Origin of the sequence: Azospirillum doebereinerae (assembly GCF_003989665.1) — a bacterium.
Classification (GTDB): Bacteria; Pseudomonadota; Alphaproteobacteria; order Azospirillales; family Azospirillaceae; genus Azospirillum; species Azospirillum doebereinerae.
In genome coordinates this window covers 57,672-115,342 of sequence record NZ_RZIJ01000015.1, presented here as the reverse complement: position 1 = coordinate 115,342, position 57,671 = coordinate 57,672, and the positions used below count along the sequence as shown (strand labels likewise).

At 65.9% G+C, this 57,671-nt stretch carries 37 protein-coding genes and 2 pseudogenes (1 of these 39 only partly in view); 19 read left to right on the top strand and 20 right to left on the bottom strand.

Going from position 1 to position 57,671, the window contains the following annotated elements; all coding sequences use genetic code 11:
• Together EJ913_RS18605 and EJ913_RS18600 are read left to right on the top strand one after the other, a co-directional pair.
• Window positions 1-1,155: the 3' portion of an ABC transporter substrate-binding protein gene (locus EJ913_RS18605; protein WP_127000589.1), read on the top strand. Its footprint begins 84 nt before the window's first position; 1,155 of the gene's 1,239 nt are visible here — the last part of the coding sequence; its start codon lies off the left edge, out of view; it ends in the stop codon at window positions 1,153-1,155.
• Window positions 1,152-1,955 carry an ABC transporter permease gene (locus tag EJ913_RS18600; RefSeq protein WP_211098999.1) on the top strand — a complete coding sequence of 268 codons (804 nt, stop codon included), beginning with the start codon at window positions 1,152-1,154 and terminating at the stop codon, window positions 1,953-1,955. Before EJ913_RS18605 ends, EJ913_RS18600 begins: the two co-directional genes overlap by 4 nt.
• On the opposite strand, the gene EJ913_RS18595 is transcribed toward EJ913_RS18600, so the two are convergent.
• Window positions 1,943-2,581, bottom strand: a complete 639-nt coding sequence (locus EJ913_RS18595) for a TetR/AcrR family transcriptional regulator (RefSeq protein WP_127000587.1) — start codon at window positions 2,579-2,581, stop codon at window positions 1,943-1,945. The genes EJ913_RS18600 and EJ913_RS18595 overlap by 13 nt on opposite strands.
• A gap of 98 nt (window positions 2,582-2,679) precedes the next feature.
• Between EJ913_RS18595 and EJ913_RS18590 the strand changes: the two genes are divergently transcribed.
• A complete protein-coding gene (locus EJ913_RS18590; protein ID WP_127000585.1) occupies window positions 2,680-3,234 on the top strand; it encodes an OsmC family protein in 555 nt (184 codons plus the stop codon).
• A 13-nt stretch (window positions 3,235-3,247) separates the two neighbouring features.
• On the top strand, window positions 3,248-4,387 hold the full coding sequence (locus tag EJ913_RS18585) for an acyl-CoA dehydrogenase family protein (protein WP_127000583.1): 1,140 nt from the start codon (window positions 3,248-3,250) through the stop codon (window positions 4,385-4,387).
• A gap of 93 nt (window positions 4,388-4,480) precedes the next feature.
• On the opposite strand, the gene EJ913_RS18580 is transcribed toward EJ913_RS18585, so the two are convergent.
• Window positions 4,481-5,353 (bottom strand): LysR family transcriptional regulator, encoded by an 873-nt coding sequence (locus EJ913_RS18580; RefSeq protein ID WP_127000581.1) that lies wholly within the window; start codon window positions 5,351-5,353, stop codon window positions 4,481-4,483.
• 86 nt (window positions 5,354-5,439) lie between these two features.
• Between EJ913_RS18580 and EJ913_RS18575 the strand changes: the two genes are divergently transcribed.
• Window positions 5,440-6,039 carry a cysteine hydrolase family protein gene (locus EJ913_RS18575; protein ID WP_127000579.1) on the top strand — a complete coding sequence of 200 codons (600 nt, stop codon included), beginning with the start codon at window positions 5,440-5,442 and terminating at the stop codon, window positions 6,037-6,039.
• A gap of 71 nt (window positions 6,040-6,110) precedes the next feature.
• On the opposite strand, the gene EJ913_RS18570 is transcribed toward EJ913_RS18575, so the two are convergent.
• Complete coding sequence (locus tag EJ913_RS18570; protein WP_127000577.1) at window positions 6,111-7,043, bottom strand: LysR family transcriptional regulator; 933 nt, start codon at window positions 7,041-7,043, stop codon at window positions 6,111-6,113.
• 222 nt (window positions 7,044-7,265) lie between these two features.
• Here EJ913_RS18570 and clpB point away from each other — a divergent pair, with 222 nt between their 5' ends.
• A complete protein-coding gene (gene clpB / locus EJ913_RS18565) occupies window positions 7,266-9,935 on the top strand; it encodes an ATP-dependent chaperone ClpB (RefSeq protein ID WP_127000575.1) in 2,670 nt (889 codons plus the stop codon).
• A gap of 75 nt (window positions 9,936-10,010) precedes the next feature.
• Here the strand turns inward: clpB and EJ913_RS18560 are convergent.
• The 5 genes and pseudogenes from EJ913_RS18560 to EJ913_RS18545 form a co-directional block, all read right to left on the bottom strand.
• Window positions 10,011-11,196: pseudogene (locus EJ913_RS18560) on the bottom strand (IS3 family transposase).
• Between the two features lie 59 nt (window positions 11,197-11,255).
• Complete coding sequence (locus EJ913_RS33265; protein ID WP_404324539.1) at window positions 11,256-11,342, bottom strand: DUF6538 domain-containing protein; 87 nt, start codon at window positions 11,340-11,342, stop codon at window positions 11,256-11,258.
• 229 nt (window positions 11,343-11,571) lie between these two features.
• A complete protein-coding gene (locus EJ913_RS18555; RefSeq protein WP_127000573.1) occupies window positions 11,572-14,823 on the bottom strand; it encodes a helicase-related protein in 3,252 nt (1,083 codons plus the stop codon).
• A 5-nt stretch (window positions 14,824-14,828) separates the two neighbouring features.
• Window positions 14,829-16,769 (bottom strand): phospholipase D-like domain-containing protein, encoded by a 1,941-nt coding sequence (locus EJ913_RS18550; protein ID WP_127000571.1) that lies wholly within the window; start codon window positions 16,767-16,769, stop codon window positions 14,829-14,831.
• Window positions 16,766-17,989 (bottom strand): hypothetical protein, encoded by a 1,224-nt coding sequence (locus EJ913_RS18545; RefSeq protein WP_127000569.1) that lies wholly within the window; start codon window positions 17,987-17,989, stop codon window positions 16,766-16,768. Before EJ913_RS18545 ends, EJ913_RS18550 begins: the two co-directional genes overlap by 4 nt.
• 189 nt (window positions 17,990-18,178) lie before the next feature.
• Between EJ913_RS18545 and tnpC (EJ913_RS18540) the strand changes: the two genes are divergently transcribed.
• Entirely contained in the window at window positions 18,179-19,720 is a 1,542-nt protein-coding gene (tnpC, locus tag EJ913_RS18540; protein WP_211098998.1) for an IS66 family transposase, read from the top strand.
• Between the two features lie 114 nt (window positions 19,721-19,834).
• On the opposite strand, the gene EJ913_RS18535 is transcribed toward tnpC (EJ913_RS18540), so the two are convergent.
• The 3 genes and pseudogenes from EJ913_RS18535 to EJ913_RS18520 all read right to left on the bottom strand — a co-directional run bounded on the left by EJ913_RS18535 (window position 19,835) and on the right by EJ913_RS18520 (window position 24,371).
• Entirely contained in the window at window positions 19,835-20,410 is a 576-nt protein-coding gene (locus EJ913_RS18535) for a YecA/YgfB family protein (RefSeq protein WP_244939409.1), read from the bottom strand.
• Window positions 20,407-21,999: pseudogene (gene tnpC, locus EJ913_RS18530) on the bottom strand (IS66 family transposase). Before tnpC (EJ913_RS18530) ends, EJ913_RS18535 begins: the two are co-directional and overlap by 4 nt.
• Before the next feature lie 284 nt (window positions 22,000-22,283).
• Complete coding sequence (locus tag EJ913_RS18520) at window positions 22,284-24,371, bottom strand: recombinase family protein (RefSeq protein WP_127000565.1); 2,088 nt, start codon at window positions 24,369-24,371, stop codon at window positions 22,284-22,286.
• A gap of 212 nt (window positions 24,372-24,583) precedes the next feature.
• Between EJ913_RS18520 and istA the strand changes: the two genes are divergently transcribed.
• Together istA and istB are read left to right on the top strand one after the other, a co-directional pair.
• Window positions 24,584-25,792 carry an IS21 family transposase gene (gene istA / locus EJ913_RS18515; RefSeq protein WP_211098996.1) on the top strand — a complete coding sequence of 403 codons (1,209 nt, stop codon included), beginning with the start codon at window positions 24,584-24,586 and terminating at the stop codon, window positions 25,790-25,792.
• Window positions 25,793-25,803: 11 nt separating this feature from the next.
• The gene (gene istB, locus EJ913_RS18510; RefSeq protein WP_127000563.1) at window positions 25,804-26,547 is read left to right on the top strand and encodes an IS21-like element helper ATPase IstB; all 744 of its coding nucleotides are present in this window, start codon (window positions 25,804-25,806) and stop codon (window positions 26,545-26,547) included.
• A 462-nt stretch (window positions 26,548-27,009) separates the two neighbouring features.
• Here istB and EJ913_RS33260 read toward each other — a convergent pair whose 3' ends face one another.
• From EJ913_RS33260 to EJ913_RS18490, 3 genes are all read right to left on the bottom strand, one after another.
• Window positions 27,010-27,273 carry a hypothetical protein gene (locus EJ913_RS33260; RefSeq protein WP_425321119.1) on the bottom strand — a complete coding sequence of 88 codons (264 nt, stop codon included), beginning with the start codon at window positions 27,271-27,273 and terminating at the stop codon, window positions 27,010-27,012.
• A 77-nt stretch (window positions 27,274-27,350) separates the two neighbouring features.
• Window positions 27,351-27,761 (bottom strand): IS66-like element accessory protein TnpA, encoded by a 411-nt coding sequence (gene tnpA / locus EJ913_RS18495; RefSeq protein WP_185909841.1) that lies wholly within the window; start codon window positions 27,759-27,761, stop codon window positions 27,351-27,353.
• 139 nt (window positions 27,762-27,900) lie between these two features.
• Window positions 27,901-28,284, bottom strand: a complete 384-nt coding sequence (locus EJ913_RS18490) for a transposase (RefSeq protein WP_127000560.1) — start codon at window positions 28,282-28,284, stop codon at window positions 27,901-27,903.
• A 301-nt stretch (window positions 28,285-28,585) separates the two neighbouring features.
• Between EJ913_RS18490 and EJ913_RS18485 the strand changes: the two genes are divergently transcribed.
• From EJ913_RS18485 to EJ913_RS18465, 5 genes are all read left to right on the top strand, one after another.
• Entirely contained in the window at window positions 28,586-32,008 is a 3,423-nt protein-coding gene (locus tag EJ913_RS18485) for a hypothetical protein (RefSeq protein ID WP_127000558.1), read from the top strand.
• Window positions 32,005-37,947 (top strand): DEAD/DEAH box helicase, encoded by a 5,943-nt coding sequence (locus EJ913_RS18480; RefSeq protein WP_127000556.1) that lies wholly within the window; start codon window positions 32,005-32,007, stop codon window positions 37,945-37,947. Before EJ913_RS18485 ends, EJ913_RS18480 begins: the two co-directional genes overlap by 4 nt.
• A 557-nt stretch (window positions 37,948-38,504) precedes the next feature.
• Complete coding sequence (locus tag EJ913_RS18475) at window positions 38,505-40,895, top strand: type I restriction-modification system subunit M (protein ID WP_127000554.1); 2,391 nt, start codon at window positions 38,505-38,507, stop codon at window positions 40,893-40,895.
• Complete coding sequence (locus EJ913_RS18470; protein ID WP_211098995.1) at window positions 40,895-42,184, top strand: restriction endonuclease subunit S; 1,290 nt, start codon at window positions 40,895-40,897, stop codon at window positions 42,182-42,184. Before EJ913_RS18475 ends, EJ913_RS18470 begins: the two co-directional genes overlap by 1 nt.
• Before the next feature lie 9 nt (window positions 42,185-42,193).
• Window positions 42,194-45,235: a type I restriction endonuclease subunit R gene (locus EJ913_RS18465; RefSeq protein WP_127000550.1), complete on the top strand. Its 3,042-nt coding sequence runs from the start codon at window positions 42,194-42,196 to the stop codon at window positions 45,233-45,235.
• Between the two features lie 180 nt (window positions 45,236-45,415).
• On the opposite strand, the gene EJ913_RS18460 is transcribed toward EJ913_RS18465, so the two are convergent.
• Window positions 45,416-46,687: a phospholipase D family protein gene (locus EJ913_RS18460; RefSeq protein ID WP_127000548.1), complete on the bottom strand. Its 1,272-nt coding sequence runs from the start codon at window positions 46,685-46,687 to the stop codon at window positions 45,416-45,418.
• 594 nt (window positions 46,688-47,281) lie between these two features.
• Between EJ913_RS18460 and EJ913_RS18455 the strand changes: the two genes are divergently transcribed.
• From EJ913_RS18455 to EJ913_RS18435, 5 genes are all read left to right on the top strand, one after another.
• Window positions 47,282-47,488: a hypothetical protein gene (locus EJ913_RS18455; protein ID WP_127000546.1), complete on the top strand. Its 207-nt coding sequence runs from the start codon at window positions 47,282-47,284 to the stop codon at window positions 47,486-47,488.
• 111 nt (window positions 47,489-47,599) lie between these two features.
• Complete coding sequence (locus tag EJ913_RS18450) at window positions 47,600-48,181, top strand: hypothetical protein (RefSeq protein WP_127000544.1); 582 nt, start codon at window positions 47,600-47,602, stop codon at window positions 48,179-48,181.
• Between the two features lie 90 nt (window positions 48,182-48,271).
• The gene (locus EJ913_RS18445; RefSeq protein ID WP_185909840.1) at window positions 48,272-50,251 is read left to right on the top strand and encodes a DUF4011 domain-containing protein; all 1,980 of its coding nucleotides are present in this window, start codon (window positions 48,272-48,274) and stop codon (window positions 50,249-50,251) included.
• Window positions 50,239-51,513: a hypothetical protein gene (locus tag EJ913_RS18440; RefSeq protein WP_127000540.1), complete on the top strand. Its 1,275-nt coding sequence runs from the start codon at window positions 50,239-50,241 to the stop codon at window positions 51,511-51,513. Before EJ913_RS18445 ends, EJ913_RS18440 begins: the two co-directional genes overlap by 13 nt.
• Window positions 51,510-51,992, top strand: coding sequence for a DUF3320 domain-containing protein (locus EJ913_RS18435; RefSeq protein ID WP_127000538.1), 483 nt, complete (start codon window positions 51,510-51,512; stop codon window positions 51,990-51,992). Before EJ913_RS18440 ends, EJ913_RS18435 begins: the two co-directional genes overlap by 4 nt.
• Window positions 51,993-52,041: 49 nt before the next feature.
• Here EJ913_RS18435 and EJ913_RS18430 read toward each other — a convergent pair whose 3' ends face one another.
• From EJ913_RS18430 to EJ913_RS18410, 5 genes are all read right to left on the bottom strand, one after another.
• Complete coding sequence (locus EJ913_RS18430; RefSeq protein ID WP_127000536.1) at window positions 52,042-52,545, bottom strand: hypothetical protein; 504 nt, start codon at window positions 52,543-52,545, stop codon at window positions 52,042-52,044.
• 221 nt (window positions 52,546-52,766) lie between these two features.
• Window positions 52,767-54,215 carry a site-specific integrase gene (locus EJ913_RS18425; RefSeq protein WP_127000534.1) on the bottom strand — a complete coding sequence of 483 codons (1,449 nt, stop codon included), beginning with the start codon at window positions 54,213-54,215 and terminating at the stop codon, window positions 52,767-52,769.
• Window positions 54,212-56,407 carry a site-specific integrase gene (locus tag EJ913_RS18420; RefSeq protein WP_127000532.1) on the bottom strand — a complete coding sequence of 732 codons (2,196 nt, stop codon included), beginning with the start codon at window positions 56,405-56,407 and terminating at the stop codon, window positions 54,212-54,214. Before EJ913_RS18420 ends, EJ913_RS18425 begins: the two co-directional genes overlap by 4 nt.
• Window positions 56,408-56,624: 217 nt before the next feature.
• Window positions 56,625-56,915 carry a helix-turn-helix domain-containing protein gene (locus EJ913_RS18415; protein ID WP_185909839.1) on the bottom strand — a complete coding sequence of 97 codons (291 nt, stop codon included), beginning with the start codon at window positions 56,913-56,915 and terminating at the stop codon, window positions 56,625-56,627.
• Between the two features lie 114 nt (window positions 56,916-57,029).
• Window positions 57,030-57,425, bottom strand: coding sequence for a hypothetical protein (locus EJ913_RS18410; RefSeq protein ID WP_127000528.1), 396 nt, complete (start codon window positions 57,423-57,425; stop codon window positions 57,030-57,032).
• Window positions 57,426-57,671 lie beyond the last annotated feature (246 nt).

Here is a 57,671-nt window from a genome sequence, read left to right as displayed (position 1 = left end):
ATGGCGGCGGGCGGGCTGGCGGCCCTGCTCGCCGGGCTGCCGGGGGGCAAGGCCCGCGCCGCGCAGGATGAGAAGCTGCGCATCGGCTACCTGCCGATCACCGACGCCACCGCCCTGCTGGTCGCCCACGCCAAGGGTTTCTACAAGGACGAGGGGCTGGACGTGGAGGAGCCGCAATTGCTGCGCGGCTGGTCGCCCTTGGTCGAATCCTTCGCCGCCGGCAAGTTCAATCTCGTCCACCTGCTGAAGCCGATCCCCCTGTGGATGCGCTACAACAACAACGTCCCGGTCAAGATCATGGCCTGGGCGCACACCAACGGCTCCGGTCTGGTGGTCGGGAAGGACAGCGGCGTCGAGAGCTTCAAGGATCTGGCCGGCAAGCAGGTCGCCGTACCCTACTGGTACTCGATGCACAACATCGTGCTGCAGATGGCGCTGCGCGCCGCCGGGGTGAAGGCGGTGATCCGCGGAGAAGGCGAGCCGCTCGCCCCCGACGAGTGCAACCTTCAGGTCCTGGCGCCGCCCGACATGCCCCCGGCGCTCGCCGCGAAGAAAATCCACGCCTACATCGTCGCCGAGCCGTTCAACGCAGTGGGCGAATTGAAGGCAGGCGGCAAAATCCTGCGCTTCACCGGCGACATCTGGAAGAACCATCCCTGCTGCGTCGTCTGCATGCACGAGGACGACACCGCGCAGCGCCCCGAATGGACGCAAGCCGTGCTGAACGCCATCGTCCGGGCCGAGATCTACGCCTCGCAGAACAAGAAGGAGGTGGCCCATCTGTTGTCGCGCGACGGGAAGGGCTATCTGCCGATGCCGGTGGACGTGGTCGAGCGCGCCATGACCTTCTACGACGAGGCCGTCTACGCCCAACCGCAGGCCATCCGGAACAAGGCCGCCTGGGGCAACGGGCGGATCGATTTCCAGCCCTGGCCCTACCCCAGCGCCACAAAGCTGATCGTCCAGGCCCTGGGCGAGACCGTTGTGGCGGGTGACCGGGGCTTCCTTGCCAAGCTCGACCCGGAGTTTGTCGCCAAGGATCTGGTGGACTCCCGTTTCGTCCGCGCCGCGTTGGAGAAGTTCCCGGATTGGCGCAAGGACCCAAGCGTCAACGCCGACAACCCGTTCGAGCGCACCGAACTGGTGGCGCTGTGACGGCAGCCCCGGAGGCGCGCCGGGCCTTCGGCCGGGGGGTGGCCGGCGCCGTCCTCTGGCCGGTCCTGGGCTGCGCCGTCGTGATGGCGGTCTGGTGGCTGGCCGGCTGGCGGATCGCGGCCAATCCCGACACCGCCAACTTCGCCGGCTTCGCGCCGGGACCGACCCTGCGGCGGCTGGCCGATCTGGTGGCGCGCGGCGAGCTGTGGCGCAGTGTCGGCCCCAGCCTGGGCCGGGTCGGGCAAGGCATGGCGGTCGCCGCCGCGCTGGGGGTGCCGCTCGGCGTGCTGATCGGCGGCAGCAAGGCGTTGCGCGCCGCCACCCACATCCCGTTCCAGTTCCTGCGCATGGTGTCGCCGTTGGCCTGGATGCCGATCGCGGTGTTGAGCTTCGCCAGTTGGGACGGCGCCATCGTCTTCCTGATCGCGGTGGCGGCGGTCTGGCCGGTCACCTTCGCCACCGCCAACGGCCTCGCCAAGATCGACCCGAACTGGTTCAAGGTCGCCCGCAACCTGGGCGCCGGGCCGGTGCAGACGCTGCGCGTGGTCATCCTGCCGGCCATCGCGCGCGACGTGCTGACCGGGATCCGGCTGGCGCTGGGCGTCGCCTGGATCGTTCTGGTCCCGGCCGAGTATCTGGGAGTGACCAGCGGGTTGGGCTACGCCATCAACGACGCCCGCGACACGCTGGAATACGACCGGCTGGCCGCCATGGTGCTGGTCATCGGGACGCTGGGCTTCGCGCTGGACGGGCTGTGCCTGGGGGCGATCCGCCGCTTCGGCTGGGATCACGAGCGATGAGAATCGGGGCGATGAGGGCCGGGACGATGAGCGTCGCCGCAATGATCCGCGATCACCAGACGGGCGATGCGCCCGGCCGCGTCGGCCGCCGTGGGGTCGCCGGCGATCAGCGCCGCGATGATCGCACCGTCGATCAGGATCGCCAACTCGCCCAGCAGTTCGTCGGGACGCCGGCACCCGGCCTGGACGATGATCCCCTTCAGGAGGGCGCCGACCTTGCCCTTGTGCTCCATCGCGATGGCGCGGATGGCGGGGTCGCCCTTGGGGTATTCGGCCACCGCGTTCATGATGGCGCAGCCGCTGTAGTCGTCGCGTTCGAACCAGTCGCGCAGCGCCGGGAACACGCCATCGAGCCGCTCGCGCGGCGTCGGCCCGGCGGCGCCCAGCGCGCCGGCGAACCACGCGCACCAGTCGTCGCTTTCCCGGCGAAGCACCGCCTCGATCAGCCCTTCCTTCGAGCCGAACTGGTTGTAGAGCGTCATCTTGGCGGTCCCGGCCTCGGCCAGGATGCGGTCGATTCCGGTGGCGTGGATGCCGTCGCGGCAGAACAGCCGGCGCGCCGCCTCCACAAGGCGCTCGGCGGGCTTGACGCCCTCATTGACGCCCTTGCCCGGCTGTTCGGCCATCCCTCTTCCCCTCCAGCCGGTCCCGAAGCGGTGTTCGCACACCCATCCCTAGAAAGACCTGTATGTCCATTTTCCCCGCAAAGACAAGGAGAAACCCGATGATCCGACCCACCCGTCAGCCCCCCACCGCCGTCACCGGCTGCCTCGCCCCCATCGACAAGGCGGGGCTGGAAACCCTGGCCGCCGCCGGCAAGGCGAACCCGGACGTGGTGAAGACCGTGAAGTGCCGCACGGTGGCCGAAGGCCGTTTCCGCCACGCCAACTTCATCCGCAACCTGCCGCCCCACATCGTCGACGAGCCGCCACAGCTGCTGGGCGACGACACCGCGCCCAACCCGTCCGAGGCCGCGCTGGCGGCGCTGGGATCCTGTCTGGCGGTGGGCATCCACGCCAACGCCATCGCCCAGGGCATCGTCATCGCCAAGCTGGAACTGGAGCTGGAGGGCGACATCAACATCACCGCCGTCTGGGGCACCGGCGATCTGGCCGAGACCAAGCCGGTCGGCTTCACCGAAGTGCGCGCCAAGGTGGTTCTGGAGGCCGACGCCCCGCGCGACCGCCTGGACGCGCTGGTCGCCCACGCGACGGCGTGGTCGCCGGTCGCCAACACCTTCATCCGGCCCGTCGGGCTGTCGGTCGCCCTGGCCGGTTGAGGAGAAGATCGCCATGCAGCGCACCCCACAAGACGGGCCGGCGGACTGGTCGCCGCTCCGCGCCTTGGTCCGCAGCGATCTGGTGCCGCTGGTGGACGCCATCGACCAGGATGGCCTGTACCCCGAAGCGGCGTTGCGCCGCTTCGGCGAGGTCGGCCTGTTCGCACGGCACGTCACCGGCGATCCCGGTGCCGGCGGGTTGCGGGACGCCATCGCCGGCATGGCGGCGGTCGGCGAGACCTGCCTGTCCACCGCCTTCGCGGCGTGGTGTCAGGACGCCTGCGGCTGGTACCTGTCCAACAGCGCCAACACGGCCTTGCGCGACTCCCTGCTGCCCGAGGTCGCGTCCGGGCGGCAACTGGGCGGCACCGGGCTGTCCAACCCGATGAAGGCCTACGCCGGCATCGAGCCGGTGCGGTTGACCGGGGAGCGCGTGTCCGGCGGCTATGTGGTGACGGGCGCCCTGCCCTGGGTGTCCAACCTGGGCGATGGGCATGTCTTCGGCGCCGTCTTCTCGGTGCCGGGGCGCACGGGCAACGTCATGGCACTGCTGCGTTGCGGGCAGGAGGGGGTGAGCATCGCCCAGCGCAGTCATTTCTGCGCCCTGGAGGGAACCCGCACCGTGACGGTGATGGTCAAGCACGCCTTCGTCGCCGATGGACAGATCCTGGCCGATCCGGCCGAGCCCTTCCTCGCCACGATCACCCCCGGCTTCATCCTGTTGCAGGCGGGCATGGCGCTCGGCCTGATCCGGGGCGCGGTGACGGCGATGCGCGAGGCCGACGCCGGCCAAGCCGCCATCAACGCCTATCTGCCCGAGCGCCTGGAGCTGTTCGAGGAGGCGCTGGCCGGACTGGAGGCCACCATCGCCGAACTGGCGGCGACACCTTACCGCAACACCCCCGACCACATGCGCACACTTCTGGAGGCGCGGCTGGCGGCGGCGGAATGGAGCCTGCGCGCCGCTAACGCCGCCATGCTGCACGCGGGCGCCAGGGGCTACCTGCGCAACGCGACGGCCCAGCGGCGCCTGCGCGAGGCCTATTTCGTCGCCATCGTCACTCCGTCGATCAAGCATCTCCGCAAGGAATTAAGCGAGATCGAGCAGGGGCGCGGCAGCATGCGGCTGTGGAAGGCGGTGCCGGCGTCCTGAACGCGCAGTCCGCCTCCCGGCACGGCTCGATGCTCTCGGCACCCGACACCAGGGACGCGGGCCCGGCGGCGTTGAGCCGTCATGCGCAAGCCATCATGCGTCCAGGGGCGCCAGCGCCGGCTCCGCCGAGAACAGCGCGACGAGATGCTCGATCACCGCCCGGACGCGCGGCACCTCCTTCATGTCGCGGTGCAGGACCAGCCACGCCTCCCGCGCCAGCGGCTCGGGCATCGGCAGCGCCACCAACTCCGGTTCGCCGGCCGCCAGCCAGACCGGCAGCAGAGCCGCGCCGAAGCCGGCCTTGGCCGCCGCCAGCTGCGCCTGCACACTGTTGGAGCGGAAGGCGACGCGCCGACCGGCGCCATGGCGGGCAAGCCACACCGCCTCGGGCAGATCGGCCAGCGCCTCGTCGTAGCCGATCCACGCGTCACGCGCTCCGGGCATTGCGAACAGGCCGTAGACGATGGTGGCCAGCCGCCGCGCGATCAGATCGCCATGCTCCGGCCGGGCCAGGCGGATCGCCAGATCGGCCTCGCGCCGGGCGAGGCTGAGCGCGCGGTTGTCCACCGTCACCTCCAGGTCGATCCCCGGGTGACGGGCGTGGAACGGTCCCAGCCGAGGCACCAGGAAGCGGTCCGCCAGAGCTTGCGTCGCCGTCAGGCGAACGGTGCCGGTCAGTCCCTGCTCGTGGCCGCCACGGCGCAGGATGGCGAGCGCGCGCTCGTCCATGCCGTCGGCCAGCACGAACACCGCCTCGCCTTCCGCCGTCAGCGTGTAACCGTCCACCCGCCGCTCCACAAGGGTGCGTCCAAGATCCGCTTCCAGCGCGGCGACGCGGCGGCCAACGGTGGCGTGGCTGATCCGCAAAGCCCGCGCCGCCGCCGACAGGCTGCCGGTGCGGGCCAGTTCCAGGAAGACGCGGACATCGTCCCAATTGAGGAAGGCTGTTTGTTTTTGAACGGTCATTGCACGATTCTAGCGGATGGGCGGGCAAATCTGAACGCGCTAGAACAGCGCAACCGACGGTCCCACCCCGTTTTCCGGAGCTTCGCATGACCGAGCCGAAAACCCTGCTGGCCCTGGCCGGCGCCCCCTCGACGCCCAGCCCGCTCGACGCGTCCGCCCTGATTCTGATCGACGCGCAGCGGGAATACACCGAGGGCGCGCTGCCGTTGTCCGGCATCGACGCCGCCGTGGCCGAGGCCGGGCGGCTGCTGGCCCTGGCGCGCAAGGCCGGGGTTCCGGTGTTCCACATCGTCCATCACGGCAAATCCGGCGGCGCGCTGTTCGATCCGGACGGACCGCTGTCCGGCATCGTCGCGCCGCTGACGCCGTTCGATGGGGAAGAGGTGGTCGTGAAGCGCCTGCCCAACGCCTTCGCCGGCACCGATCTCGACGCACGGATCCGCGCCACCGGCCGGACGGAACTGATCGTCGCCGGCTTCCAGACCCACATGTGCGTCAGCAGCACCGTGCGCGCCGCGCTCGACCTCGGCTGGCGAACCACGGTGGTGGACGCGGCCAGCGCCACCCGCGACCTGCCCGATCCGCAGGGCGGCACCATCCCGGCCGACGCGGTGCATCGCGCCAACCTCGCCTCGCTGGCCGACCGCTTCGCGGTGGTGGTGAGGGACAGCCGGGCCTGGGCCTGAAGAAAGCCTCATCCTCCTCTGTGCGGCGCGCTGGCCAACGGCTTTCTTCCCTTTGCCCAGCGGAGAAGAGGTCAGAGCGGGGGCAAGTGGACGCGCCACTCCCCGTCCAGCGTCAGCCCGGCCAGCAGGTCGCGCAGGATGGCATGGGCGGCGCGGGCGGCCACCGGCATGGGGCGCCCGGCGGCGTGGGCCAGCAGGATGGTCCGGTCGATCCGCGGGTCGGCGATGGGCAACCCGGCCAGCCGCCCGGCCGAAGGGCCGTAACGCGCCACCCGTTCCGACAGCACGGTGTAACCGCAGCCCTCGGCGACCAGCGCCTTGATCTGCTCCAGCGCGTCGATCTCCATGACCACGTTGACCTGCCCGCGGGCCAGCAGCGCCGCGTGTTCCACCTCCTCGCGCACGCCGTGCGGGCGGCCGGGCAGGATCAGCGGCAGGGCCAGCGCCTCGTCGAAGGGAATGGCCACGCGCCCGGCCAGCAGCGGGTCGTCGGCCGGGCCGACCAGATGCAGCTTCTCGCGCGCCACGAACTCGGCGGTCAACCCGGCCATGTCCTTCGCCCCGAAGACCAGCGCCAGATCCAGCTGCCCCGACAGCACCCATTCCAGCATGTGGCCGGACAACCCCTCGACCACGCGCAGGCGGATCTGCGGGTGGGCGCGCCGTACCGCCAGCGCCAGCGGCACCGTCAAGACCGGCCCCAGCGAGGTGGGGATGCCCACCGTGGCCGGACCCGAGGGCGCCGATTCCACCGCGCGCACGTCGTCGCGCAGGCTGTCCATCGATTCCACCAGCCCGATGGCGCGTTGCGCCAGCCGCCGTCCGCTCTCCGTCGGCACCACGCCGCGCGCCGTGCGCAGGACGAGCTGGCAGCCGAAATCCTCCTCCAGCCGCTTCAGGTGCAGGCTCAGCGCCGGCTGCGCCACTCGCAGCGCCTCGGCCGCGCGGGAGATCGAGCCATGTTCGACGATGCCCAGGAAATAGCGCAGCTGCCGCAGATCCATGGCGCCGTTCCCCTGTTCGCCGATAGCACGGCGCTATGAAGATCGCGGCGGCGATAGCCTGTCAACATGGCGTTTGTCGGTCCGCCCACCCCTCTTGATCGGGGCAAGGACTTTAACCATCTGCTTAATCGTAGCGCCGGACGGCCGCGCATTCCGCGGGCCGGCAAGGGCGCTCCCCGCGCTTGGGCAACAGGGCGGGACACTGGAAAAACGGAGTGCCGAATGGACTTCGGTCAATTCACCGATCGTGCGCGCAACGCGATTCAGGCCGCGCAGATCGCCGCCCTTGCCGGGCGGCACCAGCAGCTTTTGCCCGAACACCTGTTGAAGGCCCTGATCGACGACGCGAACGGCGTCGCCGCGCAGCTGGTCCGCGACACCGGCGGCGACCCCGACCTGTTGAAGAGCGCCGCCGAGGAGCAGCTCGCCAACGCCGCCGTCCAGGCCGGCGAGGGGCCGCACCCGATCTACATGTCGCCAGCCCTGGCGGCCGTGCTGCAGGGGGCCGTGGAGTCCGCGCGCGGCGGCGGCGACCGCTTCGTCAGCGCCGAACGTCTGCTGGAAAGCCTCGCCCGCCAGAGCGGCCCGATGCGCGCCCTGTTCCGCCGCGCCGGGGTCGACGCCTCCGCGCTCGCCGACGCCGCCGACGCCCAGCGCAAGGGCCACCCCGCCGCCGAGGAGACCGAAACGGTCGGCGGCGAGGCGCTGGCCCGCTACGCCCGCGACCTGACCGAGGAGGCCCGCCAGGGCCGCCTCGACCCGGTCATCGGCCGCGACGACGAGATCCGCCGCACCATTCAGGTGCTGGCGCGGCGCACCAAGAACAACCCGGTCCTGATCGGCGAGCCCGGCGTCGGCAAGACCGCCGTGGTCGAGGGGCTGGCCCAGCGTCTGGCCTCGGGCGACGTGCCGGAAGGGCTGAAGGACCGCCGCGTCCTGGCGCTCGACCTCACCGCGCTGCTCGCCGGGGCCAAGTTCCGGGGCGAGTTCGAGGAACGGCTGAAAGCCGTTCTGGCCGAGGTCCAACAGGCCGCCGGCCGCATCATCCTGTTCATCGACGAGCTGCACACGCTGATTGGCGCCGGCCGCACCGATGGCGCGATGGACGCCGCCAACATGCTCAAGCCCGCGCTGGCGCGTGGCGAGCTGCGTTGCGTCGGCGCCACCACGCCCGACGAGTACCGCCGCTACATCGAGAAGGACGCGGCGCTCGCCCGCCGCTTCCAGCCGGTGACGGTGGACGAGCCGTCGAGCGACGACGCCGTGTCGATCCTGCGCGGCATCAAGGGCAAGTACGAGGTGCATCACGGCGTGCGCATCGCCGACGCGGCGGTGGTCGCGGCGGTGACGCTGTCGGCGCGCTACATCGCCGACCGCCGCCTGCCCGACAAGGCCATCGATCTCGTGGACGAGGCGGCGAGCCGCCTGCGCATGGCCATCGACAGCAAGCCGGAAGCGCTCGACGCCGTCGACCGTCGCGTCGCCCAGCTCAAGATCGAGCGCGAGGCGCTGAAGGGCGAATCCGACGCGGCCTCGCAAGAGCGCCTGCACACGCTCGGCCATGAGCTGGCCGAGGCGGAAGCCCGCCAGACCTCGATGGAGGAGGATTGGCGCGCCTCGCAGTCGCGGCGCACCGAGGGCCGCCGCCTGAAGGAGGAACTCGATCAGGCCCGCACCAAGCTGGAGCGCGCCCAGCGCGACGGCGACTGGGCCAAGGCCGGCGAGCTGGCCTATGGCGTCGTGCCGGACTTGGAAAAGCGCCTCGCCGACGCCGAATCGCGCGCCAGCACGGAGCGCGAGGAGGTCACGGCCAAGGACATCGGCGCCGTCGTCACCCGCTGGACCGGCATCCCGGTGGACCGCATGCTGGAGGGCGAACGCCAGCGTCTGAAGGGCATGGAGGACAAGCTGGCCGAGCGTGTCGTCGGTCAGGCCGACGCCGTGCGCGCGGTGTCCAAGGCGGTGCGGCGCGCGCGGGCCGGGTTGAAGGATCCGACCCGGCCGACCGGCTCCTTCCTGTTCCTCGGACCGACCGGCGTCGGCAAGACCGAGTTGGCGAAGGCGCTGGCCAAGTTCCTGTTCGACGACGAGACGGCGATCACCCGGCTCGACATGTCGGAGTACATGGAGAAGCACGCGGTCAGCCGGATGATCGGCTCGCCGCCGGGCTATGTCGGCTACGACGACGGCGGCTCGCTGGCCGACCGCATCCGGCGGCGGCCCTATCAGGTCGTGTTGCTGGACGAGGTGGAGAAGGCCCACCCCGACGTGCTGAACGTGCTGCTCCAGGCGCTTGACGACGGGCGGTTGACCGACGGGCAGGGGCGGACGGCCGATTTCCGCCATGCGATTCTCATCATGACCTCCAACCTCGGGGCCGACGCGCTCAGCGCGCTGGGCGACGACGAGGACGTGCGGGGGGCGACGGTCGAGGTGATGGACGCCGTGCGCAAGGCGTTTCGGCCGGAGTTCCTGAACCGGCTCGACGACGTGCTGATCTTCCGCCGGCTGGGGCGCGACCAGATGGCGCGGATCGTCGACATCCAGCTCGCCCGCGTCAACGAGCGGCTGGCCGAGCGCGGTCTGACGCTGGTGGCGGACGAGGCGGCCAAGCGGCGGCTGGGCGATCTGGGCTGGGATCCGGCCTTCGGCGCCCGCCCGTTGAAGCGCGCCGTCCAGGGTCTGGTGGAGGATCCCATCGCCGAGCGCCTGCTCGACGAGGAGGTGCCGCTGCGGACCACGCTGAGCCTGTCGGTGACGGACGGCCGCCTGACGCTCGACGGCGAGCCAGTCGAGGAGGACCGCCCGCACGGCTTCAAGGCCCCGGAGCGCCCGCCGCTGGGCTTCGCCCTGCCGTCGGCGCGGGCGGGGGAACCCGCCTCGGTGCATTGAGGCTCCGGCTTGTGCGGGCATCGCCGTTGCGCGGCACCGGGCAGTTGATCTTACCCCGGTTGGGTGGACACGGGTTCACGCAGATCTTAGCTCGGCCTGTTCGGGGGTGATGTATCCGATGGCCGAATGGGCGCGTTGGCGATTGTAGTAGGTTTCGATGTAGGCGAACACCTCCCGGCGGGCCTAGTCGCGGGTTTCGAACCGAGTGCGGTGGACCAACTCGACCTTGAGGGTGTGGAAGGCGCTTTCCACGGGAGGATTGTCGTAGCAGCAGCCCTTACGCGACATGGACTGCCGCATCCCGGCCGCCTGCAACAGGTCGCGGTAATCCCGGGAGGCATACTGACTTCCGCGATCGGAATGCTGGGGATGAGGCCCACAGCTGGCCTTTGGCGCTGGATGGCCATGACCAGGGCCGAAGTGGCGAGTTCGATGCGCATATGGTCGCGCATCGCACATCCAACAATCTTCCGGGTCGCCAAGTCCAGGATAGCCGACAGATACAGCCAGCCTTGCAGCGGTGGGCAGGTAGGTGATGTCGGCCAGCCGGACCCGGTTGGGCTCGGCCACCTGGAAGGGCTTGGCCCAGCAGATCGGGAGCGACCGGCAGGCCATGGCGGCTGTCGGTCGTGACGGGCCGGAACCGGCGTGCAGTTGCGTCCCGGATACCGTGCCGGCGCATATCAGACGCACCACCCGGCCCCGGCTGGCGGTGATGCCCTCTGCGCAGAAGGCAACATGCACGCGCGGGCTACCATAGCGGCCATGGTGGCGACCATGAACGCGTCGGACCTCGGCCAGAAGCTGTCGGTTGGCGGCGGCCCGCTGGCTTTCCGGCCACCCACGCCACGCGTAGTAACCGCTGGCGGACACCCCGAGCACCGTGCACATGAGCCGGGCCGGGAACTCGTCCCGGTGTCCTCGATGAAGCCAAACCTCATCTCGGCGCTTCCGAGAGGATGCTGATGGCCTTTCTTAAAATGTCGCGTTCCTGCCGGGCGCGCTCCAGCTCGCGTCGCAGCCGCGCGATCTCCGCCGTCTGCTCGTCCGGCTTCGCCGGCATGGCGGTGCCGGATACGGCAGGGGCTCCGGACCGTGAGCGCGGCGGGTGGCCTTGGGCTACCCGTCGCCAGTTCCGCAGCACCGAGGCCTGGAGGCCCAATTCCCGCGCCACATGCTCCAGCGGCCGGCCGCTCCCTTCCGGCAGCCCAACGGCCTCACGCTTGAACTCGTCCGTGAAGGACCGCCTCGTCTTCGTCATCAGACACCTTCCCGCTCCACGCGGAGCTTAGCTGTGGTGTCCACACAACCGGGGCAAGATCAAACCTCGGATTGGCGCAAGAGCGGGCGGATCGCAACGGGAACGCGTCGGCGGAAATGATAGGTGGCGCCCTGTCGTGTCAACATTCCAACCCTGTGGAGTAGGCCGGTGGAGTAAACGGCTCCCCGACTGGCGCGCGTTGCCAAAAATGCTGATTTATCAGGAAGTTGGTTGGGGGACTAGGACCCCCAACTAACATCTCCTGAAACCCTTGCCAGCCTTGGCCCGCAACGGTTTCGACACCGACCGACGGCACAGAGATGGCACAGTCGGATGGCACATTCAAGGCGGCGACTGAGTCGGTATGAAATAGGCTCAGTCACAGCGGCCAATATCGATGGCAACACGCAGGCAATCGGCAATCCATTCCCTCTCGCCATGCCCCGGGGCGCCACGGAGGGTCAGATCCCAGGCGACAGCCTCCAAGCTGGCAGCCGGCGTTCCCGCCATATCGAACACGTGCCCGCCCCGGTCGGGCCGGAAAAGCCACCGGCACGTCAGGTCGAGGCCACCAGGGCCGGTCAGGCGAAACGGCCGGCGAAAGTCGGAAGGCTCGCCGTGAACGGTGAGGCCCGCGTCCTCGGCGGCTTCGCAGACCCAGTCGGCGAAGCGGCGGAAGGTGTCGCGCTGCCGTTCCGGATCCACCGTCACTTGTACGAAGGGGTGCCCGGAAACGCCGTCCCAAACCGGGATAAAGTCACCAGCGGCCGTGCGCGCCCGAAGAGGAGCAGCCAGCGCGGCATCGGGCAGGGTGGACAAGGTCCAGCGCTCGTCCTTGCCGCCGACCGACAGGCCGTCCAGGAGACTCTCGACGGTCTCCATGCTGTCGTGCACCCGGTAGACCTGACGCTGCTCCAGCGTTCGATCCAGGTACGGATAGGCGATGTCGAGCTTCGGCCGCTCCCTGCCGCCACTCCGGCGCAGGCGGCGCTCGATCAATGAGCGGAAGCGGTCCACGCGGCCGATGCGCTGCTCCAGGTCGCCGGCCGTCCAAGCAACGCCGTAATGCATGACCCGGTCGCAGAAGGTGTGCAGATTGGCGCCCTCCTTCAGCACGTCGGTGCACACCAGAACGCGCGGATAGGCGGGGGTCTTGAATTGCACCAGCGCGCGCTCATTCACGTCGGACCCTCCAATCACGCCGATCACCGGAACTTGGTTGTTGAGCTGGCTGGTGCTGCCGGCGGCAGCGAGGTCCGCCAGGGTCGGACCGGATCCGCTGAAGCAAGTCTGCAGAATGAGTTCGCGCTCGCCCGCCCACGCGGCGAAGCTGCGCCGCTGGATGAGGGCGGCCGGTTCCGCAGAGGACAGCCAGTTGACGAACCCTTCGGCCAGCGCGCGGGTGTGGACCACCGGAGTTGACGCCGTGCGAGCCCAGTTCAGGCCGGCATCGATGTAGTGCAGATCAATGAGCGCGTCGCTCAGGCGGATCGACTGGCCGATCCAGTTCTTGGCGAGTTGCCGGCGATGGATCAACTCCCGCAGTTGCTCCGGCGCAGCACTGCCCAGTCCATCTTCCAGCCCCGACCACCAAGCGGGGTTCCGGCGCCTCAGCACGTCCCAAAACCCTTCGCCCAGCAGCAGGGCTGGTTCGGGCTGCGCATGCCCTGCGACGGTCGTGTGCCGGCGCTTCTCCAACGGATGGTAAAGCGCCAGTGCCTCCGCCCAGACCTGTGCCACCCCGGAGGGGATACCCAGCGCCTTGGCATTGCCGGTCAACATGCTGTGCAGAATGAAGGCGCGCCGCCGTGCCGGGGAAAGGCCCGCCGCCTCATCCCAGAGCGCTCGAGGCACCGCCGCCGCCCACGCGGCGGGGTCGCGCTCGTATAGGCGGGCCAGGAGGAGGAACCAGTTCTCCTCGAAGAACAGGCCGAGGGAACGGTCCGTCTCGAAGCGCCGTCGGTACAGGTGCAGCCAGCCCCCCTCCCGGAACGCCCGGCGGAAGCCTTCGGACAGCCGGTCCGCTCCCCGGCCCGGCAGGTCGTCCATACGGTCGCCGCCCTCGCCGCTCCCGTCTCCATCGGCGCCCGTTCCGGCGTCCTCATCCTCCGGAGGCCGCGAGGACGGCCCTTTGGCCCAATCGAAGGCCGAGTCTCTCCAATGGTCGCGGATCCGCCGTTCGACGCTTTGGTGGAAGGCGCGCTCCAGGCGTTCGCACAGCTCATCCACCGCGGCGATGCGGCGCATGAAGACCAACACCTTCTCGCCCCGCACGAACGCGCGCTCGGCGAGGTCCCGCGCGACCGCGTCGAGCTTCGGATGCGGCAGCGTGTGGTTCGGGAACCGCTGCGAGAACCGCTCCACGATCCCAGCGATGGCGCCGGCGTCCGGCTGGGGCTGGGCGCGTTGCTTGTCGTGGAGTTGGAGGTTGAGGTGGTCGTCGCCGGCCCCGGCGGGCACGGACGCGCCCTCAGCCTCGGGATCGAGGTGAAGCGTGGAGCGCCGCAGACTCTCGAAGGACGTCAGGAAGCCCACCTGGAAGCGGTTGCCCTGGGATTTCAGGATGCGAGCCAGATGCTTCTGTACCAGCGCCATGGCCAAGCCTGGGACGCCCTGCGTGCCCTCGTGCGGCTGGAGCCTGTGATCGCGGTAGTCGCGCTTCGCCAGGATATCGCCGGCCGCAGAGCGATAGGTCCGCGGCCGCCGGACCAGAAAACTCCGCATGGCCCCGGCGAGGGCCTCCAGGCGGTCCGCGGCGCAGTTCTCCTGGCGGATGGCTTGCGGGTCGGCGTAGTCGCAGACCGCCTTCACGGTGTCCGGGCCGTTGTGCAGCGGCGTGGCGCTGAGGAACAGCCAGTGCTTCACCACCCCCTCGAACACCCGTGCGAAGTTCCGGTTGGTTTGGTTGCCGTGGTGGCGGAGGGCTTGCGCTTCATCGACGATCAGCAGGTCGATGCCCCGGTCCCCGGCCCACTCCCGCAGCCGCTGGTTCAGTCCCTCGGCGAAGAGGTCGTTGAACACCGCGCTCGCCTCCGGCGGCGACGGAAGCGGTTGTGGCCGCTGCGGCTCCGGCAGTCCGCAGCCGTGCATCACCCGGCGGGTCTGTTCCCAGGCGGCCCGGACATCCAACGCCCGGCTTTGTTGCAGATAGACCGGACGGCAGAAGGAGGTGTGCCGCAGGATAAGCGAGCGTGGGGCATCCTGGCCCAAAGCGCTGGCAAAGTCCCGCAGGTTCTCGTAAACTGGGGCCTCTGCGGGCGTGCCAAGCAGCGTGCTGACGCCATGATCGTCGGCCGTCAAGCCGTTGGGGCGGTAGTTGCGCTCGAAGAAGGTGCAGTAGTCCCGCCCCCACTGATGCTGGAGCACCTGCCGCGGTGTGATAAAGACGACGCGGGCGCGCGGGTCGATGTGCCACAGCACGGCGGCCAACCCGATCGCCTGGAAGGTTTTCCCCATACCGACTTCGTCGGCGAGGTAGGCGAATCTCCGCGTGCAGAGAATGTTGTAGAGCGCTGCCACGCCCTCGTTCTGCAATTCCTTGATCGCCTCGAGTTCAGGGACGCCGCCACTGAAGTCGATCAGTTCCGCCACGTTCTCGGGGCGGATCGTGTGTGCGAAGAGGGGCATGGGCGTCACACCGTACAAGCGACCAGTTCGGCCTCGAACCAGTCGAGGAGTTCATCGGGCGTGCCGGGCGCGTCGGCGCCCGAGCCATCTGCTATCTCCGCCCTCACGGCGGCACGGGATTGGGTCAGCAGCATGACGATCTCGCCGAGGTGCGCATCGTCCAGCAGCGGTCGGTTGGCGTGGAGGACGCGATGGACCTCCAGAATCACGGCGAAGCGATGGACCGGGGAGAGGCGGTCTTCCTCGACCGCCCTGGCCAGTTTCATCAGGCTCGACGGCCCGGAAACCAGATCGGCGAGGCGCCGCATCCTCTCGTGCGGAGGGGCCCGCCGCGGCAACGCTTGCCCGAGCGCCTTCCAGCGTTCGCCCTGCACGGTGGCGTAAAAGTCGTACAGGTTGAACGCGGTTTCTTCCAAGCCTGTGTCCGGCCCGGCGCCGTCCGGGTCCTCGTCGACCAGCCTGTGCCGCTCAAGGCATCGGATGAGGCCGGAGGACCGCTCCCGCAGTTCGTCGATGATTTCGCCGGCGGAGAGACGCGGGGTGTAGTCGCGCGTGGAGTGGTCCAGGTTGATTTCGCTGAACAGGCCGGCGATGGACACCGGCTCGGCGTTGCGGGTAAAGGTCACCGTGAAGCCGCGCGCCTTGCCCGGCCCCTGTGGGCAGGCGATGCGCCGGTTCTCGCACGCCATGCCGAGCGTCACGTCACCGACCGCCGGCAGCCTGAGAACGACGCCGGTGCAGTATGTCGGCGGTTCAGAGGACCACACTGCGTAGGACCGGTCCTTCCAGTCGAACAGGACGGTCAGATCGAACGGCAAGCCCGCCGGAGGATCATCGGATTCATCGGTGAACGCTTTCCCTTGGAGGTCCAGCGGGCGCAGTTTGGGTAGGGCCGATCTCCTGGCCTTTTTCAGGTCGAGGGAGCGGATCAGCATCGCCTCGACGTTGCCGCCCGTCTTCTTGTGGGCGGCCTCCGTCATGTTGCAGGAGCCGACCGCCACGCGCAGGTGGTTTCCGCGTTCCTTGCTGAGGGCGTAGAGCTTGGCATGGGTGAAGCGGTTGGCCTCGCCGTCCTCCAGCACGCAGGTGGACACGCCCTGTGAATCCAGCGCTTCCAGGTGCGCCGGCGCCAGGCCGAACGCACCTTCGCGGCTGGCTCCGGGCACCAGCTTCACCTCCCGGGCGTTGAGAGCTTCGAGCAGCTTGGGCAGCTTTTTGGAACCCGACCAGTAGGGCGACAGGACCGTGAGGCAGTCCCACCGCTGCGTCTGTCCGAGGCGAAGCCGCTGGGCGAAGGTCGGCTGCCCGCCGCCGATGCCGTTGATGTGCAGTTCGGGTCCGTCCGTAGCGCCATAAGAGCCCATCTCCCGGAGGATTTCCAGAACGTCCCTGATCGCTTGGCACTCCGCTTGTCGGGAGCGCGGCAGCTTGCGGAGCCAAGTCAGGAACCGCACCAGTTCGGCATGCGCGGGCGCGTCGGCGTCATCGATCCAGGTCTCGCCGAGAACCTCCAGATTGTGTCCCCACCCCGACAAAGTCAGGTTGGCCGAGCCACAGGCCAGATAGACCGCCGGGTATGTCTCCCCTTCATGCTCGTACCGGCCGGCAAGTAGCATGAGCTTGGGGTGGAAGTAGGGGCCTTTGCGGGCTCCCTCGTGGGCGCCCGGCACGCGCACCGCCCAGGTCTGGTACCGATAGTCGCTGGCACCGCCGCCGGACAGCGCGGCCGCGTCGTGGAACACGGCCACGGACACTCCGGCGAGCCGCGCGTTGACTTCGGCCCGGCGTGCCTCGGCGCCGCGCGCCTCGACGCCGAACAACGTCGGAAGCACGTTGGCCTCGAAGAAGCGCGGGTCGAAGGTGAAGGTGGTGAACAGCGCGGCCTCGACGCCACCGCTGAACCGTGCGGCGGCCTGGGCAATGGCCTCGCGAACGCGCACACTCATCCCCGCACCTCGTTGTACACGTTGCGCGTTGCGGAGAGGTAATAATCGTTGCGCCACAACAGGTTCTGCGGTCTCTCATCGGGTTCGGCCATCGCATCGAGGTTGATGAGAGCACGGACCCGGCCTGCGTCGCTCTCGACCCAATGGGCGCTGCCGCGCTGGTCTGCAACCTTCCTGTGTGCGTCCATCAGAGCGTCGGCGAACGCCGCCGTGCCGGACAGGTCCAGCCCGCACAGGATGTCGAAACGTTGGGCGACGCCGCCATGGAAGTGATCGCCCAACAGCCGAAAGCCGACGCGCGCCGCGCCGAGCGCGTCGAGATCGATCTCAAGCGCGCGGCCGGCGTCCGTCACGGACCGGCCCGCCTGCGCGAGGAGACGCTCGAAGGCGACGTCGAGCGCGGCGATGTAGCGCTCGCACCTTAGAATGTCCTCGAACACCTGCGCACTTTCGGGGAAGTGCCCACGGCAGTCGGACAGGAACGAGGCGTAATCCAACTCGGCCGGCAGTTCCGCCAGCCGTGCCGCCACCCGGTCCAGCAGCGGTTCCCGTTCGAACAGGTACTGGCGCAGCAGCGCGCGGTTGGGCAAGCCGTGAACCAGTTCCACCAGCGTTCCGGCGAGCGGGGACGCCTTCAACGTGCGTTTCTTGAACGGGTGTGCGGTCCGTTGCGGCGCCGTGGCGATGGTGACGGCGTGCCTCCCCAGCTCGTGCAGGGCGTCGCCGGTGATGCGGGAGCCGTTTGCGGCCAGCGCTGCGGATACGGAGTCCTCGAGCACCTTAAGGTCGGGGTCGAGCAGCTTCGCCCGCCCGGCGGCGCCTCTGTACAACCCCCATAAGCCGCCGGCCGCCTGATTGTCGAGCAGCACGGCGCGGCTCAGGGAAAGCCGGTAGTCCTCCAGCCCCGCGCATCGGTCGAAGCCGCGCCGGCCCGGAAGCGGCCAGCCTTTATCGTAGGCGCGGGCGGCGACGGCGTGCGCCGCGATCTGCTCACCGATCAGGAAGAACTCCCGCCGCGACAAATGACCCCGGACCTCCTCCAACTCTGGCTGTTCGTAGGCATTAAGCAGCGCAAGCAGCAACTCGAAGCCGGCGGCTTGCGTCGTCTGGGCCGTCAGGTGGGGAACAAGCCCACGGGCCACCCGCGACCAGATCGGCAGCAGGCCAAGCGGATCGGCGAGTCGACGGCTTCCGACCAGATCGGTATCGCGCGCGGTCAACGCGAAGCCACAAGAAATTAAACTCTGCATACTATAGTACGATATCCACGTTCGCTGCAGATTACATGGCATTTTTGAGAATGCCCGAAAAAATCGATTTCCGCACTTAGAATTCTAATTTGTAACTGCCCAGGTACCCTGGACAAGAAAGCGGTTGACTGGGGAATCGCGGCATGAGTCAAAGAGTCCATGACTCCGACCCAGCACGCTCCCCTTTCCGACGCTGCGACCGAGACGGCTGCCGGCCAAGCGGCGGTCGCGGCGGAAATGGAGCGTCTTCGCGCCGAAAACGTGGCGCTGCTGGCGCGGGTTGCCGAACTGGAGCGCCGGTTGGGGCTGAACAGCTCCAACAGTGGCAAGCCGCCGTCCAGCGATGGGTTGGGCAAGCCCAAGCGCGCCCTGCGGACGCGGAGCCTGCGCGCGGCGTCGGGTAAGCCGTCCGGCGGGCAGAAGGGCCACAAAGGAGAGACCCTGCGGCCGGTGGCCGAACCGGACACCATTGTCGAGCACTATCCCGGCGCCTGTCCGGCCTGCGGTTCGGCGCTGGCACCGACGACGTCCATCGGCTACGGCGCACGCCAAGTGTTCGATCTGCCCGAGCCACGGCCGTTGCTGGTCACCGAACACCGGACGCATACCTGCCGCTGCGGCCGCTGTGGCGAGCGGGTGCGGGCGGCCTTTCCCGCCGATGTCACGGCGCCGGTGCAGTATGGCCCCCGGATCGCCGCGATGGTGGTCTACCTGCTGCACTATCAGTTACTGCCCGAGGACCGGCTGGCCGAGGCGATGGCCGACCTGTTCGGCGTCAAGCTGGTGGCCGCCACCATCGCCGGGATGAGCCGGCGCTGCGCCGCGCGCTTCCAGGACTTTGCCGGCGCGCTGGGCGCGCGGGTGAAGACGGCGGCGGTCAAGCACATGGACGAAACCGGTTTCCGGATCGGCGGCAAGACCCAGTGGCTGCACGTCGCCTGCACCCTGTGGCTGGTGTTCTACCGGGTCTCGCCCAAGCGCGGCAGCCTGCTCGACGCTGTCGCCGGCACCGTGGTCCACGATCACTGGAAGCCCTACTACACCATGGACGGCGTTCTGCATGCCCTGTGCAACGCCCATCATTTGCGCGAACTCCAGGCCCTGGTCGAGATCGAGAGGGAGGACTGGGCGCGCCGGATGCAACGGCACCTGCGCCGGGCCTGCCAGGCCGCCAACCTTGCCCGCCAGCGCGAACGGCCGCTGAAGCCCGCCCTTGTCGATCTTTTTCGCCGGCGCTACGACGCCATCGCCGCCGCTGGCCGCCACCCCCACGACGGGTGCCAAGCGCCGTGGCCGGCCGCCGCGCCGCACCGGCCACAACCTGCTGCTGCGACTGACCACCCGCAAGGACGACGTGCTGCGCTTCCTGACCGATCCCGCCGTCCCCTTCACCAACAACGAGGCCGAGCGCGACGGTCGCATGATGAAGGTCCGACAGAAAATCTCCGGCGGCTTCCGTTCCCAGGAGGGGGCGGCCGATTTCGCCGTCATCCGCTCCCTCATCGCCACCGCCAGAAAGCAGGGCTGGAACATCCTTCACACCCTGACCCAAAATCCCGACGCACTCCTCCCGAGACTCCGTACCGCCTGAACCACAAAGCCGGTACCTGGGCAGTTACTCTAATTTTAATAATCTGGGTTATCTGCGATTTGCATCTGGCGTGCTGCTCGGCGCTGCCCGCCAGTAAAGTGGTAGGGTAGATGGCTCTTTTCCCAAGCGCTGGTGAAATGCGTTCGCCGACGAAGACACGATGTGTGTCCGCGCCCAGTTTGACCGTAAGCGGTGCGAGCGCACCCTTCCCCGATTCCCCAGGATCACCGCATGGATCTGTTGCGACGGACCTTGAAGTGTTCGCGAAGGTCGATGATGCCCTTGGCCATGGCTGGCACGTCGGCCTCGATGATGGGCGTTGTGCCGATCAGAAGAGGGTGCAAGGCCTGGAACGTGGCGTGCTCAGGCTTGTCCGGGTTGGTCATGCTCTTCCAGGCGCGCGGTGCCAGCCGGGTTGCCATGAGGAAGCCGAAGGACCAGAAGATCGGGTCCAAGCCCCCAGCGTGGTGTGCTGGCAACTGCGGCCGATACAGGTACGGAAATTGCGCCATCGCCTCCGACAGGCGGTTGTGGTGGTGCGCCACGGCCTGAATGGCCAGGTGCTCCCGGCTCTCCTGCGCGGCGAGCAAGGCGCGCTCGCCCAGGAGGTGGCCGAGCCAGACCTGGGGATCGATGAACTTCGGCCCGATCAGCACGGCGGTCAGGTAGCCGTCGAGCCCGTCGAGGCGCGACACCGGCGCCGCCCGGCCGCGTGCCCGCAGATAGGCTTCGAGTTCGGCGGCATCCAGCATCGGTTTGGGCACCGTCGTGGCGGCGTTTGCGGCGGGCTTGGCCATCATGCCGCCCGTGCCTCGGCCGTAGGCTCGGCGTCCCGTTCCGCCCTCCACGCCCAGGGCAGCAGGCGGTCGAGGTCGTTCACTTTCACCGCTCCCGACACGATGCGCTCCAGCACGTCGGCCATGTAGGAGAACGGGTCGATGTCGTTCAGATTGGCCGAGTTGAGCAGCGAGGCGAGGATCGCCCAGTCCCGGCCACCCGCTGCCGAGCCGGCGAACAGCGAATTCTTACGGCCCAAACCGATCGGGCGCATGCTTCGCTCCACCGCGTTGGTATCGACGTCGATGCGGCCATCGTCGAGGAAGGCGATCAGCCCGTCCCAGTGGCCCAACGTGTAGGCGATCGCCTTGGCCAGGCTCGACTGGCCGGAAATCTCCGCCCGCACCTCCATCAGGCGGGCCTTCAGCGCCGCCATGATCGGCCGGGCTTGGGCCTGCCGGACCCGCAGGCGGGTGTCCGCTGTGGTGCCGCGGATGCGCTCCTCGATGGCGTACACCGTGCCGATGCGCGCGATCACATCGCGCGCCACCTCGGACTGGGTCGTCTTGAACACCGCCACGAACTTGCGACGCGCGTGCGCCAAGCAGAAAACGAGGCGGATCCGCGCGTGTTTGCGGCGGCGGACCAGCGCCTTGTAGGCGGCGTAGCCGTCCACCTGGAGGATGCCGTCGAAGCCCGCCAGTTGTTCTTGAACCGCCGCCGTATCCCGCCCCTCGGCAAACACGTAACCGACCGCCGGCATGGCCGGTCCTTGCCAGGGACGGTCGTCCACCGCCTGGGCCCACAGTTGGCAGAGCTTGGTCCGCCCGCGTCCCGGATCGAGCCGGGGCAACGGCGTCTCGTCGCAGTACACCCGCTGCTGGGAGCGGATGTAGAGCAGCAACCGATCATACAGCGGCCTCAACCAGCCCGTCAGGGCCAGCGAAGCTACCACGCCGCTCGGCGAACCCAGAACACAAGCGTGCTCCGGTCCAGCACGATGCCTTGGCCGGCGAACATCTGGGCCTGCCGGTACAGCGGCAGATGCCAGGCGAACTTCGCCACCACGACGTGGGCGACCAGCGCGGTGGTGGCCATGCCGCCGTCCACCACGCGGCTTGGCGGCGGCCTGGACCAGGGCGCCGGCGCAGCCCCGGCAGGCGTACTTCGGCCGGATGGTGCGCAGCACGCGCACGATGGCCGGGATCACATCCAGCGCTTCGGCGACGTCCTCACCGATCCGGTGCATCGCCCCGGCGCAGCACAGGCACGCGGTGCTTTCCGGCTCGATGGTCGTCTCCAGGCGCGGCAGATGCCGGGGCAGCGCCCCGACGTTACGGTTCGCTGGACGGCGCGCAGGCCGTTTGGGTCTACCGGCAGTCCGATCGGCGTTGTCGTTGGCGGCCGGAGCCGCTTCACCAGCAAGGTCGCCGAGGTCGAGGACGCCCTGTTCGGGGTCGATCACCGACGTCTTCTCCGACTTCGCCCCGAAGATCAGCGCCGTCAGCGTCGCCACCCGCGCCTGCAACGCCGCGTTCCTGGCCACCAGATCGCCGATGATCCGGGCCAGTTCGGCGGGGTCTGTGGGGAGCGGGTCGGGAGGCTGGACCATGCCCTGGAGTATACCGCAGAGATGCGTCAGAACCCAGGCGTTTCAACGTTTTTACCCCATCCAACGGGGCGTTTTGATCGCCGGCGGCGAGGCCGTGCGCCACTCCAATCCATCGAGCAGCAGCGCAAACTGAACCGCGCTCAGACGAACCGCGCCGTCCCGGATCGGCGGCCAGGAAAATCCTCCGTCCTCCAGCCACTTCGTTGCGAGGATCACCCCGGTGCCGTCCCAGACCAGGAGCTTGAGCCGATCCTTCGATCACGTGACATAGTGCATCCTTCCCTTCAAATTCCGGGCAAGCTCATGATGTCATCTCGTTGATAAGACACGAAATTCCTTGGCCGGCGCTTCTGAATTTCCCGCACGCCTGTCTGCACGGCCTCAGTGCTCAGCGCGTCGACCGGTATCTTCCAAGGGGCCGAGGGCATCAACTGGGTCGCCGGTAGAATGCCCTGGCGGATGAGCCGCTGCACGGAGCCCACGCAGATCCCCAACCGGCTTGCCGCTTCATCGGCGCCGATCGTCGGTATCGGGTGATCCGCAGGATCGAACGGCGCGATGCCGAGCCGTTCGCGCAGGGCGCACACCTTCACCGTCGTCCACGTCTCCCCGTCCTCCGTCTTGCAGCGCATCCGATTCATCGTCACGGCAAGTTCCCGGTCCGGCCATTGACCGCCAAGCTTGCGCATCACCTCCACGGGGCTGGGCCGCCGCTCGGCGGGGTAGCGCCCGGTCTTCACCCTGGGAACCCGCACCTCCGTGTGACAGCCTCCCACCCAGTGGATGAGGACGACCGCCTCGTTGGCCGCATCATCGAGGTCGATCACCACCTCATGTACGAGAATATGCGTCAGGCGCTGCCGCGTGCGGGCATCCGTCGTCGGCGCATTCCACGCCGTCGGCAGGTCGTGGGCCAGCCTCATCAAGGCCTCGCGGTCGATCCTGGGGCGTGCCGCCGCTTGCGCGTTCAGGTCGGCGAGGCGCCGCTCGATCTGGGCGACCCGTTCCAGCGCCGTGTTCCAGCGCGCCTCCAGTTCGCGCACGACATGGCGCTTGGCCGGATCCACCAGGTCGTAGCGCCGGGCCGCCAGCGACGCGTCATAGCGCGCGCCCTCGAGGTCGCGCTCCAGCGCCTGCCGGACATCGTCATCGGCTTTGGCCATCTGGTCGGCGGCGAGCAGGGCCGCCTCCACCGCCCGGCCCGACACCGCCTCCAGCATCTGGGCTACCACGGCGCGGTCGATCCGCACGCCGCCAATGCCGATGCACAAGCCGGCCCCGACGTGCGCGTCGTCGCCCCGGCACTGGTAACGGTGGGCGTGGCCGGATCGCATGCCGTAGAACACCCGCATCATCCGCCCGCAATGGCCGCAACGGACAAGGCCGGTCAGAGCCCGCCCGCCCCGGGCGGCTTTCCGGGAAGCCCGCTTCTGCATGTGGGCATTCTCCTGGAGCAGGCGCTGGTTGTCCTCGAACTCGCGCCAAGTGATGTAGCCGTCATGGTGGTCGTGCAGCAGCGCACCCCAGTCCGTCATGGCGCGGTGATGACCGCTGGTCTTGCGCGCGCGCCCGTCGACGGCCGTGGTGCGGTTGCCCGTGCGACCGAACGCGTAGGCCCCGGCATAGATCGGGTTCCGCAGAATTTGCATCACCGAGTGATAAGCCGGCGCCCGCCAAAGGATCTTGCACGTGCTCAGGTTGCGTTGCACGACGGGCAGCATGAGCTGCTCTTGGCGGCTCCAGAGGAAGACTTGGCGGGCACTGCCCAGTTCGCGAAACTTGCCGAGCACCATGCGGATGGCGCCGGAGACCCGTTCGTCCGGATCGATCTCGATCCGTCCTGCCTCCGTCCAGCAGTAGCCGGGCGGCAGGGTGAAGCGCAACTCGCCCCGACGGGCCTTGCTGTCCCGAGCCTCGAGACCACGCTGGCGCAGCAAACTGAGTTCATACTCGGACATGGTGCCCTTCAGCCCAAGCAGGAGGCGATCGTTGACCAGGCGCGCATCGTAAACGCCGTCCGGATCGATGACCAACGTCCCAGCGAGGGCGCAGAGGTCGACCAAGTGGTGCCAATCGCGGCCATTGCGGGCCAGACGGGAGGCTTCGAGGCATAACACCGCCCCGACCGAGCCGGAGCAGACGGCCGCCACCAGCCGCTGGAAGCCAGGCCGCTCGACGAGGCCCGAGCCGGACCGCCCCAGGTCGTCGTCGATCACGGTGACGGACACGAAGCCGGCGGCTCGGGCTTGCTCCACCAGGGCGTATTGGCGCTTCTGGCTTTCCGTGTTGCCGACCACTTGGCTCATGGTGGACTGGCGCACGTACACGATGGCGCCGCGGCCGAGATGGTCAGGCGTGATCTTGGAATTCATCACCGCCCTCCCTGCTGGTCGTCGACGCTCTGCCGCCCAGAGCCTCCAGAAGCAGATCCGCCAAAGCCTGGACGGCTTCGTGCGGCACCGCTGTCATCGGCAGCGGTGCCGGAGTGGGCGCGAGGTCCAGCGCCAGTTGCCCCCTGGGCGATGCTCGTCTGCTCATCGGCAGCCTCCTTGGCAGGTGAGATGTCCGATGATGCGCTTCCGTCTTGCCCAGGCATCCGGGTCGAGAGGACTGCGAGCTGTACCGGGAGTTCGAATGCCGGCTGTCGCCGACGATGCGCCAGCACCACGTCGCCGGCGACAAGCTGTTCGTCGATTATTCCGGCAAGAGGCTGCCGATCGTCGATCCGGCCACCGGCGCGTTGCGCGAGGCGGAGTTGTTCATCGCCGTGCTGGGGGCGTCGAACTACACCTACGCCGAGGCGAGTTGGACGCAGACCCTGCCGGATTGGCTGGGCGCGCATGTCCGCCTGTTCGAGGCCATCGGCGGGGTGCCGCGGCTCCTCGTGCCCGACAACCTGAAGTCCGGCGTCCACAAGGCGTCCTTCTACGATCCGGAGATCAACCGCAGCTATGCCAAGCTGGCCGCCCATTACGGCATCGGCGTGGTGCCGGCCCGGCCGCGTCGTCCCCGCGACAAGGCGAAGGTGGAGGCCGGGGTCCGCTTCGCCCAGACCTACATCCTGGGCCGGCTGCGCAACCGCCCGCTGTTCTCGCTGGCCGAGGCGAACACGGCGATCCGTGAGGTGCTGGAACGGCTGAACGGCCACCCGATGCGCCGGGTCGGCGTCAGCCGCCAGGACTTGCTGCGGCAGCTCGAACAGCCGGCGCTTCAGCCTCTGCCGGCCACGCCCTACGAGTTCGCCGAGTGGATGTTGGCCCGCGTCGGGCAGGACTACCATGTCGCTATCCAGGGCTTCCATTATTCGGTTCCCCACGCTCTGATCCGCGAGCAGGTCGACGTCCGCGTCACCGCACGCACCGTGGAGATCTTCCACCGCGGCGGCCGGGTCGCCGCCCATGTCCGACAGGTCGCCGGCGATCGCCACGGCACCGATCCCGCCCACATGCCAAGCACCCACCGCCGTTATGCCGAAGGGACGCCGGAGCGCGTCCTGGACGAGGCCAAGGCGATCGGCCCCAACACCGAGGGTCTGATCACCGCCATCCTTGCCCAGAGCCGCCATCCCGAACAGGGGACCCGCGCCTGCCTAGGCGTGTTGCGCCTGTTTCGCGGCGCCAACCAGGAGCGCGCCGAGCCCGTCTCGGCGCGGGCACTGGAGATCGGCGCCTTCGGCTACCGCAGCATCGCGTCCATTCTCGCCCACAAGCTCGACCGTCCGGCACTGCCGCGCGACGGCGACACCGCGCCGCTGCTGCACGCCAACATCCGCGGTTCCGGCTACTTCCACTGAGGAGACCTTTCATGTTGCACCATCCCACCCTCGACCTGCTGCACGACCTTGGGCTTCACGGCTTGGCCAAGGGGTTCAGGGACTTGGCCGGCAATCCGGAGACGGCCGGGCTGGGGCATGCCGAATGGCTCGGCCTGCTGCTCGACCACGAGGTGACGCTGCGCCGGCAGAAACGGTTCGAGGCCCGCTCCAAGCGGGCCCGCCTGCGCCAGGAGGCCAGCGTCGAAGACGTCGATTTCCGCGCCGCCCGCGGCCTCGACCGTGCCCTCTTCCTCAAGCTCGCCGGCTGCGACTGGGTGCGCGAGCATCGCCATGTGCTGATCACCGGCCCCACCGGGGTGGGCAAGAGCTGGCTGGCCTGCGCGCTGGGACAGAAGGCGTGCCGCGAGAATCTCTCCGTTCTCTACCAGCGCACGCCCCGGATGTTCGCCAGCTTGGCGCCGGGCCGAGGCGACGGCCGCTACGCCACCCTGTTGCGGACGCTGGCCCGCGTCAACCTGCTGATCCTCGACGACTGGGGGCCGGAGACGCTGACCGCCGATCAATGCCGCGATCTGCTGGAGATCGTGGAGGACCGCTACGCCAACGGCTCGATCCTGATCACCAGCCAGGTGCCGGTGGACCGCTGGTACGAGATCATCGGCAATCCCACCCTGGCCGACGCCATCCTCGACCGCGTCGTGCACAACGCCTACCGCATCGACCTCAGCGGCGAGTCGTTGCGCAAACGCCAGACCGCCGAACTGGCTCTCTGACCTGAAGGCTTGACCCCGCCAAGCCCACCATGAGATCACCAAACCGACCCTGGGAGAGCGTCACGCGATGGCCGGCATCGCGTCGGAACCGTGGACCGCTTTCAAATCGGAACGATGGACCGCCTTCATGTCGGAATCCCCGGCCGCTTTCATCGGAATCCGCAACCGGGGCAAGATCATCCCCTTGATCCGCGTCCGATCGGAGGGCGCCCACGGCTTCCAGGAGCAGGTCCGCCAGAGCCCGGATCGCCTCGTCCGGAACCATGACGTCCGGAGACGGAGCGTTGAGGTTCAGCGAGAGCTGGGGCGTCGGCTGCGGTCGTCTGGGCATCGGCAACCTCCTTCAAGGATGGGATGTCCGATGCTGCGGGATCACCAGCCTGACGCCGCAATTCCGAGAGAACTGCCGCCAATGCGCTCAGAGCCGTGATGGCGACCTGCGGCGGAACCAGCATCGCCATATCAAGGCAGTAGGCCGCATCGCACATCCAAGCGGGCAGTTCCCGAGCTGTTCCGGGCCGCTCCTCGAGCCAGAGGACCGGATGACCGCCACGCACGGTTCGGTTCACGACCCGGAGCCTCTGCCCGTGCAGCGGGTGCCAGGGATACTCGACCCGTGCCGACTCGAAACTGTATGCTGAATGACGTTCGGTACCCTTGCCGGCCACGAAAAATGAACAGATGGCCCGCGAATGGGTCCTGCTGGAGGACCTGCTGGGCGAGCATGGCCAGCCCGTCCATCCCCTTGCGCATGTCGGTGGCCCCCATCGCCAGATAGACCCGCACCCCGGCGGGAACCGAGATCATGGAGCATCCAACGCGCCGACCAGCCGGCGCAGCGTGGCGGGGGCGATGTCCTCGGCGACCCGAAGCACGCGACCGTTGGAGAGCACCACTTCGACCAGGGCGACACGGCGCTCGATGGGCGGCGTCTTCGGCGCCGACGGTGTCATCACAGGAGACGGCAAGCCGGCGGGTGTCGCCTCCAGGACATGGACCGGCACAAAGCCCGGCGCCTCGGCGGACAGTTCCCCACTCTCAAGCTGTCGGCGCCAGCGATAGATCAGGCTGGTGCACACGCCGTGGCGGCGCGCCACCGCGGCGACGGCGCCACGTCCGCCGTGGGCTTCGCCCACCAGGCGGATCTTCTCCTCGAGCGAATAGGTCCGCCGCCCGCCGGCGCCGGTGATGACCTCGATACGTTGGACTGCCACAGTGCAAACCACGCTGCTTGCCACGATGCCAAGCCCGCCACACCAATTGGTGCCGCCGACGTCCAGCTTTCAGCACGTGGCACACTGATCCCGCAAGGCAGCCCACAGACGGCGCTTACCGTGAAGACGCCGGATGTCTTCAAGCAACTGTCGGTTCGCTGCCTTGCGTGGGCTCTCCGGTCGCGTGCGCCAAGCATAATAGCCCGATGGCGACACGCCGAGGGCATCGCAGAGCACCAGAACCGGGTATTCGTTGCAGTAGCCCGCAATGATTCAGAACCTCATCTCGGTGCTTCCGAGAAAATTGCCACAGTTTTTCTAATATATTCCGTTCCATCTGGACGCGGGCGATTTCCGATGCTTGATCGGCGCCAGTGGTCAGGGAGCGCTGCCATTTCCACAGCTCCGAGGGCTGCAGCCGCAATTCCCGGGCGATTGGCGCAAGGGAGCGGCCGCTGCTGGCCAACAGCGCTACCGCCCCCTGCTTGAACTCATCCGTAAAGATGCGCTGCGTCGTCGTCATTCTTGACCTCTCCACTCCATCTGGAGCTTAGCAGAGGTATCCACTGATCCAGAGGAAGGCCACGTGCCATGATAGCACAATTCACAGTTGGCAAAAGGCAAACGCGCTCGTAGATTCAAGCTCTTCGCGGGATGCTCGTAATGCACATTGCCGCACAGGGGGGATAAGCCGAAATGGGGAAACGCCATCGGCCAATTAAGCGCACTGCGGGCTTCCTTGTGCACGCGCTGCGAGTCAGGCTCCAACTCGGGCCAAGCCGAGCCATCGGTGCTGCCGCAATGGAGCCTAATGAGGTTTGTCCATGTTAGCCGGAACATGGAAAGCGTTTCCGGGGCCGCTTCAAGTCATTCTCAATGTGACCGAAAAGTCGTTGCGCGATGATTTGGCAGAGAGCGGTGCGTCTCCGTTCCTCGGGCACCACACCATTCTGTTAAAGCGCATCACGCCAATAAAGGATTTCGTTTGCAAGGCGAATGACCCGGCCGAGCGATTCTGCACACTGCTGGCGGGATGGCCGACGGTGGGTGTCGGCATTCTCGCTCACCTTACGGCCGAATTTCTCGGCAAGCACCAGGGGATCGAGCTTTGGCCCTGGATCGATAAGTACTTCGACAAGCCCGTCCTGATCGGCCGCCGCAGTGACCTCTATCGCGCATTCCGCTCGGCCTGCCTTCGCCTCGGTCTACCGGTCCTGCAAGAGCGTGACGGCTGCTATATCGTGAACGAGTTCGTGCTGCAGGCCGGGGTGCCTTTCAACCAGCTCTCGGCGCTGGCGGAGGCCTGTGACCGGACCGAACGGCTGGAAGGGCTCCCCAATGTCGATGATACGGCGGAGTGCGCCGCGTGGTCGACCGCCGTCGCGCACCGCCTTCCAAATAACGGCAGGCTGGTGCTGATCCTCAGCAGCGAGGGTGGAGATTATTACGCCCGCGCCTACGCCGCGATCCGACAAAACATGGAGTTGCAGGAGAACAGGTTCCTGCAACGCTTCCGTGATACGCTCAATGAGCTTGCCCTCGACGCTCTAACGCAGTGTGGATCATCCACGGCCCAGTTTGCCAAGCCCACCGTCATCCTGCGGGACGAGACATTGATCCTCGGCATTCCGCCAAGCCAGGATCTTTGGACGGTGGTGATCGATGGCCGCTCCGCGGAGGTCGATGCCGGGTCGGACGGTAGGGAGATCGTTCTCACGCAGCCCTGGCCGGATGCCGTCACGTGTCATCGGGACAATCACACCCCGATCGCCATCCCCATTCTTGCGCGCCGTCCGGACGCGATCGCCATGTTCCATGGCGAAACCGGTGAGTTGGTCAAAGCCGCGCAGCTTGATCAGACTGGTACGACGCTTCGGCTTCATCCCGGCCCCTACTTGGCCGCCGGGCGCCGCGGCTTTTGCTGCAATGGCGAGGACAGCGAAGGCGGGCTTGGACCCCTCCATTTTCTGCGTTTTAGGCTGCTGAACCAGGGCTTGGAGATCACCTCCCCCTATGGCCATCTTGCCCTCGCGGCCGGCGGGGCTTCGCATCTGGGCTTTGCCGGACAGCATGCCGTGGATCTGGCAGGGCGGCGCCTTTTCGCGGCGGTCGACGTGGCGCTCACACTCGCACTTCCCGGGGATCGCCTCGCCGCGCCGTACGACTTGGTGCTCGACGGCATGGCCAAGCCGGATGGCACCGCCGCCGACGCGCTACGTGTGCCTGTGCAGCGGGACGACTTGGAAAACGGCCGCGTCCTGGTTGGATCTCACCTGGCCCACCATCCGGCCATGGTGATCCGTCTGCGCGCATCCCTCTGCTTGCGGGGGGAATCGCGTGCGCTGGCGTCGGCCGTTGCGTTCGTCTGGTGCGGACTGGATGCCTGTCGGCCGGGACGTGGGTTCCGGGGGCAGCGTCCGGGTAACGCCCTGCCGGACTTGTTCGATGGAGCCAGCCTGGCAGATACCGGCGTCGGCTTCCATTCCGGCCGGACGGGCGAGCCCGTCTGTGTCGCGTTTCGACCCGTGGGCCGGGACGCTGGACGGGCTCCCTGGACCTTCCGTTTCCAAGCGTCCGATCTCTTCGTTGAGCTTGTCCGCTCCGGCGACGTCAGTGCGGCCCTCAGAACCGTCCAGGTCTCCTTGGGGGAGACGGTCGCCATCTCGGACGATCAACCGGCCGACATCATCGTTCACAGCGACGACCACGAGGCCGACCTCAGCATCGGGCAGCGCCGCATCCAGGGAGCCTTTCAGCGCGCGTTGAGCCGGCACATCGCCCATGCCACCCTCATGGAAGCCTGCACCGGTGCCGCCAACGCGATCACCATCCACAAAGGGCCGGAGCGGTCGGTAGCCATCGAACTCTGCCGCATTGCCCGACCATACACGCCACGGCGGTTCCAGATCGATGATCGGCCTGGTCGGGTTTCCGTCACCTTGGACCTTGGCCGTCCCATTCATTCCCTGTGTTTCGACGGCATCGACCTTCGAAGCGGCCATACCGTTGCCGGAGCGTTGGAACCGGGGATGGTTATGGTAGCGCCCAACAGCCCGCTCGCCAGCGCCTCCCTGGCCGGCGGCGCGGGGACGGCCTACGTCCTCACCGTGCCCTACGGCATGAAGGCGGCCTCTTTCTGGCTGCTGCATCCCGCGGTACGGATGGAGGGCGATGCGCCCGCCGAGCCGCTGCGCAATCTGCGCTCGGACGAGTATGTCCTTGCTGTCGCCGGGGAATGGGGCAACAGGATCACCGATACCGTTGCCGTGGACTGCTGGACGACGATCGACGAAGCTGCCGGGGTTGCCCTGCGCTGCTACGCGGCGCTGCTGCGCTGCTATGAACAGCAGAGCTGGGACAGGATGTCTTGGCTGCCAGGGCTGATGCGGCGAGCCGCCAACGCGGTGATCGCCGAGCAGGGGCTGCCCCCGCTCGTTCCCGCCTTCGCGCAGCAGTCTGCGGAGGGTGCCAGTGAATCGTGGGTGCCCTTGACATCGCCCTGGGATTTGGCTCCTGGTCTCTGGTCGTTGCCTGGTTCGGCATACGCCCGGCTGCACGAAACGGCAGCACCGCTGCTGCGTGCCCTGCATTCCCTCGCCAGGTTGGACGCCGCCGGGAGGGTGAGGGAGGCCATTGCACAGGGGCTGATCGGCCCGGCGTTCGCCCGTTACTATGGAAATCTGCAAGAAGCCCACAGGTCCGACAGCGTCCGCTTGAGCCAATTCGACTTCGACCAGTTCGTTTGTGAAATGAGCCGACCGGCCATTCAGGACGAGAGCAATGACACCCGTTGCCCGCTGTCCGCCCGACGTCACCGGGACGCAGTGCGCCGCCTGCGGCTGGCCTACGGCCGGATTTCCAACGGGGAATCCAACCTTATACGGCTCGGGCGCGCCACTCACATGGTGAACCGGTGCAGCAGCGCCCAGCCGGAACTGGTGCGTTGGGTTCACCGGGTGGCTAAGGGTTGGACGCGGGCGGGCGTGCCGGCCCTGCCAGTCACGGCGGCAGAAGAAGAGGCGTCGGACTTTCTTTCGGCCGTCCCCAACCTGCTCTCCTCACTCGCCATGGCCGCCCGGTTCGACCGTTTGGAGCCGGGCTTGCTGGATGATTATCTCGCCCGCCTTGGCAAAATCACCGAGGAAGACCCGGCTGCCACCCTCGGCTTTGTCACCTGGGTCGCGCCAGACCTATTCGGATTCTACCTCGTTCTTTGGGACGTCTTGTCCAGATCGGTGAAATCATGACTGACGCCAACCCGCTAGCGTTTCGCCGTCAGCTCGAAGAGACACTGCGGCGCTACATTCTGACCGCCCAACCGATCTCCAGGAACTATCCCAAGCTCGCCGACGCCTACCGCAGCGCGCTGCAGGACGGCGCCAATCTGGTCAAGGGGCCCTACGTCGAAACGCTGCCCGACTTCGAGAAGGGGCGGCCGCTCTCGGCTCTCGTGCAGGATGGCACCTTGAGCCCGAGCTGGCGGGTTATGCCGGAGCACTTGCGGCACCGACCGCTGCATCGGCATCAGGAACAAGCCATGCTGGCCGCCGTGCGCGACCGCGAGAACCTGCTGGTCGCGACCGGCACGGGCAGCGGTAAGACCGAGTGCTTCCTTTTCCCGGTGATTGATCGCCTCCTGAAGGACCCTGACCTCTCGCAGCCCGGGGTCCGAGTGTTGCTGATTTACCCGCTGAACGCGCTGGCGAACGACCAGCTTTACTTCCGCTTGGCGCCGCTTCTGCTCAATCACCTCCGCGATCCCGGCATTACCTTCGGGCGCTTCACATCGCAGGTCGGGGCGAACGAGCAGCGCCAGGACGTTGCGGACGACCTGTTGCGCAACCGGGCGCTCGTCGAAGCACTCCAGCGGCATGACGACAGCGGTGTTCCGATCGAGCTTCACCAGATACCGACAAGTTGGTGCCTGACCCGTGAGGAAATGCTCAAGCGACCACCACACATCCTGATCACCAACTACGCCATGCTGGAGCACCTGCTGCTCCTGCCACGCAACGCTCCATTGTTCAGCCAGTCGCGCCTTCACACGATCGTGCTGGACGAGGTGCACACGTATTCGGGGGCTCAGGCGATCGAGGTCGCCTTCCTCCTGCGTAAGCTGAAAAATCATCTCGGCATCGAGGGCGGGCTGCAGTGCTTCGGCACCAGCGCCAGTCTGTCCGACGACCCGGGCGCTGAGAAGGACCTGCTCGCATTCGCCGGCGACCTGTTCGGCGAGCCCCTGACCCGTGTCGTTCGCGGCAAGCGCGAGGCACACGAGGCTCTGCGTGAGCCAAGCGCAACGTGGTCGCTGCCGCCGGACGCTTGGATCGCGTTGGCCGCCATCGCCGAGGAGATCCGCCGCGGCGAGATCGATTCGGTTGACGCGTTCAATGCCGCAGCCGAGCAGCGTGGAATCGCGGTTCAGTTGGATGGGGCGGCTGGGGGGATCGGACCGGCTCTGGCGGCGCGCTTCGGCACCAACGCGGAAGTTCGAACCATCAGTGGCCTTCTGAGCGAGCAGATGCGCGAGTATCGAGATCTCGCGTCTCGGCTGTTCGGACCGCGGCCGGACACGGATCAGGCGCTCGCTGGGCTGATCGCCATCGGCATGCTGGCGCGCACCGACGAGAGGAGCTATCCGCTGCTGCCCGCCCGCTATCATCTGGCCGCAAGCGGGGTGGAGGGGGCCGCCGTACGGCTGTCGGCCGATGCTCCCGAGCAGTGGGTGGAAGTCGTTCCCAAGAAGTCTCATCGAGGACCGGACGGCGAGCATTTCTATCGTCTCCTGGTCTGCCGGAACTGCGGCCAGCCCCACGTGGAGGCCTACACCTGTGGCGGTCTGCTCAAGCCCGAGCCGGAGACCCATGCGAACAGTCGGCACGTGATGATCCTGTCCCGCAGCGCCTCCGGCGTGGAGGAAGAAGCTGACGAGGATGAAGGCAATCCGGTGCTGGGCGGCCCAATATCCTTCCTGCCCGACAATGGGCGGCTGGTGACGTCTGACACCATGGGAGCGTTGGTTCTGCAGGAAGTGGCCGCCGAGGTCGACGAGTATGAACAGCGGGCGTATGTGAAGAAGTGCGCGGCCTGCGGTGCGCGGGCGACCCGCTACGCCGAAATTCTGATGCCTTTGCATCCCGGTGACGATGCCCTCGCCGCTGTCGTCACCCAACAGCTTCTGGAGGTTCTGCCGCCGCACCCCGGTGCGGAGGCGAAGCCGTTTGGCGGGCGCGGGCTGCTGTCCTTCTCCGACAACCGGCAAGATGCCGCCTTCTTTGCCCCTTACTTCGAGCGAACTGGCCTGGAATTGGCCTTGCGCACGGCCATGACGGACGTCCTGCAAAACGTCGCCGAGAATGACGATTTCGATCCGCCTCTCCTGGCGAAAAAGACGCGGCTGCGCCTGACCAGGTCCAATCGCGTGGCGTTGCGCCTATACGATCGCACGCTCAGCCGGACCTTAAGGGACACCGAGATCAAAGAGTATCTGCTCGGTTGGGTGCTGGCGGAATTCTGCCTCCCGGCCGCCCGCCGCATCGGACTGGAAGCTCTTGGCCTGGTCGGGGTTACCTACGCTTTGGACCTGCTGACACCACTGGTCGGCACTGTGCGCCAAGCGCTTCCCCCCGCTCTGGCCGGCGAAGCCGAGGCTTTGACGCATCTGTTCCTTGAGCATATCCGGCGGGAACGCGCGATCGCCCCGCTGGATGATGTGGAACTGGACGAGGAGCGGATTTGGGGGGTTGAGTACACTGGGCCGCGCAGCTTCGGTCTGACCGCCGATACCCACAACGCCCGGTTCCGCTGGATTCCAAGCCCGGGGCGCCCGAATCGGCGGAGCTGGTTCCTTGAGCAGCGTTTGGGATTGTCGCCGGCCGAGCGCGACCGGGTTCTGCGGAGCTTTTGGGAAAAAGCGCGCAAGTTGGACGTGCTGATCCCGGCCGTCGGCTTCGACGGACTGGTTCTCGATTGCCAGCACCTGCGGTTCTTTGGCGCGGCAAACCGCCCACTCTATCGGTGTGCCGTATGCGGCCTGCACCAGCAGATTTCCGTCGGCGGCAAGTGCGCGTCCTTCAAATGTCCGGGCGACCTCCTTGAGCTCGGGCGGGACGAGCGGGAGCGGTTGACACGGGAGAACCACTACGTCGTGCAATATCGCACCGGCATTGGCCATATTCCCGTCGCCCGCGAGCACACGGCCGCCATCGGCACGACCCGCCGGGAAAGCATCGAGACAGCCTTTCGCGCCGGCGAGGTCAACCTGCTCAGCTGCACGACGACCATGGAAATGGGCGTGGACCTGGGCGCGCTGGAAGCCGTGGTTTGCCGCAATGTCCCGCCTGGGCCGGCCAATTATCAGCAGCGGGTGGGTCGGGCGGGACGCCGCGCGCAGGCCGCGCCTCTGGTGGTGACCATCGCCCGCAACGGCAATTACGACCAAGCGGAGTTCCGGGCCTTTTCGGACTACCTGCGTCGCCCGCCGAACGTGCCTTACATCAACATCGAGAACGCGCAGTTCTTTCGGCGGCATCAGATCTCCGTCGTCCTCGCCGGCTACTTGCGCCATCGAATCGCGAACACGGAGAGGAATTCGCCCCGGCTGAAACACCTGCTTGGCGAACGCTTTGACCGGGCCACAGCGCTGCCGGCGTTTCGCGCCGACATCGACAGCTGGCTCGAAAGCCCGGCCGGCACGGCGTGTCTGCGGAAGGCGGACAACTTGGCGTTCCATCTTCCAGAGTCCCGGCGCCTGATCGCCCTGACAGGCCCAGACCTCGCCGACGCATTTCGGGCTGCCCTCAATGATTTCGCGGCCGTGCACGCCGACCGTTGGTCGACCTTTGAGGACCGGATTCAGGAATTGAACGCTGCCGTCGTTGCGGGGGACACGAAACGGGCCGGCGCCGTCTCTTACTTGGTTCATCAGCGTGACCGCTATATGGACCAGCGGCTGGTGGACCAACTCTCTCGCTATGGCGTCATCCCGACCTACAGCTTCCCCGTGCACGACATCACGCTTGAGGTGTCGCCGTCCCGCAAGGCGCAAGAGGCTGGCGTCTCGGGTGGTCAGGACATTGAGCTGAACCGCGACGCCGCGCTCGCGATCAGCGAGTACGCGCCCGAGGCGGAGGTGGTGGCTGGCGGGCGAATTTGGGTAAGCCGCGGCATTGCCCGCTACCCGCGGGAGTTCATGCCCGATCAAAAATATCGGGTTTGCAAGGCGTGTCAGCACGTCGACGTGGCCGATCTGCATGGGCTCGACTATGCGGCCTGCGCAAATTGCGGCGCAGCGTTCGACGGCCAGCGCGCTCGTACCTTCATCGAACCGAAGGGGTTCCTGACCTCTGCCGCGGAAAAAGGCGGGCGCGATCCTGGTGTGACCCGCCTGCGCACCCGGCCGGCCGATGAAGCGAGGCTGATCACCATCCTGCCGCAGTCGCAATTCCAATCAACCGATGTGGGCGTGGTGCACATCGGCTTCTTGCCGGCATTCGCTCCTCCGCAGTCGGGCCTCCCGGTCGGGCAGCTGTTCATGGTAAACAAGGGGCCGCATGGCTGCGGCTATCATCGGTGCAGCAAGTGTGAGTACGCCGTGGCCGCGCGCACACCGTATGGCAAGCTGCAGGGGATGGTGCACGACAATCCCCGCACCGGCGACCGTTGCGAGGCAACCACGTTGCTATCGCCTGTGGACTTGGCGCACACCTTCAACACAGACGTAGCGCAGCTTCATATTGCCTCGCCTATGCCGGCTTTCGAGGACACCGAGGCTGCCGATGCCGGGGAACAGCGCAACGCGTTCATGCGCACGCTGGTGGAGGCGGTCCGGTTAGGGGCAGCCAAGACACTCGACATCGATCAGCGCGAGATCCGGGCGACGTTCCAGACGGATGGCGATGAGCCCCGCGTCATCCTCTATGACAGTGTCTCTGGCGGTGCCGGCTACTGCCGCGTGATCGGCACCTCGAAAGCGCCGGTGCGAACGCTCCTTAGGCTGGCGCTCGAACGGCTGGACTGTTCCAACCAGTGCGCGAAGTCCTGTCGCGGTTGCTTGCAAGATTACAGCAACCAACGCCATTGGGAGCAGTTCGACCGGCACAAGGTGCTGCCATGGCTGGCGAAGGTGCTCGCCTCCAAGGACCCATCGCCCTACGTCGCAGCAGGCGCCCAGCCCTGGCTGGCCCCGAGCCTTGAGGAGTTGGAACGGCGGATTGCCGGCGCACCGGAGGTCCACCTCTGCGTGTCTCGTCTGTTCAGCGAGGCCGCCCACGCCGAGGACATTGAGCATCTGGTCGGCTTCCTGCGCCGCTTAGCCGACCGCGGACGTACGGTTCATGTCGCGCTGGCAGAACCACTCCGGACCAGCTTGCGTGACTTGGACCCGGATTCGCGCACGCTGTTCGATTATCTGGCCCCGTATGTCAGGGATCGCCGCGTTCGCTTCTACCAAGCGAAGATCGTTGAAACGACGCCGCGCGTTTTCACCGTTCCCGCTTCCGGCGGCTTAGCTTGGTTCAGCACGCTGCCCCGGGTGCCCTTAGCTGAGCGCATTCTGCCCGGGGAGGTCTACGAGCTTCGGCTGGGGGACGAGGTGCTGACCGGGGCCCTGTCGGCCTACATCGCGTCGTGGCAGCCAGCGGACACCCGCCTTTTCGACACCTTTGCCAATGCGAGCCGCTGGGATGTGCGCGCCGGGCAACGGCGCGAGTTCGCCACGTGGTTCGCCCCGATTGCGGATGCTCACTTGGCGGCGGTCACGATCCGCGATCCTTATGCGCTGGGCAACGACACATCGCGGCAGTGCCTGGTAGACCTGCTGAGCGAGTTGAAGGCCCATTCCCGTAGCCTGCAAGCGGTCAAGGTCGTGTACCGGGCGGAAGCCGGCGAGCGATCGGGGAGCAGTCATGGTTTCGGCGCCCCTCATCGAGAGTCGAACGAATTCGCTCAGCATGATCTCCGCATCCGCCTTCAGCGCGCGGGGCTTGCGGACATCAAGTTTTTCCCGCTGCCTTGGAGGAGGACGGTTGCCGACCGGGATTTCCATGACCGCAGCATTGAAATCCAGGCTGACCATGCCGACGGCGCTACGATGCGCCACCGCTTCGACCTCTCCGGCGGCGTGGATCGCCTGATGCAGAACCGCTACGAGTCATTGATCGTGCATTCCTGGCAGGAGGAGGCATAAGCGCGGCATTAGGGGCGGCAAACCCTCCAAAGTATCCCTGATGCGAACGTCGCCCCTTACTGCAATGCAGCTGGCTGCACGCGGTAGGGGGCGAAGACATCCGGTATGTCGCTGCAAAAGGCTGCGCCGCGAGAGCGGTTCTGTGACGCAGGGAGGAGATGATCTGTAAGCGTGGTCTGTGGACTGCCTTGCGGGAGCAGTGTGCTGATCTTCCCCCCGCAAGAGCCACCGAACCAGGGCAAGATCATAATCGCGAGACATGGCTAATGGGGCACGGCATGCCCGGGGTAGCACGCGCTCTGGATCGCCCCTGTTGCTCTCCTGCCATCCACCTTGGCAGATGCAGGCAAAACCGAACAAGGGCTCCGCCATCAGAGATTTCCATTGCAGATTGCATCTTGTTTTTCATAACATGGAAATCTCTTTTGGGTATCCGCCCTCTTCTACTCATCAGCGGTGATAACGCATGGCCCGGCCCAGGAAAGTTGTCGCAGAGGAGATTGTGATAGGATATCTTTCTCCGTTGCCCTGTCACTCTGTAAGCGCGAGCATAAAAGTTGAATCACGCTGCCCACAACAAGCTCATCTCTTTCATCTGGTCCATCGCCGACGACTGCCTCCGCGACGTCTACGTCCGCGGCAAATACCGTGACGTCATCCTGCCAATGGTCGTGCTGCGGCGCCTGGACACACTCCTGGAACCGACGAAAGAGGCCGTTCTCGAGGAGGTCCGCTTCCAACGCGAGGAGATGAGGGAGACCGAACTCGACGACGCACCCCTGACTGCGGCCTCGGGCTACGTCTTCTACAACACCAGTAAGTGGACGCTGAAGCAGCTCTATGCCACCGCTACGAACAACCAGCAGATCCTGCTGGCCAACGTCGAGGAATACCTCAGCGGGTTCAGCGACAATGTGAAAGAGATCATCGCCCGTTTCAAGCTGCATGAGCAGATGCGGCACATGGCGAACAAGCAGGTGCTGCTGGACGTCCTCGAGAAGTTCATCTCGCCTTACATCAACCTGACGCCGTACGACGCCGAAGACCCGGATGGGAACCCGCTGCCGGCCCTGTCGAACCTCGGTATGGGCTATGTCTTCGAGGAACTGATCCGCAAGTTCAACGAAGAGAACAATGAGGAGGCCGGGGAGCATTTCACCCCGCGTGAGGTGATCCACCTGATGACCCACCTCATCTTCGACCCGATCAGCGGCCAGTTGCCGCCCGTCATGACCATCTACGACCCGGCCTGCGGCAGCGGCGGGATGCTGACCGAAGCGCAGAACTACATCAAGGACCCCGAGGGGCCCGTCGCCGCCAAGGGCGACGTCTACCTGTATGGCAAGGAAATCAACGACGAGACCTATGCCATCTGCAAATCCGACATGATGATCAAGGGGAACAACCCGGAGAACATCAAGGTCGGCTCCACCCTGGCCACCGACGAGTTCTCAGGCCACCGCTTCGACTTCATGCTCTCGAACCCGCCCTATGGCAAGAGCTGGAAGAGTGACCTGAAGTACATCAAGGATGGCAACGACGTCATCGACCCACGCTTCCAAGTCAAACTGACCGATTATTGGGGCGAAGAGGAAATCGTCGATGCCACCCCGCGCTCGAGCGACGGGCAGCTGCTGTTCCTGATGGAGATGGTGGGCAAGATGAAGCCCGTCGCCAGCAGCCCCATCGGCTCGCGCATCGCGTCGGTCCACAACGGGTCCAGCCTCTTCACCGGCGACGCAGGCAGCGGCGAATCCAACATCCGCCGCTTCATCATCGAAAACGACATGCTGGACACCATCATTCAGCTGCCGAACAACCTGTTCTACAACACCGGCATTACCACCTACATTTGGCTTCTGACCAACGCCAAGCCCGAGGCGCGCCGCGGCAAGGTGCAGCTGATCGACGCCAACCTGTTGTTCCGCAAGCTGCGCAAGAACCTAGGCGACAAGAACTGCGAATTCGCGCCCGAGCACATCAAGGACATCACCGCTGCCTACCTCGCCTTCCAGCCGGCCGAACGCCAGCTGGACGACAACGGCGATCCGACAGGCATCGCGGTGCAGATCTTCGACAACGCCGATTTCGGCTATCACAAGGTCACCATCGAACGCCCTGATCGCCGCCGCGCCCAGTTCAGCGCCGAGCGGCTGGAACCTCTGCGCTTCGACAAGTCCCTGCGTGAGCCAATGGAGCATCTCTGGGTCGAGCATAGCGAGAAGGTCTATGAGCCCGGCTTCCTGAAATCGCAGGCCAAGGCAATTCAGGCCTGGTGCGAGGAACAGGAGATCGCGCTGAACGCCAAACAGCGCGCCAAGCTGGTCGACACCGGCCTCTGGCTACGCCAGCGCGAGCTGATCGGCGTCGGGCATCAGCTGATGCAAGCGGTGGGCACCGAGGAAACCACCGACTTTAACACCTTCCGCGAACAAGTGTCCAAGATTCTCAAGGCCCGCAAGATCAAGCTGTCGGCGACCGAGAAGAACGCAATTCTGAACGCCATCAGCTGGTATGCCGATGATGCGGAAAAAGTGGTCGACAGCATCCAACGCTTCACGAAGGCAGAGCTGAAGGCCATGGCCGCGCGACTGGGCTGCCAGATCGACGAATTGGGCGACTTCGGCATCTATGCCCAGCCCGACGACAGCTATCTCACCTACGAATCCAGCACCGACTTGCGCGACAGCGAGGCGGTGCCGCTGAAGGACAGCATCCACCGCTATTTCAAGGCCGAGGTGAAGCCGCATGTGCCCGAGGCATGGATCAACCTCGACACGGTCAAGATCGGCTACGAGATCAGTTTCAACAAGTACTTCTACCGCCACAAGCCGCTGCGCAACCTCGATGCCGTGACGCAGGACATTCTGGCGCTGGAACAAAAGGCTGATGGCCTGATCGCCGACATCCTAAGCTTGACGCTTGCCGATCTGTCGGAGGCGGTGTGATGAACACGTCCTCCTATCCGGCATATCGAAGCTATAAGGAAAGCTGCGTTGGTTGGATCAGCCAGATTCCTGCCCATTGGGAAATTAAGAACCCAAAGTGGTTATTCAGCCAACGGAGGGAGCGCGCTCGCAAGGGTGAACTACAGCTCGCTGCTACACAGAAATACGGCGTTATCCCGCAAAGTGACTTCATGGACTTTGAGGGGCGCCGGATCACACAGGTGTTTCTTGATTTTGATATCCTGAAGCATGTTGACGCGGGAGATTTCGTTATGAGCATGAGAAGCTTCCAAGGAGGCCTCGAATACTCTGAATATACCGGCTGCGTCAGTTCCGCGTATGTGGCTTTGAATCCTGGGCCGAGAGTCTATGCTCCATTCTTCAAATATCTGCTGAAAAGCTCTCGCTACATTGAGGCACTTCAAGCGACCTCCAATCTGGTGCGGGACGGACAAGCGTTGCGCTTTGAGAACTTCACAATGGTGCCGTTGCCGGTCGTTCCTATTGAGGAACAATGCGCCATCGCGGCATTTCTGGATGGGAAGTGCGGCAAGATCGACGAAGCGGTGCGGATCAAGGAAGAGCAGATCACGCTGTTGCGCGAGCGGCGGCAGATTCTGATCCAGCAGGCCGTCACCCACGGCCTGAACCCCTCCGCCCCCATGAAGGACAGCGGCATCGACTGGATCGGCCAAATCCCCGCACATTGGAAGGTGCAGCGAAGCAAGTATGTATTCACTCAACGCAAGGAACTTGCGCGCAAGGATGACATTCAGCTTTCTGCGACCCAATCCTACGGCGTTATCCCACAGGACGAGTTTGAAGAACTCGTTGGCCGCCGCGTGGTCAAAATCCAGACCAACCTCGAAAAGCGCAAACACGTCGAACTCGACGATTTTGTCATCAGCATGCGCAGCTTCCAAGGAGGTCTGGAACGGGCTTTCGCCACCGGCTGCATTCGTTCTTCGTATGTGATCTTGCAACCGCTTGAACCTGTCAACCCTGATTTCTTCGGCTACCTGTTCAAGAGCCCGCGCTACATCAAGGCGCTGCAGGCAACAGGTAGCTTCATCCGTGACGGCCAAGACCTGAACTTTGACAATTTTTCGAAGGTCGATCTTTTTCTCCCACCACTCGATGAACAGGCGGCCATAGCGGCGCACATCAAGGCCGGTTGCGAGAAGATCGACAACGGCATCGCGATCAAAGAGGAGCAGATCGCCGCGCTCAAGGAATACAAAACGAGCCTGATCAATGCGGCGGTTACGGGCAAAATCAAGGTGGCGTAAGGGGGGATCATGGTCAGCAACACCAAGGAGATCGCATTGGAACAGGCGATCCAGCGGCACCTGACGGGCCTGACGACCGAGGAATTGGCTGGCCAGCCCGCCTCCGCCGGCCACGGCCCCTTCCGCTTTGGCCTGCCCGGCGATTTCGACGCCGAATATGCGCTCGACACCCGTCTGTTCTGGGAATTTCTTGAAACCACGCAAGGCAAAGAGCTAGCCAAGCTCAAGGACCGCAATCCGGGCGATTGGCAGCGCAAGATCCTTGAACGCTTCGACCGGCTGATCAAAAAGAACGGGGTGCTGCACCTGCTGAAGAAGGGCCTTGCCGTCGATGACGCTTTCTTCACGCTGATGTATCCCGCCCCGCTGGCCAGTTCCGCCGCCAAGGTGCATGAGAATTTTGCCGCCAACATCTTCAGTGTTACGCGGCAGGTCCACTACTCGCAGACCAACCCGAACGAAGAGATCGATATGGTCCTTTTCGTCAACGGGTTGCCGCTGATCACCATCGAGCTGAAGAACACTTGGACCGGCCAGACGGCGCGGCACCATGGGCAGAAGCAGTATCGCGATGACCGCGACGCGACGCAGCCTCTGCTGCAGTTCAGCCGGGCGCTGGTGCATATGGCGGTGGACACTGACGAGGTGTACATGACCTCCAAGCTGGCCGGGTCTGCGACCTTCTTCCTGCCCTTCAACAAGGGCCACAACGAGGGAGAGGGCAATCCGCCCAACCCGAACGGCCACAAGACCGCCTATCTGTGGGAAGAGGTGTTCACCAAGGAAAGCCTCGCGGGCATCATCCAGCATTTCGTGTTGCTTGAGGGGAAGGCGACCGACCCGCTGGCCAAGAAAGCGCTGATCTTCCCCCGCTATCACCAGCTGGATGTGGTGCGTCGCCTGCTGTCGCACGCCGCCACAACGGGCGTCGGCCACAGCTATCTGATTCAACATTCGGCAGGTTCGGGGAAGTCAAACTCCATCACCTGGACGGCCTATCAGCTGATCGAGACTTATCCGGCCAAGGTGGGCATTCTGGGCGCGAAGGCGCTGGACCAGCCCTTGTTCGACTCGGTTATCGTGGTCACCGATCGGCGCCTTCTGGACAAGCAGCTGCGCGATAACATCAAGGATTTCTCCGAGGTAAAGAACATCATCGCCCCAGCCCTGCGCTCGGCCGACCTGAAATCGGCGCTGGAGAACGGCAAGAAGATCATCATCACGACGATCCAGAAGTTCCCGTTCATCATTGAGGGGATTGCCGATCTGAGCGACAAGCGGTTTGCGGTGATCATCGACGAGGCGCACAGCGGCCAGAGTGGCAGCGCGCATGACAACATGAACCGCGCGATGGGCGCAGGCGGCGCGGACCCCGACGAGGATGACCCCCAGGACCGCATTCTGGCGGCGATGCAGTCGCGCAAGATGCGCGGCAACGCCTCGTACTTCGCTTTCACGGCGACGCCCAAGAACACGACGCTGGAAAAGTTCGGCGATCGCCAGCCCGATGGCAGCTTCAAGCCCTTCCACCTCTACAGCATGAAGCAGGCCATCGAGGAAGGCTTCATCCTGAACGTTCTGGCGAACTACACGACATACAAGAGCTATTACGAAATCCAGAAGTCCATCGCCGACAACCCGCTGTTCGACACCAAAAAAGCACAGAAGAAACTGCGGGCCTATGTCGAACGCAGCCAGCAGACGATCAACACCAAGGCGGAGATCATGCTCGACCATTTCATCGAGCAGGTCGTCAGCCCCAAGAAGCTGCGCGGCAAGGCGAAGGGGATGATCGTCACCCAGAACATTGAGGCGGCGATCCGGTACTACAAGGCGGTGTCCAAGCTGCTTGCGGACCGAGGAGAGCCGTTCAAGGCGCTGATCGCGTTCTCGGGCGAGAAGGTCGTCGATGGTGCGACCTACACCGAAGCCGAGCTGAACGGGTTTCCCGAAGCGGACACGCGTGATCGGTTCGACGAGGATGATTACCGGCTGCTGGTCGTTGCAAACAAGTATCTGACGGGCTTCGATCAGCCGAAGCTGACCACGATGTACGTGGACAAGAAGCTGCAGCACGTCCTCGCCGTGCAGGCGCTGTCCCGGCTGAACCGTTCGGCCCCGAAGCTGGGCAAGCGCACCGAGGATCTGTTCATTCTCGACTTCTTCAACGACGTGTCTGACATCAAGGCGGCGTTCGACCCGTTCTACACCGTCACCACCCTGTCGTCGGCGACAGACGTGAACGTGCTGCACGAGCTGAAGGACTCGCTCGACCAAGTCGGCGTCTATGAATGGCAGGAGGTCGAGGACTTCGTCACCCGCTATTTCGCGGGTGAAGATGCCCAAGCGCTGAGCCCGCTCATCGATACTGCGGCGGACCGTTTCAATCAGCAGCTTAAACTGCCCGAAAAGGACAAGATCGACTTCAAGATTAAGACCCGGCAGTTCGTGAAGATCTATGGGCAAATGGCCTCGATCATGCCCTTCGAGGTCGTCGAGTGGGAAAAGCTGTTCTGGTTCCTGAAGTTCCTGGTCCCGAAGCTGAAGATCATGGATCCCAACCAGGACATGCTCGACGAACTGCTTGAAGCGGTTGACCTGTCGTCCTATGGCCTCGAGCGGACCAAACTGAACCACACCATCAGCCTTGACGCATCACCGACCGAACTTGACCCGCAAAACCCTAATCCGCGGGGATATCGGGATGGCGAGTCGGAAAAGGATCCCTTGGACGAGATCATTCGTACCTTCAACGAGCGCTGGTTCCAAGGTTGGAGCGCAACACCGGAAGAGCAACGAGTCAAATTCATCAACGTTGTGAACAGCATCCGCACCCATCCCGACTTTGCCGAGAAGTACGAAGCCAACGCCGATCCCTACAACCGCGAGATAGCCTTTGAAAAGATGCTGCAGGACGTGATGCTGAAACGCCGAAAGGAAGAGCTAGAGCTTTACAAGCTGTTCGCGTCGGATCCAGCATTTAAGGCTGCATGGAGTCATAGTATTGAGAAAATGTTGGGTGGGCACACTGAATTTCAGACTATTATCTAATCCGACTATAAATCAGCCCCGGATTGGGGCGCCGACGCCGTTTTAATGGAATTTCCTGTTGGCGGGCCATGAATTACCGAAAGGGGGGCAACACTATCCGGCCGCTGCCCTTTTCGGTAATCCAGAACCAATCTAATGTTCTTCATTCCGCTCCGGAAGGCGGGACTCGGCGGCCGTTCCCTATTCCGCCGTTAGACCGTTGATCATCCGCCTTCGCAGAGCGACAAGAACGAAAGAGCCGGAATCGGGTCGCGCCCGTGCCAATGCAGCTTGATCTTTCTCTACAGGCGAGCCAGCTCGTCGAATTAGATTGGTTACAAGTCGCCAATCTTCCCCGGAACGCCCTCCTTGAGCCTCAGACAACGCTATTTTATTCTCAAGTTCTTTAGGAGGCGGCATGCGATTGTCTGGCGAAAGCACAGGTTCCCACCCGAGACCTTCCCTTTCAAACGCGTATTCGTATGGCCTCACGCTTAGTAACGCTACATTAGCGCGCACCTGCTGCATATCGGCTGGTGTTGACGTACGGTGACGCCCACCTGGGACGGTCCTCAGTATAGGTTGAGAGAATTGTTCGATCCGCCAGTCAGCGCGCACCACATCGTTTCCCTGCTCGTTATCTGCACCGATGGTGCCGCACGTAAATTTGGCATATGAAGATGGAATACAAGATATGGCATCGGCGGGATCAGGCGGAAGCACATTAAGAAGGTATAGGTGCACTTCCGTTTTGAAGCTCTCTATTTGGATACCAAGCGGGATCTCAAAATAAATTTTATCACCGACCTTTGGTAGTTCGCCTTCCTCCAATTTTGCGAAGATCAAGATCGTGCGAACTATTGACCAATCCCTCGGAAGATTTACTTCCGCATCAAGCCCTTCGAAGTATTGCTTTGACCACCATGCGAATGCTTCTTTGAGTGTAGGTGAGTATATCATTGATTCGTCCGCCACTGCATCAATGTGGCGTCGCACTTTGTCGAACTCTGTTGCGGTGGTCGGCCCTTCCAGCATTACGGCCGCTTCCCCGTTTAGACCGCCGAGAGCGAACGACGTCAAGTTGTTAGAACCAATAAAGGCGCATGCACGGTTATTGGGCAGCTCCATATAATAGATTTTGCTGTGTAGCATTGGGTGGTATCTAGCAAATGGATTTTTCCTGCCACCGGTGTGCATGGTATGGCCCAAGTGGATGCGCAAATGGGACTGCGGAACACCCGCTGCACTGAGTTCATCAAGTGCCTGGAATGCCGGGTAAGTTGCTGCGCCGATGACAAGCTTCTTAAGCCGTTGCGGAGCCGCGCGCAGGAAGCCATCAATAGCGGCCAATCCGCCTGGCGTGGCGAATCCAACAACAATGCTTGTATAATCGGACGCCGCAATACGGTTTCCTATCAGGGAAGCAATGGCTTCGTGTGGCCTGTCAAAAAGTACTGTAGAAGTTATAGACATGGGCCTCTCCGGAGAATCATCACAGAATCAGAGAAAAGATTTCTAGGACATCAGCCGCATTTTACAGCAATATGGACACGGTACATTGAAACAGACGGATTCTCCACGTGACATTGCAGACGCACATGTTACGGATGCGCGCGATCATTATGCCGCCGGTGGTGTGTACTTGCTGCGGCACCATCTGGCTACGTATGCCAAGCGAAGCCATCATTGATATGGCTGCACATAAGGCAGCGCAATGATAGATTATCCAGACGTGGGGCAACGAGTCCATGCTGGCTCGAAAATGCAACCATTAAGTGAAGCATAGTGATGGACACCATACAACTTTTAAATTATGCATTCTGCCGATTTTAACTTAAAGCGTTTTTTATGTCTACCTGTCCTCTATGTTGGCGGGAGACAGCGTGGAAAGCGGAAACGTTCCGCCACGGAGTTGGAAATTGACTCTCAACGCCTCAGCGAAGAAGGCCACGCTGTAAAAGGAGTTTACGCTAGTACATAATCCCGATACACCGGTTTTAGAGGGGAGAGCGGGATTCGAATTTATGCTGTCCCTGGGGCCACTGTCAAATACCTGTGGGTGCGGTTGTGATCAACGGTACGTCCCGTAGCAAGCCGGTTGGATCGACCGGCGGCTTCGCTCACGACGCGAAGTACGAGGCCGACCGCGCGGCCGTCCCGCTGTCCCTGCTCGACCTCGACGACCTCATGGCACTCGCGCTCGAGCACTACGATGCCCTGGACGTCGAGGCGAAGCGGCTATTGGCGCTGAAGCGTCTTCACTGGCCGGCATAGGACGGCGTCGGCACAACGATCGGTCGCATCCCGGAAAGCGTGTGTGTTAAGCTTTGGCTTCGCGCCAAAGAAACATCAAACACGATCTTTCAAGCCGGGACAGCGATTATCATGAGCGACAACAACGAAGCGGTGCCGGACGCGGTGGTGGATCGGGCGCCGTCGGAGGCGCCTCCGCCCCTCCGCATCGAGGCGACGTTGACGCCGCGTCTGAACCTCGCATTTCACCAGAACGCAGTCCCGGTCCTGCGTGAGCTGGTGCTGGTCAATGACGGTGACGCTTCATTTGAGGCGGTCGAGCTGACCCTGACGTCGGAACCCGCGTTCGTGGCGCCCAAGACTTGGCGCATCGACGCCGTCCCCGCCGGCCAGCGCTACCACGTGTCGAAGCTCGACGTCACGCTGGACGGCGCCATGCTCGGGCGGCTGACGGAGGCGGAGAGCGCGACCGTCACCATCACCGCCGCGGCGGCCGGAAGCCCGAAGCAGTTGGCGCGGACCGAGCGGTCGCTCGAGCTGCTGGCGCGCAACCAGTGGGGCGGCGTCGGCAACATCCCCGAGATGATCGCCGCCTTCGTCCAACCGAACGACCCGGCCGTCGAGCGCGTGCTGAAGAAAGCCGCCGACATCCTGCGGCAGAACGGCAAGAGCGGCTCGCTGAACGGCTACGAGGGCGGGCCGAAGCGGGCGTAGGAACTGGCGGCGGCCATCTGGGGCGCGGTCGGTGCGCTGGGCCTCGACTACGCCCTGCCGCCGCCGAGCTTCGAGCACGCCGGACAGAAGGTGCGTGGACCATCGCAGGTTCTCGAATCCGGACTCGCCACCTGCCTGGACTCGGCGCTTCTGTTCGCGGCGGCGCTGGAGCACTGTGGCCTGAACCCGCTGATCGTCTTCACGCGGGGGCACGCCTTCGCCGGCGTTTGGCTGCGGCGCGAGGAGTTCACCACGTCGGTGGTCGATGACGTGACGGCGCTCCGCAAGCGGGCGAAGCTGAAGGAACTGGCGCTGTTCGAAACGACGCTGGCCACCCATCGCCCCTGCCCGTCCTTCGCTATCGCCGCCGACCACGCGTTCCGCCAGATCGAGGAGAGCGTCGAGGACACGTTCGAACTGGCCGTGGACGTCCGGCGCGCCCGTCTGCAACGCATCCGCCCGCTGGCCAGCGCTGAGTTCCCGGTGACGGCGGACCACGCGGACGCGGACGCGGAGGCATCCGAACCGCTGTTCGCGGAGCCGCCGGCCGACCTTCCCGAGAACCTCGACGACGCGGCGGATGATCCGGGGCCGGCCTCGCCCAAGGACCGGCTGGAGCGCTGGCAGCGCAAGCTGCTCGACCTGTCGCTGCGCAACGCCCTGCTGAACTTCCGCGCCGGCAAGCGCACGCTGGTCTGCGACGCTCCGGACCCCGGCCTGCTGGAAGACCTTCTCGCGGAAGGCCGGTCGATGCGCCTGCTCCCCCGGCCGGCGCTGATGGACGGTAACGACCCGCGCAGTCAGGCAATCCACGAAGGGCGGACCCTGGAGGATCTGCACCGCCAGCACGCGCTGGAGGCGCTCGGCCGCAACGAAGTGCTGGTCGGGCTGAAGGGGGACGACCTCGACGCGCGCCTGACGGAGCTGTACCGAACCGCCCGCGCGGCGATGCAGGAAGGCGGGGCGAACACCCTTTTCCTGGCGCTCGGCTTCCTGTCCTGGACCCGCGACGCCAAGGACGCGAAGCGCCACCGGGCGCCGCTGATCCTCATCCCCGTCACCCTTCAGCGCAAGAGCGTGCGGTCGGGCTTCAGCCTTGTCCTCCACGACGACGAGCCGCGCTTCAACCCGACGCTGCTCCAGATGCTGCGCCAGGATTTCCGCCTGACCATCCCGGTGGCGGAAGGGGAGCTGCCGCGCGACGACAGCGGGCTGGACATCGCCGGCATCTGGAAGGCCGTCCGCCAAGCGGTGAAGGACATCCCCGGATGGGAGGTGACGGAGGACGTGGTGCTGGCCACCTTCTCCTTCGCCAAGTACCTGATGTGGAAGGATCTGGTCGACCGGACGGAGCAGCTGAAGCAGAGCCCGGTCGTCCGGCACCTGATCGAGACGCCCCGCGACCCGTTCCCCAGCGACCTGGCCTTCCCCAATCCGCGCGACCTGGACGCGACCCACGGTCCGGAACACACCTTCTGCCCCCTGCCCGCCGACTCCTCGCAGCTGTCCGCCGTGATGGCGGCGGCGCGCGGCAAGAATTTCGTGCTGGTCGGCCCGCCGGGTACTGGCAAGAGCCAGACCATCGCCAACCTCGTCGCCCAGTTCCTGGCGGAGCGGAAGTCGGTCCTGTTCGTGTCGGAGAAGATCGCGGCGCTCGACGTCGTGTACCGGCGCCTGCGCGAGGTCGGCCTCGGCGAATTCTGCCTCGAGCTGCACTCCAACAAGTCGCGCAAGCTCGACGTGCTGGACCAACTCCGCCGCGCCTGGGACGCCAAGGGCGACACCGACGCCGACACGTGGCGCAAGGAGGCCCAGCGGCTGAAGGGCCTGCGCGATCAGCTCAACGGCTTCGTCGCGCGGCTGCATCACCGGCACCGCAACGGCCTGACCGTGCACGCCGCCATCGGCCATGTCGTCGCCAGGCGGCACCGCCCGCCGCTCGGGCTGTCCTGGCCGTCCCCGACGCCCATGACGAAGCGACACTCGACGCCCTGCGGGAGCTGGCCGACCGGCTGGGACTTCACGCCCGCGAGGTCGGCTCGATCACCAACAGCCCGTTGCGGATCGTGACCCGCGCGGAATTCTCCTCCCACTGGCGCCACGGCCTGATCGCCGCCGCACGGGAAATGGCGGAGGCCGGCGACGCGCTGACGGATTGCGGGGATGCCTTCCTCCGCGCCACCGGACTGCCCGGCCGTCCTCTGGACCGCAAGACGCGAGCCGTCCTCGGGGAGCTTGCTCGCGTACTCCCGCAGGCGGCCGGACGCGACTGGCGCTTCGTCCTGCGGCCCGACGCCGCTCGCCTTGCCGACCGCCTGCGGGAGGGGCTGAGCCGCTTCGAGGCCCGGCGGGCGCTCCACGACGCGCTGTCGCCCGCGCTCCCCGAGAGCGTCACCCAGGGGCTGCGCCGGGGGCTCGACCTGCTGGCGAAGCACCGGGAACTCGCCGGGCAACTGTCCGTCGCCTACGGTGCCGGCGTCGCGACGCTCGACGTCGAAGGGTTGAAGGCCGAGTGGACCAAGGCGCAGCAGTCGATCTGGTCGCTGCGCGGCATGCGCTTGAAGGCGGTCGTCAAGGCTCTGATGGCGGCGTCGGACGGCAGCCGCGAGCCCGACGTCGCCGCGGACCTGGAGCGCCTCGCCGCGCTGCGGGCCGTCACGCGCGACATCGAGGCTCTGGCGCCCGCCGTCGGCGACGCCGGCCCGGTCTGGTCGGGTCTGGACACCGACGTGCAGGCGGTGCAGTCCCTGCTCACCTTCCAGGCGATGTTGCCGGCGGCACTCTCGGCGGCACCCTGGAGCGACAGCGGCCTCGGACCCGTCGCCGAGGGACGCTGTGGCGGCGCGGCGGCCGGCGATCTCCAGCGCCTGCACGACCTCCGTACGCTGGAGCGGGAGGTCGACGGCCTCGACGATCTCCGCACGATCACCGGCGGCCTGGGGTGGGAGATCGTTCGCATCTGGTCCACCGACTGGTGGCACGATCACGATGGCGCGCTGGATAAGGTCGATGCACGGCTGTCGGCCCTGCTGGAAGCGAGCCGCGCACGGCGCGCGGAAGAGGTCCGGCGGCTCGAGGAGGCCGCTCTGGCCGCGGCGGTCGCAGCGGACGACACAACGACCGTCGATGCCGCAGAGGACGTTGCGCCGCCCTCGGATGATGTCGGGCAAGACGATCAGAACCCCAAGGGCACGGGGCATCGTCCGGCCGACGATCTGTTCCTGGGCGCCGACCTGATGCAGCCTTCCATGGCCTATGCCCACAACGCCAGCCCCGCACCGCCACCCGACGCGGATAGCCGGTTCCGAGAGGCCGATCCGAATCGGTGGTGAGCGCCGTCAACCCGGATGCCTTCTTCGACCGTGAGTACACCGCCCCGCTCCAGGCGATGATCGACCACGTCATCACTGTGGAGGGGCCGGTCCGCGACGACGCTCTCGCCCGCCGGATCGCGCGCGCACACGGCTGGCTTCGCACAGGTTCCAAGATCCGCGACCGCGTCGTAACTCTGGCCCGCGCTCGCTTCCCGATGGTGCAGGAGGAGGTCGGCACCTTCTTCTGGCCTGCCGGAACGGATCAGACCCGTTGGCCGTCCTTCCGACATCCGGCCGGGGATGAGCCCCGGCCTGTCGATGAGATTGCCTTGCCGGAGTTGGTTGCCCTGGCATGGGTCGTGAAGGACGAGGGCATCACGGGCGAGGATGCCATCACCGCCATGGCCCGCGACGCCGGCCTACAGAAGCTGCGCGCGGCCAGCCGCGATCGCCTCCGCCGCGCTTGGACCATGGCCTCGTCCGAGGGAGGTGAATAGGCGTCGTCGGCAGGAGAACTGGGTTGGGTCACATCCCGAATGCGAGCTACTACGGCGTTTGCCTCGGACGAGTGAGCACCCGCGCAAGCACCGCCCTATGGTGCATCGTGACCGTCAGATCGTTTCGCTGGGCGAAGGCAAGGACGGCCTCCTGCGTCCGGCTGGGAAGCCGTTTGCGGCGGACGTAGTCGCGGGCAACCTCTACTTCGGATTGCAGCAGCACCAAGGCCGTCAGCACCCGCTCGGGACGCTTGATCTCCCGACGAACGAGGTGAATCGCTCGCTGTACGACATCCCAGTCGTGCAGGGCGTTATATCGGAAGACTTCGGTTCTGCACAGGGCGTCCTCCCGAACCGTCAGGGAGCCGAAGAAGGGGTCGGGGGCGGTGAGCTGGTAGTCTCCATCTCCCCGATGGATGAAAATCCCGGACGGCACCCCGCGACCATGAATATCAATCCACCTCTCGACGCCACGACGCGCGGAGCAATAGTAGTGCGGCATGCGCTTGGACCAGGAGTACTGATCGAAGTACGGATTTGCGATCGCACTCATGAGATAATCCTCGCTGTTTCTTCGATCTTTTTATAGGAGTACTGCATTCCAGAGAATCGTTGAAAATTCGGCGCAGGTCTTCCTCCAGCGTGGGAACCAGCTTTCCGCGACGAACCCATGGCCGGCGGTTTCCGCTTTTCGAGGGAGCGGAAACCGCCGGCCATGCCGAGGCGGTCCGTCGAAAGCCGCCTCAGCACGGTTGATGATGGTTCCTCGTCACGTCACCGTCGCTTTTCGAGGCGGCCGAACAACGCGGCGCGCTCAACCCTCTCATGGGCCGTCAGGCCGTCCTCGATCCGCTGCTCGATCACCTCCTCGAGCGAACGTGCGGCGGCGACGGTGGAGGCCTGCTGGATGTAGGGTTCGCACGAGCGCGGGTTCCGGTGACCGAGGAGCCTTGGGATGAGGTCGGCCTGTTCCGGGACATGGTCGACGATCGCGGTGGCGGCGACATCCCGGAACAGATGAGGCCCCAGTCCCAGACCGAATTCCTGCTCGGTGATGCCCATCACGCAGCCGGTCAGACTACTAGGCGTCAGCGGGGAGCCGATAAAACCCGGAGAGGCCGACAGCCACAGGGAGTCACCCGACGCTTCGGTGACGAGCGTCGGTCGCCAGAAGGCCAGCCAGCGTTCCATCGGCTCGACCATGCCGTCCGCCAACGACTCCACCCGGCTGTCGCCGTTCTTGGTGTTGAGCCACAATAGGCTGAACCCTCCGCGCGGCAGACGGTCGATGAAGCCGCCGGTGATGGCGTCGTCCGGTGCCTCACCCAGGCGGAGTTCATGAAGATTGCGGCGGCGAACCGGGTGATGGGTCAGCATCAGGATGATCAGCCCCTTCTGGTAGAGCGCCGCTGCCCGCCGGGTCCGTCCGGTGGTCTCCGCCCGCACCATCAACCCTCGGGCGAGGTCGCGGAGTTCGGTCACGCTTCTCATCCGTTCGGCCTTCCGACGGGCCTTCGGCGCCTCTTCGGCCTCCTCCTCGAGTTCGAAGGCATGATCCCGCAGCCAGCCCCAGTCCTCATCGGGCCACAGCGCGCGGGCCATCATGGCGAGGTTGATCGCCGCGCTCGTCAGCGTAGCAGCAGAACATCCCTTGCCGGCCTTTGCGGCGAGATAGGCCTCCACCTGCTCCGGCGTCACTGCCAGCGGCAACGATGCCGACCGGCAGAAGGCGAGGTACAGGCCCATGTCCTTCTCGCGCAGGTCGGCCGTCTTCGCCGACCACTTCCGCGCCGGGTTGTCCTCCTCCGCACGGTCGCGCAGCGATAGCCTCCGCCTGCCCGTTCCCCGTGCGGCGGCCCAGGCGGCGCGGATAGGCGCCGGCCACTCCTCGACCAGCAGGCGGACCCGCCGGCGCCGGCTGGCAGCACCCCGGCCCGGTCCGTCCGACGATTTGCGCGCCGGCGAGGCCATCCAGACCGCCCGCACGGCGCGTTCGGCCCACAGATGGTCGCCGTCCGGATCGCGCTCCCGCAACGCGGCCGCCAGACCGTAGAGCAGTTCGCACATGTCCTTCGGTCGGCTGGCGTGCGTCACCGCCAGGTGGGCGATGTAGGCCTCGAGGCGGCCGGGGTCGATGCCCGGCTGCTCCTCGCCGCACCACCGGCGATAGGCGTTCCAGCCGCGGAGATTCCGGCGATTGTGGATGCGTTCGTCCCGCTTCACGACGGCCTCCGTGCGGCTTTCGCCGTCCGGCGTGCACGGCTGGGCGTGCGCGCCCGAATCCGATCGACCGCGGTCTCCAGCGCCGCCGCAGCCTGATCCTGCGATACGCCGCCGTACTCGCGCCGTCCCGCCCCATGATGACCGAGGAGGCGGCTGACCGTGTCCCGATAGCGCGGGTCCTCATCCAGCAGCAACTTGGTGGCGAGGTGACGCCACAGGTGCGGGTTCATGGCCAGACCGGTTTCGCGCGCGACCACCCGCGAAATGAGCCCGGAAAACGGCGCCGCCCGCATCGGCTTGTCCTCGCCTTGACGGGGGAAGAGAAAGGAGTTGCCGACATCGCCGAGCAGCGGGCGGTAGTGGGCGCGATAGATGCTCAACAGCATCATCTTCCAGGATTTCAGTACGGCGCGCGCAGGGATCTTCCCCTTGGTCTGCCGCGCCTCGTACGCGACGGCGCCATCGGCGTGGCGGGACAGCGGCCATTGCACGTTGTCGAGACGGGTGCCGCTGAGTGTCAGCACGCGCACCGGCAGGCTATTGAGCAGCAGCACCCCCATCGCCGCCGCCGCGGTCAGCGCCATGCGCAGCGTGACCGGCGTTTCGCCCGCAGCGGTTCGGGACTGCCGTTCGCTTTCCAGATACTCCATCACCCGGATCGGCATCTCATGCAGCGCACGCAGGTTCTCGGGTATGGCGAACTGGGCGAGCTTCCGCTGATTCTCCGGAGTCAGCTCACCATAGGTCTCGTGCTCCTCGCGGGCACAATCGAGCATCGGGAGAAGATCGGCGACCACCGGGGCGTCCTCCAACGGCAGGCGGATGGCGGCCATGGCGAGGAAACCACAGACGTTGTGCAGAGTCTTGGCCGGCTTGCGCGGCATGTCCTCCTCGCCAGCGGGAACGTGCTTGTCACGGTAGGCGTCGTACCACGCTACGAACACCTGCTCATTGACGACATCGCTGACGGCACGCAGTTCCTCCAGCTTCCTATGGCCATGGTGAACCGCCCAGGAGGCGAAGCGGCGGAGGAAATCACACATCCCCTCGACGGAGGCGGCGCGGAGCCGCTTGCGCCCGCCGTCATCCTTCTTCCGACGGTCATCGCCCTTGATGGCGCGGCTCTTCCGGGCCTCGGCCCTGGCGCGCAGCCCGGTCACACCGGGCTGGTAGCCGGTGCGCGCGACGGTCCGAAGGTCCTCGAGGCTGCGCTGGAAAGCCGGCGGGAACGCGGTCAGCGGCAGGCTGACCGGCCCCCTGGCGGACAGCCCGAGCGTCAGGCGTCGGCTCGGCCAGCCGGGTACGGTCTCCACCGCCTGGTTCCAATAGCCACGGACTTGGCGGATCACAACGGCCAGATCCCCGCGACAGCCACAGGCCATCATGCGATCGGCCACCGCGGCGGCGACGGCGTCATCGACGGCGTCCGGGGTGATCCCCACCTCGGAGCAATGGCGCATCAGGAACGACAGCGGGCCATAGGCGCGGGGCACCGTCGTCCGCCACGCCGCCCACAGCGCCCGCCATTCCGGCGTCAGGGCGTTCGGGTCGCTCACCGGAGGCAGGGCCGGTCGCGGAATGACGAGATCCAGAGCCTTGCGCAACAGCGACTTGACGTTCTTCACCGTCTTCCGGGATACCCCGAGCGCGGCATGCTGGTTGGCGAGTGCCTTGAGTTGCGGATCGAGCGATCGCAGGCTGGCCGGCAGTTCGCCGGGCGGACGCCCCAGCCAGCGCGCGGCGCTGGTGATCGCGCTGACTAGCGCGGGCCGGTCGCTGTCAGCCACCAGAGCGGACGAGGCGACGACCTGCCGGAGATCCTCGAGCGTCCGAGCCGTCGGGCGGACGGCAGCGGCAACCTGCGGCCTGGGCGGCCGCGGCGGTGCCTGCACGATCGCCTGAGGCCAGCCGGGAACCCGCTTCACGGCGGCGTTCCAGTAACACCGCACCTGCCGGTAGGCTTCCTTGCGGTCGGTCCAGGTTCCGGCGGTCGTCAGATGGTCGGCCACCGCGTTCAGCACACCCTCGTCGACGGTGGAGGGCTCGACGCCATTCGCGCTGCACCAGCGCGCGGTGGTGGACAGAGGTCCGGGGATTCTGCCCTGCGCCGCGCGGGCGTTGCACAGGCGACGCCAATCCGGCGACAGGGCGCCCGGCGCATCGCGGCGAGGCAGCGTGAGCGGTTCCGTCATGCGGTCCTCCTGGTGTCTCCCGACGCGAAAGGCTTCGGGACGGCAAGAGGGCCGACAATGCGCGACAATCCACGACAATCCGCGACATCGACGCACATTCGGGACAGGGGATGGGGGAAAAGGCCCCATTGTTTCGCACCCCTTGTCCCGAGCCGGCCCAAGTGATTGGAAAATCAGCGACAATCCACGACAATCGACGACCATCCGGGTCGGCGCGTCAGCGCGGCCGGCGCGGCTTGGTCGAGGGACGGACGCGCTTGCGTTTCGTGTCCCCGCCGGTGTTCCCGGAGGGGGCGGCATCGTCGGGCGTGAGCGCGGGCGGCAGCGTCACCGCCCGGTTCGCCTGTTCGAACGCCAGGAGCGACGCAGCGCTGATGCGGCGGGTGGTGCCGGCCAGCGTGGTGACGACGATGCGTCCGTCCCGCGCCCAGCGTTCGACAGCCCGCCGCGTCACGCCGTAGCGGTCGGCAGCCTCGTCGAGGCTGTACCAGAGCTGATCAAGAGACATCGGGTCCTCCTCCTGTGTTGCGCCGGCCATATGGGGCCGTGGAGGGAGGAGGCGGGTGCAGGACGCCGATTTCTTCGACGTCCTGCAGGCATGTGGCGGCCGGGACGACCGGCGTCAGCGAAGGACCGCCACCCGTGCCATGCGCGGGCGGTCATGCACCGTAATGGTGATCTCGAGGTGCTGGTGGGGGGCGGCGAGGCGGCCACTGACGACGGCGTCCTCGGTCATCGCCTGAAGAAGGTCGAGAACCTGGGCCTCGACGGCGCGCTGTTCGGCCTGTCGACGCAGGGCGGCGTCGAAGGCCGCTTCGTAGCGATCGTCGGGGTCGTCACCCTCGTCGTCGACGTTCCGGTCCTGCACCCGGTCGCAGAGGCCCGCCAGTTCCATGATTTGGGACCGGAGCGCCTCGGACGGCGCCGGGCCGTCGAGCAGCGGATGGATCGCGCGCCCCAGGGCGGCGCTGCGGGTGATGAGCCGGGCGAGGGCCTCGAGCGATTGGGTGGTCGTCATGTTGCTCCTCCACGATGGCCGCCGTGCGGTACGGCGGGTCAAGGAGGACTGGCTGGCGGAATGCGTCGCGTCGCCGCCGACCATATGGGGCCGTTCCGGCGCAGCGTCTCCGAAAAAGTGACGCCACTCCCGCTGACCGCGTTTGCCGGAATCATCGATGACTCTTCGATGATTGGTCTGCTTCTGCTGGATCAAGGGGTTGCGGACCGCTTTCGTCCGCCTTTGCCGGATTGCGTCCGCCGATGG

Excerpts from the sequence above, each read along its gene's own strand:
- EJ913_RS18595 (WP_127000587.1), bottom strand. The coding sequence starts at position 2,581 with ATGGCCGAACAGCCGGGCAAGGGCGTCAATGAGGGCGTCAAGCCCGCC.
- EJ913_RS18590 (WP_127000585.1), top strand. The coding sequence starts at position 2,680 with ATGATCCGACCCACCCGTCAGCCCCCCACCGCCGTCACCGGCTGCCTC.
- EJ913_RS18585 (WP_127000583.1), top strand. The coding sequence starts at position 3,248 with ATGCAGCGCACCCCACAAGACGGGCCGGCGGACTGGTCGCCGCTCCGC.
- EJ913_RS18580 (WP_127000581.1), bottom strand. The coding sequence starts at position 5,353 with ATGACCGTTCAAAAACAAACAGCCTTCCTCAATTGGGACGATGTCCGC.
- EJ913_RS18575 (WP_127000579.1), top strand. The coding sequence starts at position 5,440 with ATGACCGAGCCGAAAACCCTGCTGGCCCTGGCCGGCGCCCCCTCGACG.
- EJ913_RS18570 (WP_127000577.1), bottom strand. The coding sequence starts at position 7,043 with ATGGATCTGCGGCAGCTGCGCTATTTCCTGGGCATCGTCGAACATGGC.
- clpB (WP_127000575.1), top strand. The coding sequence starts at position 7,266 with ATGGACTTCGGTCAATTCACCGATCGTGCGCGCAACGCGATTCAGGCC.
- EJ913_RS33265 (WP_404324539.1), bottom strand. The coding sequence starts at position 11,342 with ATGTTGACACGACAGGGCGCCACCTATCATTTCCGCCGACGCGTTCCC.
- EJ913_RS18555 (WP_127000573.1), bottom strand. The coding sequence starts at position 14,823 with ATGCCCCTCTTCGCACACACGATCCGCCCCGAGAACGTGGCGGAACTG.
- EJ913_RS18550 (WP_127000571.1), bottom strand. The coding sequence starts at position 16,769 with ATGAGTGTGCGCGTTCGCGAGGCCATTGCCCAGGCCGCCGCACGGTTC.
- tnpC (WP_211098998.1), top strand. The coding sequence starts at position 18,179 with ATGACTCCGACCCAGCACGCTCCCCTTTCCGACGCTGCGACCGAGACG.
- EJ913_RS18535 (WP_244939409.1), bottom strand. The coding sequence starts at position 20,410 with ATGATGGCCAAGCCCGCCGCAAACGCCGCCACGACGGTGCCCAAACCG.
- EJ913_RS18520 (WP_127000565.1), bottom strand. The coding sequence starts at position 24,371 with ATGAATTCCAAGATCACGCCTGACCATCTCGGCCGCGGCGCCATCGTG.
- istB (WP_127000563.1), top strand. The coding sequence starts at position 25,804 with ATGTTGCACCATCCCACCCTCGACCTGCTGCACGACCTTGGGCTTCAC.
- EJ913_RS33260 (WP_425321119.1), bottom strand. The coding sequence starts at position 27,273 with ATGCTCGCCCAGCAGGTCCTCCAGCAGGACCCATTCGCGGGCCATCTG.
- EJ913_RS18490 (WP_127000560.1), bottom strand. The coding sequence starts at position 28,284 with ATGACGACGACGCAGCGCATCTTTACGGATGAGTTCAAGCAGGGGGCG.
- EJ913_RS18485 (WP_127000558.1), top strand. The coding sequence starts at position 28,586 with ATGTTAGCCGGAACATGGAAAGCGTTTCCGGGGCCGCTTCAAGTCATT.
- EJ913_RS18480 (WP_127000556.1), top strand. The coding sequence starts at position 32,005 with ATGACTGACGCCAACCCGCTAGCGTTTCGCCGTCAGCTCGAAGAGACA.
- EJ913_RS18470 (WP_211098995.1), top strand. The coding sequence starts at position 40,895 with ATGAACACGTCCTCCTATCCGGCATATCGAAGCTATAAGGAAAGCTGC.
- EJ913_RS18465 (WP_127000550.1), top strand. The coding sequence starts at position 42,194 with ATGGTCAGCAACACCAAGGAGATCGCATTGGAACAGGCGATCCAGCGG.
- EJ913_RS18460 (WP_127000548.1), bottom strand. The coding sequence starts at position 46,687 with ATGTCTATAACTTCTACAGTACTTTTTGACAGGCCACACGAAGCCATT.
- EJ913_RS18450 (WP_127000544.1), top strand. The coding sequence starts at position 47,600 with ATGAGCGACAACAACGAAGCGGTGCCGGACGCGGTGGTGGATCGGGCG.
- EJ913_RS18430 (WP_127000536.1), bottom strand. The coding sequence starts at position 52,545 with ATGAGTGCGATCGCAAATCCGTACTTCGATCAGTACTCCTGGTCCAAG.
- EJ913_RS18420 (WP_127000532.1), bottom strand. The coding sequence starts at position 56,407 with ATGACGGAACCGCTCACGCTGCCTCGCCGCGATGCGCCGGGCGCCCTG.
- EJ913_RS18415 (WP_185909839.1), bottom strand. The coding sequence starts at position 56,915 with ATGTCTCTTGATCAGCTCTGGTACAGCCTCGACGAGGCTGCCGACCGC.
- EJ913_RS18410 (WP_127000528.1), bottom strand. The coding sequence starts at position 57,425 with ATGACGACCACCCAATCGCTCGAGGCCCTCGCCCGGCTCATCACCCGC.